General features: G+C 70.9%; 50 protein-coding genes (2 of these 50 only partly in view). 18 read left to right on the top strand and 32 right to left on the bottom strand.

The features are described 5' to 3' along the window. Nucleotides 1–221, top strand: the 3' portion of a protein-coding gene (locus ACH4RC_RS12005; protein WP_398198646.1) for a hypothetical protein. Its footprint begins 295 nt before the window's first position; only the last 221 of its 516 coding nucleotides appear in the window; its start codon lies beyond the left edge, outside the window; its stop codon occupies nt 219–221. A 56-nt stretch (nt 222–277) separates the two neighbouring features. Here ACH4RC_RS12005 and ACH4RC_RS12000 read toward each other — a convergent pair whose 3' ends face one another. Further along, the gene (locus tag ACH4RC_RS12000) at nt 278–1,039 is read right to left on the bottom strand and encodes a hypothetical protein (RefSeq protein ID WP_398198644.1); all 762 of its coding nucleotides are present in this window, start codon (nt 1,037–1,039) and stop codon (nt 278–280) included. Nucleotides 1,040–1,260: 221 nt separating this feature from the next. On the opposite strand from ACH4RC_RS12000, the gene ACH4RC_RS11995 reads away from it, so the two are divergent. From ACH4RC_RS11995 to ACH4RC_RS11985, 3 genes are read left to right on the top strand one after another with little or no spacing between them, the layout of a single operon-like run. After that, entirely contained in the window at nt 1,261–2,535 is a 1,275-nt protein-coding gene (locus ACH4RC_RS11995) for a magnesium transporter MgtE N-terminal domain-containing protein (protein WP_398198642.1), read from the top strand. Continuing rightward, nucleotides 2,525–3,076 (top strand): DUF1003 domain-containing protein, encoded by a 552-nt coding sequence (locus ACH4RC_RS11990; RefSeq protein ID WP_398198640.1) that lies wholly within the window; start codon nt 2,525–2,527, stop codon nt 3,074–3,076. Before ACH4RC_RS11995 ends, ACH4RC_RS11990 begins: the two co-directional genes overlap by 11 nt. Nucleotides 3,077–3,120: 44 nt before the next feature. Then, complete coding sequence (locus ACH4RC_RS11985) at nt 3,121–4,254, top strand: Mrp/NBP35 family ATP-binding protein (protein WP_398198637.1); 1,134 nt, start codon at nt 3,121–3,123, stop codon at nt 4,252–4,254. 65 nt (nt 4,255–4,319) lie between these two features. Here the strand turns inward: ACH4RC_RS11985 and ACH4RC_RS11980 are convergent, their stop codons facing one another. The 5 genes from ACH4RC_RS11980 to sigE all read right to left on the bottom strand — a co-directional run bounded on the left by ACH4RC_RS11980 (nt 4,320) and on the right by sigE (nt 9,785). Beyond that, a complete protein-coding gene (locus tag ACH4RC_RS11980; protein ID WP_398198634.1) occupies nt 4,320–4,976 on the bottom strand; it encodes a hypothetical protein in 657 nt (218 codons plus the stop codon). 135 nt (nt 4,977–5,111) lie between these two features. Further along, nucleotides 5,112–5,585, bottom strand: a complete 474-nt coding sequence (locus tag ACH4RC_RS11975) for a sec-independent translocase (RefSeq protein WP_398198631.1) — start codon at nt 5,583–5,585, stop codon at nt 5,112–5,114. Nucleotides 5,586–5,743: 158 nt separating this feature from the next. After that, entirely contained in the window at nt 5,744–7,963 is a 2,220-nt protein-coding gene (locus ACH4RC_RS11970) for a trypsin-like peptidase domain-containing protein (RefSeq protein WP_398198629.1), read from the bottom strand. A gap of 95 nt (nt 7,964–8,058) precedes the next feature. Next, the gene (locus tag ACH4RC_RS11965) at nt 8,059–9,012 is read right to left on the bottom strand and encodes an anti-sigma factor family protein (RefSeq protein WP_398198626.1); all 954 of its coding nucleotides are present in this window, start codon (nt 9,010–9,012) and stop codon (nt 8,059–8,061) included. Then, nucleotides 9,009–9,785: an RNA polymerase sigma factor SigE gene (sigE, locus tag ACH4RC_RS11960; RefSeq protein ID WP_398198624.1), complete on the bottom strand. Its 777-nt coding sequence runs from the start codon at nt 9,783–9,785 to the stop codon at nt 9,009–9,011. The genes ACH4RC_RS11965 and sigE overlap by 4 nt, the downstream gene beginning before the upstream one ends. A 195-nt stretch (nt 9,786–9,980) precedes the next feature. Here sigE and ACH4RC_RS11955 point away from each other — a divergent pair, with 195 nt between their 5' ends. After that, nucleotides 9,981–10,667: an O-methyltransferase gene (locus ACH4RC_RS11955; protein WP_398198621.1), complete on the top strand. Its 687-nt coding sequence runs from the start codon at nt 9,981–9,983 to the stop codon at nt 10,665–10,667. Between the two features lie 91 nt (nt 10,668–10,758). Here the strand turns inward: ACH4RC_RS11955 and ACH4RC_RS11950 are convergent, their stop codons facing one another. Then, the gene (locus ACH4RC_RS11950) at nt 10,759–10,926 is read right to left on the bottom strand and encodes a DUF3117 domain-containing protein (RefSeq protein ID WP_003966491.1); all 168 of its coding nucleotides are present in this window, start codon (nt 10,924–10,926) and stop codon (nt 10,759–10,761) included. Nucleotides 10,927–11,260: 334 nt separating this feature from the next. Here ACH4RC_RS11950 and ACH4RC_RS11945 point away from each other — a divergent pair, with 334 nt between their 5' ends. Continuing rightward, complete coding sequence (locus tag ACH4RC_RS11945; RefSeq protein WP_398198618.1) at nt 11,261–12,064, top strand: enoyl-CoA hydratase/isomerase family protein; 804 nt, start codon at nt 11,261–11,263, stop codon at nt 12,062–12,064. Nucleotides 12,065–12,083: 19 nt separating this feature from the next. Here the strand turns inward: ACH4RC_RS11945 and ACH4RC_RS11940 are convergent, their stop codons facing one another. Together ACH4RC_RS11940 and ACH4RC_RS11935 are read right to left on the bottom strand one after the other, a co-directional pair. Beyond that, nucleotides 12,084–12,677 (bottom strand): DNA-3-methyladenine glycosylase I, encoded by a 594-nt coding sequence (locus tag ACH4RC_RS11940; RefSeq protein ID WP_398198616.1) that lies wholly within the window; start codon nt 12,675–12,677, stop codon nt 12,084–12,086. Beyond that, nucleotides 12,674–13,075, bottom strand: a complete 402-nt coding sequence (locus ACH4RC_RS11935) for a DivIVA domain-containing protein (RefSeq protein WP_398198614.1) — start codon at nt 13,073–13,075, stop codon at nt 12,674–12,676. Before ACH4RC_RS11935 ends, ACH4RC_RS11940 begins: the two co-directional genes overlap by 4 nt. Nucleotides 13,076–13,212: 137 nt before the next feature. On the opposite strand from ACH4RC_RS11935, the gene folP reads away from it, so the two are divergent. Then, the gene (gene folP, locus ACH4RC_RS11930; RefSeq protein ID WP_398198611.1) at nt 13,213–14,073 is read left to right on the top strand and encodes a dihydropteroate synthase; all 861 of its coding nucleotides are present in this window, start codon (nt 13,213–13,215) and stop codon (nt 14,071–14,073) included. 26 nt (nt 14,074–14,099) lie between these two features. On the opposite strand, the gene ACH4RC_RS11925 is transcribed toward folP, so the two are convergent. Both ACH4RC_RS11925 and dapE read right to left on the bottom strand, forming a co-directional pair. Further along, nucleotides 14,100–14,849 (bottom strand): TIGR00730 family Rossman fold protein, encoded by a 750-nt coding sequence (locus ACH4RC_RS11925; protein WP_398198608.1) that lies wholly within the window; start codon nt 14,847–14,849, stop codon nt 14,100–14,102. 93 nt (nt 14,850–14,942) lie between these two features. Continuing rightward, entirely contained in the window at nt 14,943–16,022 is a 1,080-nt protein-coding gene (gene dapE, locus ACH4RC_RS11920) for a succinyl-diaminopimelate desuccinylase (protein WP_398198605.1), read from the bottom strand. A gap of 382 nt (nt 16,023–16,404) precedes the next feature. On the opposite strand from dapE, the gene ACH4RC_RS11915 reads away from it, so the two are divergent. Then, nucleotides 16,405–16,866, top strand: a complete 462-nt coding sequence (locus ACH4RC_RS11915; RefSeq protein ID WP_398198602.1) for an ATP-binding protein — start codon at nt 16,405–16,407, stop codon at nt 16,864–16,866. 258 nt (nt 16,867–17,124) lie between these two features. Here the strand turns inward: ACH4RC_RS11915 and ACH4RC_RS11910 are convergent, their stop codons facing one another. After that, nucleotides 17,125–18,228, bottom strand: a complete 1,104-nt coding sequence (locus tag ACH4RC_RS11910; RefSeq protein ID WP_398198599.1) for a bifunctional succinyldiaminopimelate transaminase/glutamate-prephenate aminotransferase — start codon at nt 18,226–18,228, stop codon at nt 17,125–17,127. A 137-nt stretch (nt 18,229–18,365) separates the two neighbouring features. Beyond that, nucleotides 18,366–18,686 (bottom strand): ferredoxin, encoded by a 321-nt coding sequence (gene fdxA / locus ACH4RC_RS11905; protein ID WP_111666449.1) that lies wholly within the window; start codon nt 18,684–18,686, stop codon nt 18,366–18,368. Nucleotides 18,687–18,826: 140 nt separating this feature from the next. On the opposite strand from fdxA, the gene ACH4RC_RS11900 reads away from it, so the two are divergent. Both ACH4RC_RS11900 and ACH4RC_RS11895 read left to right on the top strand, forming a co-directional pair. Next, nucleotides 18,827–19,831: a GNAT family N-acetyltransferase gene (locus ACH4RC_RS11900; protein ID WP_398198595.1), complete on the top strand. Its 1,005-nt coding sequence runs from the start codon at nt 18,827–18,829 to the stop codon at nt 19,829–19,831. 80 nt (nt 19,832–19,911) lie between these two features. Then, complete coding sequence (locus ACH4RC_RS11895; RefSeq protein ID WP_398198592.1) at nt 19,912–20,754, top strand: transglutaminase-like domain-containing protein; 843 nt, start codon at nt 19,912–19,914, stop codon at nt 20,752–20,754. 113 nt (nt 20,755–20,867) lie between these two features. On the opposite strand, the gene ACH4RC_RS11890 is transcribed toward ACH4RC_RS11895, so the two are convergent. The 4 genes from ACH4RC_RS11890 to ACH4RC_RS11875 form a co-directional block, all read right to left on the bottom strand. Then, entirely contained in the window at nt 20,868–23,453 is a 2,586-nt protein-coding gene (locus tag ACH4RC_RS11890) for a hypothetical protein (protein WP_398198589.1), read from the bottom strand. Between the two features lie 143 nt (nt 23,454–23,596). Continuing rightward, nucleotides 23,597–23,971: a DUF6113 family protein gene (locus tag ACH4RC_RS11885; RefSeq protein WP_398199181.1), complete on the bottom strand. Its 375-nt coding sequence runs from the start codon at nt 23,969–23,971 to the stop codon at nt 23,597–23,599. Nucleotides 23,972–24,048: 77 nt separating this feature from the next. Next, entirely contained in the window at nt 24,049–25,002 is a 954-nt protein-coding gene (gene mshB / locus ACH4RC_RS11880) for an N-acetyl-1-D-myo-inositol-2-amino-2-deoxy-alpha-D-glucopyranoside deacetylase (RefSeq protein WP_398198586.1), read from the bottom strand. A gap of 45 nt (nt 25,003–25,047) precedes the next feature. Continuing rightward, the gene (locus ACH4RC_RS11875; protein WP_398198583.1) at nt 25,048–25,242 is read right to left on the bottom strand and encodes a hypothetical protein; all 195 of its coding nucleotides are present in this window, start codon (nt 25,240–25,242) and stop codon (nt 25,048–25,050) included. A 179-nt stretch (nt 25,243–25,421) separates the two neighbouring features. Here ACH4RC_RS11875 and ACH4RC_RS11870 point away from each other — a divergent pair, with 179 nt between their 5' ends. Beyond that, complete coding sequence (locus ACH4RC_RS11870; RefSeq protein ID WP_398198580.1) at nt 25,422–27,587, top strand: alpha/beta fold hydrolase; 2,166 nt, start codon at nt 25,422–25,424, stop codon at nt 27,585–27,587. A gap of 3 nt (nt 27,588–27,590) precedes the next feature. Here the strand turns inward: ACH4RC_RS11870 and ACH4RC_RS11865 are convergent, their stop codons facing one another. The 5 genes from ACH4RC_RS11865 to ACH4RC_RS11845 are packed head-to-tail and all read right to left on the bottom strand — an operon-like array spanning nt 27,591 to nt 33,331. Next, entirely contained in the window at nt 27,591–28,751 is a 1,161-nt protein-coding gene (locus ACH4RC_RS11865; RefSeq protein ID WP_398198577.1) for an ABC transporter ATP-binding protein, read from the bottom strand. Beyond that, on the bottom strand, nt 28,738–29,721 hold the full coding sequence (locus ACH4RC_RS11860; protein ID WP_398198574.1) for an ABC transporter ATP-binding protein: 984 nt from the start codon (nt 29,719–29,721) through the stop codon (nt 28,738–28,740). The genes ACH4RC_RS11865 and ACH4RC_RS11860 overlap by 14 nt, the downstream gene beginning before the upstream one ends. Nucleotides 29,722–29,726: 5 nt before the next feature. Then, nucleotides 29,727–30,749 carry an ABC transporter permease gene (locus ACH4RC_RS11855; RefSeq protein WP_398198572.1) on the bottom strand — a complete coding sequence of 341 codons (1,023 nt, stop codon included), beginning with the start codon at nt 30,747–30,749 and terminating at the stop codon, nt 29,727–29,729. Further along, a complete protein-coding gene (locus ACH4RC_RS11850; protein WP_398198569.1) occupies nt 30,742–31,665 on the bottom strand; it encodes an ABC transporter permease in 924 nt (307 codons plus the stop codon). Before ACH4RC_RS11850 ends, ACH4RC_RS11855 begins: the two co-directional genes overlap by 8 nt. Before the next feature lie 31 nt (nt 31,666–31,696). Continuing rightward, the gene (locus ACH4RC_RS11845) at nt 31,697–33,331 is read right to left on the bottom strand and encodes an ABC transporter substrate-binding protein (RefSeq protein WP_398198566.1); all 1,635 of its coding nucleotides are present in this window, start codon (nt 33,329–33,331) and stop codon (nt 31,697–31,699) included. Nucleotides 33,332–33,477: 146 nt separating this feature from the next. Here ACH4RC_RS11845 and ACH4RC_RS11840 point away from each other — a divergent pair, with 146 nt between their 5' ends. Beyond that, nucleotides 33,478–34,410, top strand: coding sequence for a class I SAM-dependent methyltransferase (locus ACH4RC_RS11840; RefSeq protein ID WP_398198563.1), 933 nt, complete (start codon nt 33,478–33,480; stop codon nt 34,408–34,410). Between the two features lie 40 nt (nt 34,411–34,450). On the opposite strand, the gene ACH4RC_RS11835 is transcribed toward ACH4RC_RS11840, so the two are convergent. The 7 genes from ACH4RC_RS11835 to ACH4RC_RS11805 form a co-directional block, all read right to left on the bottom strand. Beyond that, nucleotides 34,451–35,569: an ABC transporter ATP-binding protein gene (locus ACH4RC_RS11835; RefSeq protein ID WP_398198560.1), complete on the bottom strand. Its 1,119-nt coding sequence runs from the start codon at nt 35,567–35,569 to the stop codon at nt 34,451–34,453. A gap of 27 nt (nt 35,570–35,596) precedes the next feature. Further along, nucleotides 35,597–36,658, bottom strand: a complete 1,062-nt coding sequence (locus ACH4RC_RS11830) for an ABC transporter ATP-binding protein (protein WP_398198558.1) — start codon at nt 36,656–36,658, stop codon at nt 35,597–35,599. A 10-nt stretch (nt 36,659–36,668) separates the two neighbouring features. After that, nucleotides 36,669–37,646: an ABC transporter permease gene (locus tag ACH4RC_RS11825; RefSeq protein ID WP_398198555.1), complete on the bottom strand. Its 978-nt coding sequence runs from the start codon at nt 37,644–37,646 to the stop codon at nt 36,669–36,671. A gap of 111 nt (nt 37,647–37,757) precedes the next feature. Further along, entirely contained in the window at nt 37,758–39,554 is a 1,797-nt protein-coding gene (locus ACH4RC_RS11820; protein WP_398198552.1) for an ABC transporter substrate-binding protein, read from the bottom strand. Nucleotides 39,555–39,661: 107 nt separating this feature from the next. Further along, complete coding sequence (locus tag ACH4RC_RS11815) at nt 39,662–40,693, bottom strand: ABC transporter permease (protein ID WP_398198549.1); 1,032 nt, start codon at nt 40,691–40,693, stop codon at nt 39,662–39,664. An 833-nt stretch (nt 40,694–41,526) separates the two neighbouring features. After that, complete coding sequence (gene typA, locus ACH4RC_RS11810) at nt 41,527–43,434, bottom strand: translational GTPase TypA (RefSeq protein WP_398198546.1); 1,908 nt, start codon at nt 43,432–43,434, stop codon at nt 41,527–41,529. A gap of 294 nt (nt 43,435–43,728) precedes the next feature. Next, the gene (locus ACH4RC_RS11805; protein WP_398198543.1) at nt 43,729–45,846 is read right to left on the bottom strand and encodes an ABC transporter family substrate-binding protein; all 2,118 of its coding nucleotides are present in this window, start codon (nt 45,844–45,846) and stop codon (nt 43,729–43,731) included. A 538-nt stretch (nt 45,847–46,384) separates the two neighbouring features. Here ACH4RC_RS11805 and ACH4RC_RS11800 point away from each other — a divergent pair. The 6 genes from ACH4RC_RS11800 to ACH4RC_RS11775 all read left to right on the top strand — a co-directional run bounded on the left by ACH4RC_RS11800 (nt 46,385) and on the right by ACH4RC_RS11775 (nt 53,327). Further along, complete coding sequence (locus tag ACH4RC_RS11800; protein ID WP_398198540.1) at nt 46,385–46,693, top strand: hypothetical protein; 309 nt, start codon at nt 46,385–46,387, stop codon at nt 46,691–46,693. 46 nt (nt 46,694–46,739) lie between these two features. After that, nucleotides 46,740–47,594 (top strand): hypothetical protein, encoded by an 855-nt coding sequence (locus ACH4RC_RS11795; RefSeq protein WP_398198537.1) that lies wholly within the window; start codon nt 46,740–46,742, stop codon nt 47,592–47,594. A 25-nt stretch (nt 47,595–47,619) separates the two neighbouring features. Then, nucleotides 47,620–49,557, top strand: a complete 1,938-nt coding sequence (locus ACH4RC_RS11790) for a fumarate reductase/succinate dehydrogenase flavoprotein subunit (protein ID WP_398198534.1) — start codon at nt 47,620–47,622, stop codon at nt 49,555–49,557. Next, entirely contained in the window at nt 49,554–50,321 is a 768-nt protein-coding gene (locus ACH4RC_RS11785) for a succinate dehydrogenase/fumarate reductase iron-sulfur subunit (RefSeq protein WP_398198531.1), read from the top strand. Before ACH4RC_RS11790 ends, ACH4RC_RS11785 begins: the two co-directional genes overlap by 4 nt. 211 nt (nt 50,322–50,532) lie before the next feature. Next, nucleotides 50,533–52,554, top strand: a complete 2,022-nt coding sequence (locus ACH4RC_RS11780; protein ID WP_398199178.1) for a TPM domain-containing protein — start codon at nt 50,533–50,535, stop codon at nt 52,552–52,554. A 59-nt stretch (nt 52,555–52,613) separates the two neighbouring features. After that, nucleotides 52,614–53,327, top strand: coding sequence for a PspA/IM30 family protein (locus ACH4RC_RS11775; protein ID WP_398198528.1), 714 nt, complete (start codon nt 52,614–52,616; stop codon nt 53,325–53,327). 7 nt (nt 53,328–53,334) lie between these two features. Here the strand turns inward: ACH4RC_RS11775 and ACH4RC_RS11770 are convergent, their stop codons facing one another. The 3 genes from ACH4RC_RS11770 to ACH4RC_RS11760 all read right to left on the bottom strand — a co-directional run. Then, a complete protein-coding gene (locus tag ACH4RC_RS11770) occupies nt 53,335–55,953 on the bottom strand; it encodes a SpoIIE family protein phosphatase (protein WP_398198525.1) in 2,619 nt (872 codons plus the stop codon). Between the two features lie 243 nt (nt 55,954–56,196). Next, a complete protein-coding gene (locus tag ACH4RC_RS11765) occupies nt 56,197–56,604 on the bottom strand; it encodes an ATP-binding protein (protein ID WP_398198523.1) in 408 nt (135 codons plus the stop codon). 173 nt (nt 56,605–56,777) lie between these two features. After that, on the bottom strand, nt 56,778–56,815 hold the 3' end of the coding sequence (locus tag ACH4RC_RS11760; protein ID WP_398198521.1) for a (deoxy)nucleoside triphosphate pyrophosphohydrolase. 373 nt of this gene lie beyond the right edge of the window; the window shows 38 of its 411 coding nt (coding positions 374–411); its start codon lies off the right edge, out of view — the gene reads right to left on this strand; its stop codon occupies nt 56,778–56,780.

Raw genomic sequence — 56,815 nt, 5'->3', positions numbered from 1 at the left:
AGCTGAAGGGTAAGCGGCTCAATGCTCCTGATGCGGAGACCATGACTCTGCGATGGGGGCGGGAGTGCCGGGTCGTGCGGCTCGAACCGGTTCAGGGGGCTGAGCTCGTGGCGGCCTCCGACGCTTCGTTGGCCGCTGCTCCTGTGCCGTCTTCCGCTGTCACCCGCAATGCGGTGCCTGCGGGGCTGCCTCGTCTTATCGGCCGGCGGCGTAAGCGTTGAGGTCGCGGGGCCCCTGCCCCGGGCCCCGGGCCCCGGTCCTCGGTCGCCGGACGGGCTCAGTTCGTCGGAAGGGCCTGGCCGTAGTCCACCGTTTCCGTCTCCTCCGGTTCCGTCAGGGCGAAGTCGCGGCCCCACTCCGTCAGTTGAAGCGTGCCCGCGTCTCCCGCCCGTTCCAGGCGGAGGGGGTACGCCGTGCCCTCCAGGGAGACGTCCAGGGTGCCGCCGGCGCCGTCGTCGCCGGTGAGCTGGATGGTGCGGGTGGAGCCGGAGGTGGAGCGGTCGCCCTTGTCGAGGGTGCCGTGGAGGGTGAGGAGGCCGTCGAGCAGGACGTCCTTGTCCGTGAAGGTGCTGAGCCGCTTGTACGCGGGGTCGCCCGTCGGCACCTTCACATACTTGCCGTCGAGCTTCTCCGCCGCCGCGGCGTCCCCGGACGAGCCCTGCGCGTCGTCCGCGCCGCTCGAATGTGTCCAGAACTCGGCGCCCGCCTTGAGGTAGAGGTGCTCGCCGACGCGGAGCAGCCGGAACGTGCTGCCGCCCGTCGTCACCGAGCCCGTGCCGCCGTCGTCCTTGAGCCGCATGTCGAGCTTGTAGGTGCGGCCGCCGCTGACCACCGTGCCCGCGAGATGGACCGTGGCCGCCGCCTGCGCCGCCTTCACCGTACGGTTCTGGATCTTGGCGGGGTCGAGTCTGCCGACCCCGTTGGTGCCCGCGTCGGGGTCGTCGCCGCCGCATCCCGCGAGTCCGGCCGCGAGCCCCGTGCACAGCGCGCCCGCCACGAGCGTCCTGCGGGTGCGGCGGTGCGGGGGACGTGCGGTCACGGGCGGGACCACCTCTCGTACGGCATCGGGCTCCACGGCAGTACGGCAGCGTACCTGTGTCATCTGCGGTTACTCGTACGGGACCGCACGGGATGGCGCGGGGCCGCACGGGACCAGGGAGCGGCGGACACAAAGGCGTTTTCGGCGGTCAGCGGATAGCCTGACCCCCGGATTGCGCGGATAGCAGGATGGATCAGCACGAAAGGGTGGTACGAGGAGACATGGCAGCAGTGGCTCCACGGATCTTTGTCTCCCATCTCTCCGGTATCGCCGTCTTCGATCCGAACGGGGACCAGGTCGGACGTGTGCGCGACCTCGTCGTGATACTGCGTCCCGACCGGCGGCCGCCACGGCTGCTCGGGCTCGTCGTCGAGCTGTCCACGCGCCGCCGCATCTTCCTGCCCATGACCCGGGTGACCGGCGTCGAGTCGGGCCAGGTCATCACGACCGGGGTGCTCAACGTCCGGCGCTTCGAGCAGCGCCCCACCGAGCGGCTGATCCTCGGCGAGATGCTCGACCGGCGCGTCCGGCTCGTGGAGAGCGGCGAGGACGTCACCGTGCGCGACATCTCCATCCAGCAGCTGCCCGCCCGCCGCGACTGGGAGATCGACAAGGTCTACGTGCGCAAGGGCAAGGGCGGCACGTTCCGGCGCAAGGGCGAGGCGCTGACCGTCGACTGGGCCGCCGTCGACGGCTTCGCGCGCGAGGAGGAGGGGCAGGGCGCGGAGAACCTGCTCGCCACCTTCGAACAGCTGCGCCCCGCCGACCTCGCCAACGTCCTGCACCACCTCTCCCCCAAGCGCCGCGCCGAGGTCGCCGCCGCCCTCACCAACGAGCGCCTCGCCGACGTCCTCGAAGAACTCCCCGAGGACGACCAGATCGAGATCCTCGGCAAGCTCCAGGAGGAGCGCGCCGCCGACGTCCTGGAGGAGATGGACCCGGACGACGCCGCCGACCTGCTCGGCGAGCTGCCCGAGGCCGACAAGGAGCGCCTGCTCGCCCTCATGCGGCCCGGCGACGCGGCCGACGTGCGGCGCCTCATGGCGTACGAGGACAAGACCGCCGGCGGTCTGATGACGACCGAGCCGATCGTGCTGCGCCCGGACGCGACCGTCGCCGACGCGCTCGCCCGCGTCCGCAACCCCGACCTGTCCCCCGCGCTCGCCGCGCAGGTCTACGTCTGCCGCCCGCCGGACGAGACGCCGACCGGCAAGTACCTCGGCACCATCCACTTCCAGCGGCTGCTGCGCGACCCCCCGTTCACCATGGTCGGCTCGATCCTCGACGAGGACTTGCAGGCCCTGTCACCGGGGGCCCAGCTGCCGGAGATCGCCGGGTTCTTCGCCACGTACGACATGGTGGCGGCGCCCGTCGTCGACGAGAGCGGGGCGCTGCTCGGCGCCGTGACCGTCGACGACGTACTGGACCACATGCTGCCCGACGACTGGCGCGAGCAGGAATTTCATCTCTCGGGGGACGTGAACCATGGGGACTGACGAGCGCGAGCGCGACACGCGGCCCCGCATCCGGCTCGACCAGCCGCGGCCGGCGCGCCGCAAGCTGCTGCCCGACTACGACCCCGAGGCCTTCGGACGGCTGTCCGAACGCATCGCGCGCTTCCTCGGCACGGGCCGGTTCATCGTCTGGATGACGGTGCTCATCATCGCGTGGGTCGCCTGGAACATCTTCGCGCCGTCCTCGCTGCGCTTCGACACCTACCCGTTCATCTTCCTGACACTGATGCTGTCCCTCCAGGCGTCGTACGCCGCTCCGCTCATCCTGCTCGCCCAGAACCGGCAGGACGACCGCGACCGCGTCAACCTCGAACAGGACCGCAAGCAGAACGAGCGATCGATCGCCGACACGGAGTACCTGAGCCGCGAGGTGGCGGCCCTGCGCATCGGTCTGGGCGAGGTCGCCACGCGCGACTGGATCCGCTCCGAACTGCAGGACCTGCTCAAAGAGCTGGAGGAGCAGCAGCGGACCGCCGTATTCCCGGCCGACAGCGAGCGCCGACGTGATGTAGACGACCGCTGACGGGCCTTTCCGTGCCCCGGTTACCGCGCCGTACTATCGGGAGCATGGCTACGGAAGACGCGGTGCGCGAGGCGCTCGCGACAGTGAACGACCCCGAGATCCAGCGACCCATCACCGAACTGGGGATGGTCAAATCGGTGGACATCGGTGCGGACGGAGCCGTCGCGGTCACCGTGTACCTGACCGTCTCCGGCTGCCCGATGCGCTCCACGATCGAGAACAACGTGAAGGAGGCCGTCGGCCGCGTCGACGGCGTCACGCGCGTGGACGTCACCCTCGACGTGATGAGTGACGAGCAGCGCAAGGAGCTGGCCGCGGCGCTGCGCGGCGGCACCGCCGAGCGCGAGGTCCCCTTCGCCAAGCCCGGCTCGCTGACCCGTGTCTACGCGGTCGCCTCCGGCAAGGGCGGCGTCGGCAAGTCCTCCGTGACCGTGAACCTGGCGGCGGCGCTCGCCGCCGACGGCCTGAAGGTCGGCGTCGTCGACGCGGACATCTACGGGCACAGCGTCCCGCGCATGCTCGGCGCCGACGGCAAGCCCACCCAGGTCGAGAACATGATCATGCCGCCGTCGGCGAACGGCGTGAAGGTCATCTCCATCGGCATGTTCACGCCTGGCAACGCGCCGGTGGTGTGGCGCGGCCCGATGCTCCACCGCGCCCTCCAGCAGTTCCTCGCGGACGTCTTCTGGGGCGACCTCGACGTGCTCCTGCTCGACCTGCCGCCGGGCACCGGCGACATCGCGATCTCGGTGGCCCAGCTGGTCCCGAACGCCGAGATCCTCGTCGTGACGACCCCGCAGCAGGCCGCAGCGGAGGTCGCCGAGCGGGCCGGTTCCATCGCCGTACAGACGCACCAGAAGATCGTCGGCGTCGTCGAGAACATGTCGGGCCTGCCCTGCCCGCACTGCGGCGAGATGGTCGACGTCTTCGGCACCGGCGGCGGCCAGATGGTCGCCGAGGGCCTGACGAAGACGACCGGGACGAACGTGCCGGTCCTCGGCGCCATCCCGATCGACGTCCGCCTGCGCGAGGGCGGCGACAACGGCAAGCCGGTGGTCCTCAGCGACCCCGACTCCCCGGCCGGTTCGGCGCTGCGCGCCATCGCGACCAAGCTCGGCGGCCGTGAGCGCGGCCTCGCGGGCATGTCCCTGGGGATCACGCCGCGCAACAAGTTCTGAGCGTACGAGGAAGGGCGGGCCGCACCTGAACCGGTACGGCCCGCCCTTTCCCGTATCCGCGCTCGTCAGGCGAGTGCGGCGACGTCCTTGATCACGGAGAAGGCGAGCCCGTACGCGCTCATGCCCCGGCCGTACGCGCCCAGGTGCTCCCCCGCCCGCGTGGAACCCGCGAGCACCCATCCGTACTCGGACTCGCGGTAGTGGAACGGCGTCGGCACGCCGTCCACCGGCAGCGACAGCGTCGCCCAGTCCTCGGAGTCCAGGTCGTCCGCGAGGACCCAGGCCGTCTCGGTCTGCTGCTCCAGCCAGTCGTCGCGCAGGGTGTGGTCCATCTGCGTCGGCCACGTGTACGAGAGCAGCCCGACCCCGGCGAGCCAGGCCGCGGACGAGACGGACGTGGCGTCCAGGGTGCCCGTGCCGTCGGCGCTGCGCCGCGTCGGATGCGCCGCGACGGTCACGACGACCGCGAACCGCTCGGTGTCCTCCGTGCTCTCGCTGCGGACCGAGGGCTCCTCACCGTGCCCGATCGAACCGTGCTCGACGGACCCGTCCGCCGTCGTGCCGACCTGCATCAGCCAGCGCGGTCCCGTGAAGGCCTCGTCCAGGCCGTACCAGGGAAAGGGCGCCAGCAGGTAGCCGTCGACCGTACGCCGGGCCGCGGGGGCGTCCTCGGCCCCCTCGGTGTCCGGCGCCTGCGCGCCCACCCGACTCGTCGTCTCCATGTACCCGGCCGCCTCCTCGCTCACGTACGGACCGGAGCGGACCGCCCCCCTCGGGCGTTCTCACGTCCAGCCCGCGCAACCAACAAGGCAGGATGCCACACCGGACCCAGGGGGCCCGGCTTCGACCGGTGTGGTTCAGGTCGCGTCGGCGTCGAACGGCGGATGATCGTCGGCGGCCGGCTTCGCGGGCCGCTTCTCCAGGTCGGGGCCCTTGCGCATGTCCACGCGGGACCCGTTCGACGCGGAGGTGGTGGTGGCGGAGGTGGTGGCGGAGTCGTCCAGCTCACCCACGGTGTGGACCGCGTCGGTGACCTCGGCCATCTCCTTCTTCAGGTCGAACCCGTTACGGATCTCCTTGAGACCCAGCTCGTCGCTGTCCAGCTGCTTGCGGATGAAGGTCTTCGGGTTCAGGTCCTCGAACTCGAAGTCCTTGAACTCCGGGCCCAGTTCACTGCGGATGTCTTCCTTCGCGCTGTCCGAGAACTCGCGGATCTTGCGTATGGTGCGCGAGACGTCCTGGATGAGCTTCGGGAGCTTGTCGGGGCCGAAGACGAGCACGGCCAGCACGACGAGCGTCACGACCTCCAGTGGGCCAATGTCGTTGAACACCTTGCACTCCTAGCGTGTCCTCGGCCCGCGGTCGGTCTTCAGCAGCAGGTCTTCGGCTGGTCCGGCATCGAACGGACCGGGTCCACGGTACCCGGCGATGCTGTCCGTCCGGTAGCCACAGGGCGACGTACGGGATCACGCGGGGCCCGTGGGGTCGGTCAGTCCCCGTCCGCCGAGCCGAGGACCAGGGTGACCTTCCGCTCCTTGCCGTCCCGTTCGACCGTCAGGTCCAGCTCGTCCTCGGGCCGGTGCGCCCGGATCTTGACGATCAGCTCCTCGCCGGTGTGCACCCGGACCCCGTCGACCTCGGTGATCACGTCGCCCGGCTCGATGCCCGCCTTGGCGCCGGGGCCGCCGGGGCTGACGGCGGAGCCGCCGTCGTTGCCCTTGGTGCCCACGCGGGCGCCGTCGCCGGAGTAGTCCATGTCGAGGGTGACGCCGATCACCGGGTGGGTGGCCTTGCCCGTGTTGATGAGTTCTTCGGCTACGCGCTTCGCCTGGTTGATCGGGATGGCGAAGCCGAGGCCGATGGAGCCGGACTGGCCGCCGTCGAGTTCGGAGCCGCTGTCGGCGGAGCGGATGGCGCTGTTGATGCCGATGACGCGGGCCTTGGAGTCGACGAGCGGGCCGCCGGAGTTGCCCGGGTTTATGGGCGCGTCCGTCTGCAGGGCATCGACGTAGCTCACATCGGTCCCGTCCCCCTTCTCACCGCCCGCCGTGATGGGGCGGTCCTTGGCGCTGATGATGCCCGAGGTGACCGTGTTGGCGAGGTCGAAGGGGGCGCCTATGGCCACGACGGGGTCGCCGACCTGCACGTTCTCCGAGTTGCCGAGGGACAGCGGCTTGAGGCCGCGGACGCCGGACACCTTGATGACGGCGAGGTCGTACCCGCTGTCGTGCCCGACGACGTCCGCGTCCGCGCTCTCGCCTCCGGCAAAAGTGACCGATATCCGACCGCTGGAGCCCGCCGGCTGGACGACGTGGTTGTTGGTCAGGATGTGGCCCCGCCCGTCCAGCACGAACCCGGTGCCGGTGCCCTCCTCCGACGAGCCCTTCGTGTGGATGGTGACGACGCCGGGCAGCGCGCTGGCGGCGATCCCGGCGACGCTGCCGGGGTCACGGTGCGCGGACTCGGCACCGGCCTGCGGCAGCTTCACATCGGCCCCGCCGTTGCGCTCCAGGTAGGACCCGAGCGCCCCTCCGACGACCCCGGACACGACGGCGATCAACACGGCCCCGATCACCACCGCCCGCCGAGGCCGCCGAGGCCGCTCCCCGACAAGCCCCCCACCCCCCGACAGCCCGACGGGCCCGGCCCAGGGGTCATACCTCTGCCACGGCCCTCCGGGGGCGGGGGCGGCATGGCTGTACGGGTCTTGGGGGCCGGGGTAGGGGTGGTCGGGCGCCGAGTGCGGGGGCGCTTCGCTCGCGTAGGGCTGCTCGGGCGCGGGTTGCGGAACCGAGTACGGGTACGACTGCTCGGGCGCGGGCTGCTGAGCACCGGTGGGGTACGACTGCTCGGGCGCGGGCTGCTGGCCACCGGTGGGGTACGACTGCTCGGGCATCGGCTGAGGGGCCGCCACGCTCGGGTACGGCGGCTCGGGCGCGGGCTGCGGGACCACGCTCGGGTACGGCTGCTCGGGCATCGGCTGAGGGGCCGCCACGCTCGGGTACGGCTGCTCGGGCGCGGGCTGCGGAGCACCGGTGGGGTACGGCTGCTCGGGCGCGGGCTCCAGGGTCTCGCCCGGGGTGACCGGGTAAGTCCCGTGCTGCGCGGCGAACGGTGAGGCCGTTCCATGCGGCGGGGTGGTCGCCGGGTGCTGCACGGGCGGCGCGGGCGCCCACGGCCCGGGCTCACCGTAGGGCGGCGTGCTGTAGGGATCCGGGTCGTGGAGCGGGCGGGGGGCGTCATGGACCGGGGCCGCCGGAGAGGTCGCCTCCTGCGGGGCCTCGGGGGCCATCGGGGCGACGGGGGTTGCCGGGGTCGTCCCGGACGCCGCGTCAGCCGCCCGAGCTGTCGGCTCGGTCCCGGATGCCGAGGCGGCCGGAGCCGCTCCGGGCGCCGGTTCGGTCGGGCTCGGCGGGGCCAATTCGTACGTGGCCGGTGTGGCGTCGGGCACGTCGGCACTCCGCGCCGGATCCTCGGGCACGCCGTCACCATGGCCGACCACCGTGTCCGGCGTCGCAGCGGGCGGCACCTCACGGTCCGGCCCCCCGGCGTCCGCCGCGTCCGCAGGCCGCACCCCACGCGCCCCGGGCTCCTCCACACCGGTCGGCTGCGGAGCAGGTAGGTGCCAGTCGCCGTCGTCCGTCGGGCCGCCCGAGTTCGGTCGGGGGCGGCTCCACCACTTGGCCTTCGTGGGCTTGCCCTCGTCCATGTCCCGCCGATCTTCCCAGCACCTGGCCCGTGGCACGACGCCACGGGCTCCTCACGTGGATTCAACCAGGTTCCGCGGCCCGGGCGCAGGGGGCGTCAGCGGACCGTGGACGAGCGGGAGGACAGGGTGGGCGAGGAGGCCGCGGCCGTGGCCGAGCCGGTCGGGACCGGGCGTGGCTCCAGGGCGACCGCCACCGGGGGCGACGGCGCGGGGGCGGCCGGGCGTATGAGGGGCGACATACGGGCCGCACCCGACAACAGCGGCGTCGCGAACGGGTAGCTCGCGCTGTTCACCCGGCCCCCGGGCAACAGCGGCGCACTGACCCGGGTCGGCGCGACCGGCGCCGGGAGCGCGCCCCCGCTCTGCCCGAGCAGCGGCGCCATCGACCTGCGGCGCTGCGCCTCGGACACGGACGAGGAACCGGACGCCTGGCTGCGCAGCGGCGTGACATTGCTGTTGGAGCCGCCTCCGCGGGTGTCGGAGCTGTCGAGCGGGGCGCCGGCGGTGACTCCCCCGAGCGCGATCGCGGCCAGCGACACCGCTCCGGCCGCCGCGAACGCGAAGCGGCGCCCGCGCGAGGCCCGCTCGCTGTCGTGCCGGTCCACGCGGCCCACTTCGTGGATGCGGAAGCCGCGCTGGGCGGACGAGGGGAGGACGGCGGCGTGTCCGGCGAACGACTCCGGGGCTACGGCGAAGACGCCGCCCCCGAGCCCGAGTCCGGGTCCACTGCCGAAGGCCCGCCCGGTGGCGAAGCCTCCTCCCCCGAACGGTGGTGCCCCACCGTCGCTGTCACCTCCGGCGGGAAGCCCCTGGAGGCGGGCGAGGAAACTCTCGGACGGCGGCGGCGGGGCCACCTCGGCGAAGACGCTCTTGAGGCGGCGCTGTGCGTCGGCCTCGGCCTTGCACCTGGGACAGGTCGCCAGGTGCGCGAGGACGCGCTCACGGGCGTCATGGTCCAGTTCACCGTCGACCAGCGCGGCAAGCCGGTCGCCCAGATGCTGGTCGGCCGCGGTCTGCCGCTCGGCAGGGTTGAGACGTGATCCACTCACGCGGTCGCGCCCCCTGTTCCTAGGACGGGGATCCCTCCCGTGGTCGCGAGCGTGCGGCGCTCGGCGCGAGCCTCGGGCGAACGGTGCTGCAGCGCCTTGCGCAGCTGCGAGCGGCCGCGGTGGATGCGGGAGCGGACCGTGCCCAGCTTCACACCCAGGGTCGCGGCGATCTCCTCGTAGGAAAGGCCCTCGATGTCACAGAGGACGACGGCGGCGCGGAACTCGGGCGCTAGCGTGTCCAGCGCCTGCTGGACGTCGGCGTCGAAGTGCGCGTCGTTGAAGACCTGCTGCGGCGACGGCTCACGGCTGGGCAGCCGCTCGGCGGCGTCGTCCCCGAGCGCGTCGAAGCGGATGCGCTGCTTGCGGCGGACCATGTCCAGGAACAGGTTGGTCGTGATGCGGTGCAGCCAGCCCTCGAACGTGCCCGGCGTGTACGTCGAGAGGGAGCGGAAGACGCGGACGAAGACCTCCTGCGTGAGGTCCTCGGCATCGTGCTGATTACCGGTCAGGCGGTACGCGAGGCGGTACACGCGGCCGCTGTGCGTGCTGACGATCTCCTCCCAGGTGGGCGGAGTCCACGCCTGCGATTCCGCGTCAGCGGCAAAGGTCGCGGTCTGCGCGGAGTCAGTGGTGCGGGATCGGTCAGCGGTGTCGGTCACGGATTTCGGCTCACCCGCCGACCTGAGAAAGCGCCGCAGCACTCCTCCCCGATCCACAGGCGCAGCCGCACCTCCCCTGTCAGCTCTGGTGGTGTCCAGTGGAGCCCCTACCATAGCCACCTCGCCCGTTAGCTCCGGATAAGCGTTTTTACTCAGATTTGCCGGTCGACTCTCGGCCGCCCGTTCCGTTCCCCACACCCGCGCCTGCCCCCCGCTTCACCCCGCTCTTTCCCCCTGCCCTTCCAAACGCCCGGTCCCATCTGCGAGTTCCCGGCGCCAACGGATAAAGTCACGCGCAGGCAAGCACGGGTGAGCACGGACAAGCACAGCCATGCAGGGGACAACGGGGACAGGGAGAGGGCCATTACCGGCAACCGGCAGACGGGCTGGGCGTTCGCCGACGCCTACGTCGCCGAGGACGACGCTCTGCGCTGGGCCCGGGACCGGGCCCACGAGGCAGGTCTTCGCTCGGTGTCCCCCGGCGCGGGTGCCGCGCTGCGGATGCTCGCCGCCACGGTGGAGGCGAAGGCCGTCGCCGAGATCGGGACGGGCATGGGGGTGTCCGGAATCCATCTGTTGCACGGGATGCGCCCCGACGGCGTCCTGACCACGGTCGATCCGGAGCCGGAGCAGCAGCAGTTCGCCCGGCAGGCGTTCCGTGCGGCAGGTTTCGCCGCCAACCGGGCCCGGTTCATCCCCGGGCGCGCCCTCGACGTCCTGCCGCGCCTCGCGGACAGCGGGTACGACCTGGTCTTCTGCGACGGCGACCGCATGGAGAGCCTGGACTATCTCGCTGAATCGTTGCGTCTGCTGCGCCCCGGCGGCCTGGTCTGTTTCGAGGGTGTCTTCGCGGACGGGCGGACCGTGGACTCGGGCCCGCAGCCGGTGGAAGTGGTGCGGCTGCGAGAGCTGCTTCGCGCGGTGCGCGAGAGCCCCGAGCTGATCTCGTCCCTGCTGCCGGTCGGGGACGGGCTGCTCTGCGCGGTCAAGCGCTGAAACCCGTACACACCGCCTGAGATCCGGGCATACGACTGCCCCGGCACCGAATGTGTGCCGGGGCAGCCGAAAAGGTATGGTCGCTTCCGCGTCAGCCGACGACCTTCTTCAGGGCGTCGCCGAGGGCATCGGCCTCGTCCGGCGTCAGCTCGACCACGAGCCGACCGCCGCCTTCGAGCGGAACGCGCATGACGATGCCCCGCCCCTCCTTTGTCACCTCGAGCGGGCCGTCACCCGTCCGCGGCTTCATGGCCGCCATGCTCGTTCCCCTTCCTGAAACCAGCTCATCGTCAGCCGACGGCCCTCTGGACGGGCACACGTCACCGGCATCGAACACATTGCTTCCTGTCATTATCCCGCATCGCGGAGCCCGATGACCAACATCAGTCGGCATCGCTTGCGCAACGCGCTTGAGCAAAACCACTCATTTCGGCGATGTGGCTGCGATACTGCGCCGCTTACGTGGTTCTGCTGTGAGGAATTTGTTTGACGCAGGTCACATACCGGGGCCGTTCCGCATGCCGAGATCTCCGTCATGCTGAGCACGGACACCTAAGCAACCGCATAGCGGACCGCACTGCAGGAGGAGCGTCATGGCCGACACCGTGCTCTACGAGGTGAGCGACGGGCTCGCGACGATCACGCTGAACCGCCCCGAGGCGATGAACGCGATGAACACCGAGGCCAAGGTCGCCCTCCGCGAGGCGGTTCAGGCGGCCGCCGCGGACGACGCCGTGCGGGCCGTGCTGCTCACGGCGGCCGGGGACCGCGCGTTCTGCGTCGGGCAGGACCTGAAGGAGCACGTGACCACCCTGGTCGAGGACCGCAAGGCCGGCTCGGGGCAGACCATGAGCACCGTGCGGGAGCACTACAACCCCATCGTGCGGGCGCTGACCGGCATGGCGAAGCCGGTGGTGGCCGCGGTGAACGGCGTGGCGGCCGGCGCGGGCTTCGGCTTCGCCCTCTGCGCGGACTACCGGATCGTGGCGGACACGGCGTCGTTCAACACCTCGTTCGCCGGTGTCGCCCTGACCGCGGACTCCGGCGTCTCCTGGACGTTGCCGCGGCTCGTCGGTCCCGGCCGCGCGATGGATCTGCTGCTGTTCCCGCGCACGATCTCCGCGCAGGAGGCCTTCGAGATCGGGGCCGTGCACAAGATCGTGCCCGCCGGCGAACTGGTGGAGACCGCGCGCAAGCTGGCCCTCATGCTCGCCGCCGGGCCGACCGTCGCGTACGCGGCGCTCAAGGAGTCGGTGGCCTTCGCCGCCGACCACTCCCTGGACGAGGCCCTGGAGAAGGAGGACGAGCTCCAGACGCGGGCCGGGGAGTCCGAGGACCACACCATCGCCGTCCAGGCGTTCATCGCCAAGGAGAAGCCGAACTACCTCGGGCGCTGAGGCTCCTCTCCGGAGGAACTCACGCGGGCGTGCGGGCGACGCAGTCCGCCAGGTGGTCGTCGACCAGGCCGCACGCCTGCATGAGCGCGTACGCCGTCGTCGGGCCGACGAAGCGCAGGCCGCGCTTCTTGAGCGCCTTGGACAGCGCAGTGGACTCGTCAGTGATCGCCGGTACGTCGGTCAGCGCCCGGGGCGCCGGGCGTGTGGCCGGGTCCGGGGCGTGGGACCAGATCAGCTCGTCCAGTTCGCCGGGCGCCCAGTCGGCGAGCACGCGCGCGTTGGCGAGCGTCGCGTCGACCTTGGCCCGGTTGCGGATGATGCCGGGGTCGGCGAGCAGGCGCTCGCGGTCGGCTTCGGTGAAGGCCGCCACCTCCGCGATCTTGAAGTGGGCGAAGGCGGCACGGAAGGTCTCGCGGCGGCGCAGGATCGTGATCCAGGACAGGCCCGACTGGAACGCCTCCAGGGACAGCCGCTCGAAGAGCGCGTCGTCGCCGTGGACCGGGCGGCCCCACTCCTCGTCGTGGTACGTGACGTAGTCCGGCGTCGACAGGCCCCAGGGGCAGCGCGGAGCGCCGTCGGGCCCGGGGACCGCGCCGCTCGTCGGCTCGCTCACTGCAGGCCCTCCCCGGCCCCGCCCTGGTGGCCCTGGTAGCCGCCGGGTGGCGCGAAGCCCGAGCCGGGGCCCCGGTCGACCGGCCGCCGCGCCTGCGCGTGGGCGGTGGCGAGGGCGGACTCCAGCTCGGAGATACGGGCGTCGCGCTCGGCCAGCTCCGCCCCGAGGCGGTTCAGCGCGTCGTCGACCTCCGCCATGCGGTAGCCGCGCACGGCCGTGGGCAGCCGCAGCTCCTCGACGTCCGCGCGGGCCAGCGGGCGGTCCTGGGGCAGCGGGTCCGCGTAGAACTGGGGCGGCTCCTCGGGCAGGGCGCCGCCGTCGCCCCCGCCGAGGACCGCGAGCGTCACCGCCGCGACCACCACGACGAGCGCGGCGACCAGAAACAAGAACATGACCATCGCTGCCGTCCCCTGGGCTCGACCGGGCCGGTGTGCGCACACGGCCCGGAACCAACAGGCTCCGATCGTGCCATGCCGCGCCGACGGTTAAGGTCGCAGGCGACCGTAGAAGCATGATCCAGAGGAGAGTCACAGGGATGCTCAGGCTTGGCGGGCGCGAGTTCGACGCGCACGAGCCGGTGATCATGGCGATCGTGAACCGTACCCCGGACTCCTTCTACGACCAGGGCGCCACGTTCCAGGACGAGCCCGCGCTGGCCCGCGTCGAGCAGGCGGTGGCCGAGGGCGCCGCGATCGTCGACATCGGCGGGGTGAAGGCGGGCCCCGGCGAGGAGGTCGACGCCGAGGAGGAGGCGCGGCGCACGGTCGGTTTCGTCGCCGAGGTGCGGCGCCGGTTCCCCTCGGTGATCATCAGCGTGGACACCTGGCGCCACGAGGTCGGCGAGGCCGTGTGCGAGGCGGGCGCGGACCTGCTCAACGACGCGTGGGGCGGGGTCGACCCGAAGCTCGCCGAGGTCGCGGCCCGCTACGAGGTGGGCATCGTCTGCACGCACGCGGGCGGCGCCGAGCCCCGTACGCGACCGCACCGTGCCACGTACGACGACGTGATGGCGGACATCCTGGACGTGACGGTCGGCTACGCCGAGCGGGCCGTCGCGCTCGGGGTCCCCCGCGAGTCCGTCCTGATCGACCCGGGGCACGACTTCGGCAAGAACACGCGGCACTCCCTGGAGGCGACGCGGCGGCTGCCGGAGATGGTGGAGACCGGGTGGCCGGTGCTCGTCTCGCTGTCCAACAAGGACTTCGTCGGCGAGACGCTCGACAAGCCCGTCAAGGAGCGCGTCATCGGGACGCTGGCGACGACGGCGGTGTCCGCGTGGCTCGGGGCCCAGGTCTACCGCGTGCACGAGGTGGCGGAGACCCGGCAGGTGCTCGACATGGTGGCGTCGATCGCGGGGCACAGGCCCCCGGCGGTGGCCCGCCGGGGGCTGGCGTGACAGGTACTGCCTGAGGGCTGCGGCCCCTAGTTGCCGGTCTCCTTGGTGACCAGGGTGATCGCTTCCTGCACGTCGTCCGTGACGTGGAAGAGAAGCAGGTCCGCCTCGCTCGCCTTGCCCTGGGCGATCACCGTGTTCTTCAGCCACTCGACGAGGCCGCTCCAGTACTGCGTACCGAAGAGGACGATCGGGAAGCGCGTCACCTTCGTCGTCTGGACGAGGGTGAGCGCTTCGAACAGCTCGTCCAGGGTGCCGAGTCCGCCCGGCAGCACGACGAACCCTTGCGCGTACTTCACGAACATCGTCTTCCGCACGAAGAAGTAGCGGAAGTTCAGGCCCAGGTCGACGTACGGGTTGAGGCCCTGTTCGAAGGGCAGCTCGATGCCGAGCCCGACCGAGGTGCCGTTGGCCTCCACGGCGCCCTGGTTCGCGGCCTGCATGGCGCCCGGCCCGCCGCCCGTGATGACCGCGAAACCGGCCTCCACCAGCGCCTTGCCGATCGCGACGCCCGCCGCGTACTCCGGTGAGTCCACCGGGGTGCGCGCCGAGCCGAAGACACTGATCGCGGGCGGCAGTTCGGCCAGGGTGCCGAAGCCCTCGATGAACTCCGACTGGATGCGCAGGACCCTCCAGGGGTCCGTGTGCACCCAGCCCGAGGGTCCTTCCGAATCGAGCAGACGCTGGTCACTCGTCCCGGGCTGCACCTGGTCGCGCCGGCGGACCACCGGTCCTGTCCGCTGCTCCGTGGGATGCCGCTTGCCCTCCGGGTTGCTCATGTCCGCTCCCTCCATGCGCAGGTATCACGCGCTCACGTAGAGCAAGGGTAGGTCTACGCGGGTTACATACGAGGGACCTCGGAGTGTCAGGCGTCAGTCGGTGAGCCAGGCGGCCAGGCGCCTCTCCGCCTCCAGGACGAGCGCCGTGTCGACGTGCTCGTCGATCTTGTGCGCGTACATCGGGTCCCCGGGGCCGTAGTTGACGGCGGGGACGCCGAGCGCGCTGAAGCGGGAGACGTCCGTCCAGCCGAACTTGGGGCGCGGCTCGCCGCCCACGGCGGCCAGGAAGGCGGCGGCAGCGGGGTGGGTGAGGCCGGGCCGGGCGCCGCCGGTGTGGTCGTCGACGACGAACTCCTCGATCGGGCAGCCGTCGAAGAAGTCGCGGACGAACTGTTCGGCCTCGGCCATCGTCCGGTCGGGCGCGTAGCGGAAGTTGACCGTGACGGCGCAGGCGTCCGGGATGACGTTCGTGGCGACGAAGCCCTCGATCCGTACGGCGTTGAGGCCCTCGTGGAACCGCAGGCCGTCGACGACCGGCCTGCGCGGCTCGTAGGCGGCGAGGCGCTCCAGGATCGGGGCGGCCGCGTGGATGGCGTTGTGGCCCATCCACGCGCGCGCGGAGTGGGCCCGTTCGCCCTTGACCTTGAGGATGACGCGCAGGGTGCCCTGGCAGCCGCCCTCGACCAGGCCCTCGGTGGGCTCCAGGAGGATCGCGAAGTCGCCCTCCAGCCAGTCGGGGTGGGCGTCGGCGACGTGCCCGAGCCCGTTGAGGTGGGCGGCGACCTCCTCGTTGTCGTAGAAGACGAACGTGAGGTCGCGGTTGGGCTCGACGACCGTCTGAGCGATACGGAGCTGGACCGCGACGCCCGCCTTCATGTCGCTCGTGCCGCAGCCCCAGAGGATGCCGTCCGCGTCGAGGCGCGAGGGCACGTTGCCGGCGATCGGGACCGTGTCGATGTGGCCCGCGAGGACGACCCGCTCGGCGCGGCCGAGATTCGTGCGCGCCACCACGTTGTTGCCGTACCGGTCGACCGTGAGGTGCGGCAGGGGGCGCAGGGCCGCCTCGACGGCGTCGGCGAGCTCCTTCTCGCTGCCGCTGGGCGAGGGGAGGTCGACCAGCTGGGCGGTGAGGAGGGCGGCGTCCTGCGTGAGGTCGAGTGAGGTGCGGTCCATGGAGTTGACCTTATCGCCCGGCCATGCGGCGTACGGAGCGACTTCAGGTGTCCGAATCATCCCTGGTCATCTGTGCGAGCGGCCACTCGGCCGAGTTACACCCGGCATGCTCCGCGCCCGTGCGGCGAAACGCTCGGGGCGCGGCGCGGGCCGTCTCGCGATTTCCGTGCGTGTACAGGGGCGTAAGGGTTCTGCAGCGCTTCGGGCACGCTGTGGGACACACGACTTTTGCCCGTTTTTATCCGCAGCCGATTATGCGACGCATTACCAACCCTTTGCGTTGCCGACCCGCAACCTTCCGGGGCCCTGGGGCTGTTGTCACGGCGTCCGACCGCCGCATGGCAGCCGGTCACACCATCTTCTCTCCCGTCTAAGGAGCACCATGTCCCTCCCCCTGACCCGCCGCATCGCCCGCGTCGCGCTGCTCGTAGCGGCCGGAGCGGCGCCCGTGGTCGGTGCGGCCGGCTCCGCAAGCGCTGCCGAACTCCCGGCCACGCCCGACCTCGGCGGTGTGACCGCGCTGGACGGCGCCAACCTGGGCAACACCGTCGACGGCGCGAGCCGGCAAGTCAGCGGTCTCGCGGGCCACGCGGGCGGCGAGGCCGTGCAGACGGCCGTGCCCGCCGCGGGCAAGTCGGTCGGCAAGGCCGCCAAGACCACCACGCCGGTCGCGCAGAAGGCCGCGGGCGACCTGGCCGGCAGCGCCGGTGACACGGTCGGCAAGACGGCCGGTTCGGTGACGGACGGCGGGCTGCCCACCGACTCGGTCACCAAGGGCGGCCTCCCGCTCTCCGGCGGGCTGCCCACCGACCAGCTGCCGGTCGGCCAGCTGCCGCTGGGCTGATCACCGCGAGTCGTCGGTGACGACGGGGGTGGGGGGGGGGGGGCGGGGGGGCCCCCCCCCCCGGCCGGGGAGCCCCGCCCGCCCCGGGGGGGGGCGGGGGAGCCGCCCCGGCCGGCCCCCCCCCCACCCGCGCCGGGGCGCCCGGGGCCGGGGGGGCGCAACCCCGCTTGCGGGCGGTCCCGCGGGGGGGGCGCGGCGCGCACCGCCCCCCCCACCCCCGTTCTCGTTCTCCCGGCAGAAGGCCGGGTAAGGGCCGGATCAGCCGAGGCGCGCGACCGCCGCCCGGATCCGCTCGTCCGACGCGGTCAGGGCGACGCGCACGAACTGCTCGCCGGCCTCGCCGTAGAAGTCGCCGGGGGCGACCAGGATGCCGAGGTCCGCGAGGTGCGCGACGGTGTCCCAGCAGGACTCGTCGCGGGTCGCCCACAGGTACAGGCTCGCCTCGCTGTGCTCGATGCGGAAGCCGTGCGCGAGGAGCGCCTCGCGCAGCAGTTCGCGGCGGGCGGCGTACCGGGCGCGCTGCTCGTGGACGTGGGCCTCGTCACCGAGCGCGGCGACGACCGCCGCCTGGGTCGGCGCCGAGGTCATCATGCCGCCGTGCTTGCGGATCTGGAGCAGGTCGCCCAGGACGGCTGCGTCACCGGCGAGGAACGCGGCCCGGTATCCGGCCAGGTTCGAGCGCTTGGAGAGCGAGTGGACCGTGACCAGGCCGTCGAGCGAGCCGCCGTTGACCTCCGGGTCCAGGATCGAGACCGGGTCGGCCTCCCAGCCCAGCTCGATGTAGCACTCGTCCGAGAAGACGAGGATCGAGTGCTCGCGGGCCCAGGCCACGATGCGGGTCAGCTCGTCCTTGGAGAGGACCCGGCCCGTCGGGTTCGACGGGGAGTTGAGCCAGAGCAGCTGGAGGCCCGTGGGGTCCAGCTCGGTCGGGTCGTCGTAGGCGACGTGGCCGGCGCGGGCCAGCCGGGCGCCCACCTCGTACGTGGGGTAGGCGAGGCGCGGGTAGGCGACCTTGTCGCCCGGACCGATCCCCAGCTGCGTCGGCAGCCAGGCCACCAGCTCCTTGGAGCCGACGACCGGCAGCACGTTCGTGTGGCCGAGACCGCGGGCGCCCAGGCGCCGTTCGCACCAGGAGACGAGCGCGTCGCGCAGCTCCGGGGTGCCCCACACCGTCGGATAGCCCGGCGAGTCGGCCGCGTCGGTCAGCGCCTTCTGGATCAGCTCGGGCACCGGGTCGACGGGCGTGCCGACCGAGAGGTCCACCAGGCCGTCCGGGTGCGCCGCGGCCGTCTTCTTGTACGGCTCCAGCTTGTCCCAGGGGAAGGTGGGGAGGCGGTCGACAGGGGCGGGGACTGCGGACACCTGGTCAGCTCACTTCTCTCGCGTAGGGCGGCCCTGGGCGGGCGGGTCGGCCACATGCCTCGGTCCCGTACGGCAGTCGAGCCGTACGGGACCTGGGCAGCGCCTGTGTGTACCGCTGGACGCGGGTACTGGTTCTGCTACTGGTTCTGCGGCGGCAGAGCGGCGATGAACGGGTGGTCCTTCTCGATGAGACCCATCTTCGAGGCACCACCGGGCGAACCGAGCTCGTCGAAGAACTCGACGTTCGCCTTGTAGTAGTCCTTCCACTCCTCCGGAGTGTCGTCCTCGTAGAAGATCGCCTCGACCGGGCAGACCGGCTCACAGGCACCACAGTCGACGCATTCGTCCGGGTGGATGTACAAGGACCGGGAGCCCTCGTAGATGCAGTCGACCGGGCACTCCTCGATGCACGCCTTGTCCTTGACGTCGACACAAGGCTGCGCGATGACGTAGGTCACGCTGTCGTTCCTCCTCGATAGGGCGCTGGCGGGCCTCCACAGGCTCCGCCGCCTGGCGCGCGGGAGCGCGGCGTCGTCGATGCCCGCCCCTAGTATCTCCGTTCCCGGCCATGATCCGAACAGGAGGGGTGGACCGAGCTGTGGAATTCACTGCGAGCGGACGGCTTACCGTCCGCCTGACCCGCGCTGACGTGGGAAAACGCGTTTCGGTGCGACGGGTGAGCGACGAGGGGCCCGCGGGTCGCAAGTTCACCGACACGGTTGGCGTTCTCACATCGTGGGATGACGATGTGCTGCTCATCACACGGCGCTCCGGCGAACAGGTGGCCGTGGACGCGGCCACCCTCGTCGCGGGCAAGGTCGTGCCCGCCGAACCGGCCAGACGCCGGGGGCCCGCGGCCACATACCCGGAGCTGGCGCACGTCGCCTCGCGCGCGTGGCGGCCGATCGAGAGCGAGCGGCTCGGCGAATGGGAGCTGAGGGCCGCTCAGGGCTTCACCCGGCGCGCCAACTCGGTGCTGCCGGTGGGCGATCCGGGCGTCCCGCTCGACGACGCCCTCGACCGCGTACGGGACTGGTACGCGGCCCGTGACCTGCCCGCCTACGCGCAGACCGCCACCGGGGCCGCCGGGGCGCAGGAGATGCTCTGCGCCGAGTTGGAGAGGCGCGGCTGGGTGCGGGAGGTCAGCGCCGAGATGCGGATCGCGTCGCTCGCCCCCATCGGGGACGGGCGCGAGGGGCCGCCCGTCGTGCTGAGCCGGGAGCCGGACGAGGCGTGGCTCGGGCGCTACCAGCGCAAGGGCGCGACCGAGGTCGCGTTCCGGGTGCTGTGCGCCGGGCCGTCCGTGTGGTTCGCCACCGTGCCCGGCGACGGTGAGGTGCCCGCGGCGATCGGGCGGTGCGTGGTCGACGGGCGGTGGGCCGGGTTCGCCGCCGTCGAGGTCGACCCCGCGCGGCGGCGCCAGGGCCTGGGCTCAGCCGTCATGACGGCGCTCGCGCGCCGCGCGCTCGACGAGGGCGCGTCGGCCGCCTGGCTCCAGGTCGAGGCCGACAACGAGGGGGCGCGCGCGCTCTACGACCGCCTGGGTTTCGCCACGCACCACGCCTATCACCACTACCGTGCTCCGGAACGCGGTGCCCGGTGAGTGCGTACCGGCCGTCACCCGTCGTCCTTTCATGGCCGGCGCCGCGCTAATCGATCGGTCTGAGAGGGCACGAGGCTCGTATGTCCCCCCACTTGTCCCCCCGCTCCGCCGAGCTACGGCGCCGGTTCGCCGAGGAGGCCAGAGCCGAGCGGCCCGACCTCGCGCAACTGTGCCTGCTGCTCGCCGCGGAGGGGGACGGCGCGCTCGACGAGGCCGGTATGGACGCCGTCCAGATCGAACTCGACGAGCTCGCCGGACAGCTGCCGTTCCGGCCGGGCGGTCCGCGCTCCTGGGCCATCGCCCTCGCCGAACTGCTCGGCGCGCGGCTCGGCTTCCACGGCTCCGCCGCCGACTACCAGCGCCTGGAGTCGTCGCTGCTGCACGAGGTCGTACGGCGTCGGCGCGGGCTGCCGATCCTGCTGTCGGTGGTCTGGCTGGAGGTCGCGCGGCGGGCCGGGGCACCGGTCTACGGGGTGGCGCTGCCGGGCCACTTCGTCGTCGGGTTCGGCGATCCGGAGGAACGGATCCTCGCCGATCCGTTCGGCGCGGGCAGGGTGTTGACCGGGCCGGACGCGGAGCTGCTCGTCGCCGGGGCGACGGGGGCGCCGCTGGACCCGTCGATGCTGCGGCCCGTCGCCCCGCTGGAGGTCGTGCTGCGGATCCTCAACAACATCCGGGCGTGGGCTGCGACGCGGCCCGAGCGGTCCGATGTCGCGCTGTGGGCGCTCGAACTGTCGCTGCTGCTGCCGTCGCATCCGGCGCGGTTGCGGTACGAGCGGGCGCAGTTGCTTGTGCAGCGGGGGGATTTCGTGGCCGGGGCCGTGGAGCTGGAGGCGTACGCGGACGTGGTGGGGGCGGTGGACACGGGGGCCGCGGAGCGGGTGCGGGGGCAGGCCCGGGCGGCTCGGGCGATGCTGAATTAGGGGGTACGGGGATGGGTGCGGGTGGGCTGTGGTTGCTCGCGCCGTTCCCCGCGCCCCCTGGGGGCGCTACTGGGCCCCGCACGAATTCCTCGTGCGGGGCCTCTGTTGTGGCGTCAGCTCGGGTTCGTCTCGATCGTCGCCGTGCGCTCCGCCGGGGTCTTGCCCAGGAGGGCCTTGCCCATGGCGGAGGCCACGTCGGTCGGCTGGACCGGGGTCTTCTTGCCGGTGCCGCGCGTGATGAGGACGCCGTCGAAGACGTTGCCGTAGAGGCTCTTGAGCGCCTCCTGGTCGTACGTCTCCACGAGCCTGCCGTTGACCGCCTTCATCCCGAGGATCTTCGGCAGCGACTTGTCCGGGCCGAACTGGATCGTGGCGGGGCCCGCCTTGACAGTGATCAGGCCGGACATCGCGGGCTCCGCGAACTCCTTCATCTTGCGGTCGACCTCGGCGTTCGCGATCGTCGGCTGCCGGGTCGTCGTGACGACCCGGACGGGCGTGGACGCGCCCGTCTCGACCTGGCGCTGGTACGCCTGCTCGACGGCGTTCGTCGACCTGGCGACGTCGATGCCCTTGCCGGCCTTGCCGTACACGGCGACGGCCTTGCCCGGTTCGAACTTGATCGTTCCGTCGCCGGAGCCCGCGGCCCCGCCCGCCGCCTGCTCCAGCGCGGCGTGCAGCTTCTCCTCGTCGACGGGCATGACCGGGTCGACGACCCGCTGGTTGCCGAAGAGCGAGCCGATCACGGAGACCGGGTTGTAGTCACTGCCCGCGGCGGCCGAGACGGTGGCGGCGCTGTCCAGGGACAGGCCCGCCTGGTCCGGCTTCAGCTCCACGGTCCCGCCGTCGACCTGGAGCTTCAGCGCCTGCTGGGTGCGCTTGCCGAGCGCGTCGTCCAGCTTGGCGGCGGCCTGGTCGCGGGTGCCGCCGCCGATGTCGACGCCGAGGACCGTGGTGCCCTTGGGCACGTCGGAGTGGTTCATCAGCAGGCCCGCGCCGTACGCGAAGCCGGCCACGACGACGATGCCCGCGCCGAGCAGGACCAGCTTGTTGCGGCCCTTCTTCTTTTTCGCGGGGGCCGGGGTGCTCGGCACCGGGTCGGGCAGCTTCGGCGGGGTGTGCGCCGACGGGGTGCGGCCGGGGCCCCCGGCACCGTCGGCCGACGGGACGACCGGCATCCCGCTGGTGAGGGTGTCACCGGAGACATGTCCGCCGGCCGGCGGCTCGGGCGCGGGCTTCTGCGGGGTGAGGATCGCGGTGTCGTCGCTCATCCGCGGCGGGTTCTGGGCGCCGCCGCTGCCCCCCGGGCGGACCTGGGGGTTGGGCGCGGGCGTCGGGATTATCGGCCCGTCCCCGGTGGCGGGCCCGGACGTGGGCCCGACGGGGCCGCTGCGCGGCGCACCGGGAGCGTTGTTGCGCCGGGCGCCTCCGTTGGGACCGGGAGTGCCAGGACCGCCGGGAGTGCCAGGACCGCCGGGAGCGCCGGGACCGCCGGGACCGCTGAGGTTGCCGAAGCCACCGGTACCAGGGCCGCCGCCGAGGCCGTTCGAAGCACCCGCGCCGCCGGGGACACCCATGCCGCCCGAGATGCCCGCGTCACCGCGGCCGTCGGAGGTACCCGGGCCACCCGAACCACCCCGGCCGCCGCTCTTGCCACGGCCACCGGTGACACCCAGGCCGGCGGCGTTGCCCATGCCACCGGACGCGCCGGGGCCACCGGCCGCACCGGATCCCGCGGCGTCGCCGAGGCCGTCGAAGGCGCCCCGGCCGCCGGACGTGTCCACACCACCGGAGTTGCGGGTCCCGCCGAACGCGTCCGAACCACTGGACACACCAGCACCGCCGAACGCGTCCGAACCACCGGACACACCGGCCCCGCCGAACGCATCCGAACCACCGGACACACCGGCCCCGCCGAACGCATCCGAACCACCGGAGGCACCGGCCCCGCCGAACGCATCGGCGCCACTGCCCATCCCGAGGCCGCCGGACGTACTCTGGCCGCCCTCGTCACCGAAGCCACCCGAGCCTCCGAGCCCACCCGAGCCGTTAGGGCCACCCGCGCCCCCGGTGCCCGCCGGGCTGTCCGCGCCGCTCCCGGAGAAGTAGGGCAGATCGCCCCTCTCCCCCCGGTCGCCGGGCGCCGCGCCGTTGCCCAGCGGGCCCGCGGCCAACGCGCCCTGCACGTCGAAGCCGCCGGACGTGCCGGACCCGTCCGGCGGGGTTCCGCCGCGAGCCGCGGGGCTCTTGCGCGGCGCGAACCAGTCGCTGGCCTTTTCCTCGCGGGGGGCCTTCGGCTCGGGGGCCTCACCCGTGGCGGGCCCGGCACCGTCGGCCGCGCCGCTGGTGCCGTCCGCGTACCCGGTGAGCGCGGACGGGTGGCCCGCGCCGGGCTCCGGCTCCGCGGACTGCGCCTCGGCGCCGTCCTGCGGCCCGGCGTCGACATCGCTCATCGGCGTACGCATCACGACCGGCGGGATGGGACGCGAGCCGGGGATGTTGATCCGGATCCGCGTCGTCAGCGTGGTCTCCGTCTTGGGGCTGTCCGGGGCGGTCCGATCACCCGCGGGGCCCTGGTCCGGGTCGGCGTCGCCGGACGCCGCGCCTTGCGCGGACGTGCCGTACGGAGGCGTCCCCGACGGGTACGCGGCAGCGCCGCGCCCCTGGGGCCCGGAGGACGAACTGTCAGTTTCACGACTCAAAGCAGGTTCTCCCGGTTGGCTCCGCCGCCCGTCTCGACCTCACGCGGGCTGCTCGGCGGCGCGCACCACCATACTGGCCGCGGCCGGACGCCACGGAGTGGCGGACGGTGAATCCTGTATCGGGCACGGGCCGAAGTGGTACGTCACTTCCCAAGTCGGGCGGCGGAGGCGGCTGGTTGCCGGGAAAGCCCGAGCGTGGCGCACATCACAGCCACGACCATTCCCCCGAGGAGGAAGAGGTAGGAGCCGATTCCCGCGCCGAAGAGGAAGTCGCCCTCGGGGCGGCTCGCGGTGAGCAGGAGCACCGCGAGGACCCAGCCCCCGGCGGGGGCGAGGGCGCCGGACCTGCCGCCGGTGAGCCGCGCCCCGCCGTGGAACAGTCCGGCCGCGCCGAGCAGCGCGAGCAGCAACCCGGCCGGGAACCAGCCCCCTTGGAGCAGCGCGCCCGCGGCGCCGACGAGGACGCCGAGCACGAACAGGACGAACAGGACGACGGCCCGTCCCGGCGTGAGCGACATGCTGAAGGGGAGATCGACCTGCGCGGCCGAACTCCCGGGCCGGGTTCCGTTCGCGCCGCTCTTCTTGCCGCTGCTCGTCACGCGCGCTCTCCTTCGATGCCCTCAGTACCGTCGACGCCCTGAGTACCGCCGACACCCTCGATACCGTCGACGCCCTCGAACAGGTCCTTCTCGTACGCCGATCCGGCCTCGCCGCGTACCAACTCGTAGTACTCGACCGGAAACACGGGCTGTGCGAGCCCGTTCGAGAGCGCGAACACGTTGAGCTCTTCCGGGATGTCGATCTGGGTGGCGTGCGCGCGCATCGCGGCTTCCTTGCGCAGCCAGTGGGGGCGGCCGTCGATCTCGGCGGTCACGCGCTCGTCGTCGACGACGCCCGGCACGTCGGCCACGGTGGCGACGGCATCGAAGGGTGTCTCTCCGAGTGCGGCCTCGAGGAGGCGGAACTTCTCCTCGACGACCGTGCGGGGCACCCGGTTCCAGTAGATCTTGGAGATCGTGTGCGGATCGCCGAGGTCGCGGCGGACGGCCGGTTCGGCGGCGAGGTCGGCGGCGCGCATGGCCACGCGGTGGGCCTGGATGTGGTCGGGGTGGCCGTAGCCGCCGTTCGGGTCGTACGTGATCAGGACCTGCGGGCGGATCTCGCGGATGACGGCGACGAGGTCCGCCGCGGCCTCGTCGAGGTCGGCGGACCAGAAGGCGCCCGCGCGCTCGTTCTGCTCGACGCCCATCATCCCGGAGTCGTGGTAGCGGCCGGGGCCGCCGAGGAAGCGGTGGTCGGTGACGCCCAGCTCCTTCATCGCGGCGGCGAGTTCGCCGATGCGGTGGGGGCCGAGGCGGTTCTCCCGGTCCGGGGCGAGATGGGCCAGTTCGTCCGGGATGACCTCGCCCTCTTCGCCGAGGGTGCAGGTCACGAGTGTGACGTGGGCGCCGTCGGCGGCGTACTTGGCCATCGTGGCGCCGTTGTTGATCGACTCGTCGTCGGGGTGCGCGTGCACGAGGAGCAGACGCCGACCGGGCAGTTCCGTCATGCCCCCACCCTAGAACGCGGCGCCCCCGCGCCCCGGACCCCCGGGCTAGAACTTGATGCCGCCGATCATCCCCGCCACGTTCGTCGTCAGCTCCTGGATCGTGGGGGCGATGGAGGAGCTCGCCAGATAGAAGCCGAGCAGCATGCAGACGACGGCGTGCCCCGCCTTCAGCCCTGACTTCTTGATCAGGATGAAGACGATGATCGCGAACAGCACCACGGCCGAGATCGAGAGTGCCACAGCGGTCCCTCCTCCAAAGTGATCCGGTAACCGGCGGACGTCCCCCTTCCGGGATGCCCACACAGCGCTACCGATCATAACTATCCGCTGTCGCGCATGAGTCACAGCGAGGGAGCACCGGGGGCGGGCGGGAGCGCGCGGGGGGCGCGTCGCCCCTGCTTACGTCCTAGGCTTCGGGGATGACCACCGAGAACGCCACGGGCAGCGGGCTGCCCGACACGCCGCAGGGCAGCGGGAGCGAGACGTACTCCTTTCCTCGTCAGCACGCGCGGACCCAGCGCTTCACCTCGGGTGCGCCCCGTGCCTTCACGGTGGCGCCGGACGGGGAGCGGGTCGTGTTCCTCCGCTCCTCCGGGGGCGCCGACCGGGCGAACGCGCTGTGGGTGCTCGATGTGCCGAGCGGCCGGGAGCGGGTCGCCGCCGACCCGGTGACCCTGCTCGGCGGCTCCGTGGAGCGGCTCTCGGCGGAGGAGCGGGCGCGGCGCGAGCGCAGCCGGGAGGGCGGCGCGGGCATCGTGGGTTACGCGACGGACGCCTCCGCGGAGCTGGCCGCGTTCACCTTGTCGGGCCGTCTCTTCGCCGCCGAATTGCGCGCCGGTACCGCCCGTGAACTGCGCGTCTCCGGTTCGGTGTTGGACCCGCGCCCCTCCCCCGACGGGCGGCACATCGCGTACGTGGCACGGGGCGCGCTGCGCGTCGTCGACGCGGAGGGCGCGAACGACCGGGCCCTGGCCACCCCCGAGTCGGACACGGTGACGTACGGGCTCGCGGAGTTCATCGCGGCCGAGGAGATGAGCCGGTACCGCGGCTACTGGTGGTCGCCGGAGTCGGACCGGCTGCTCGTGGCCCGCGCCGACGACGCGGACGTGCGGCGCTGGTGGATCGCCGATCCGGCGCACCCGGACCGTGAACCGGCGCGGAACGCCTATCCGGCGGCGGGCACGCCCAACGCCGAGGTGCGGCTGTTCGCGTACGGCCTCGACGGCTCCCGTACGGAGATCAACTGGAACCGGTCGGCCTACCCGTACCTGGCCCGCGTGCACTGGTCGGCGGACGGCGCCCCGCTGATCCTCGTACAGGCGCGTGACCAGCTCAGCGCCTTGTACCTGGCGGTGAACCCGGACGACGGTTCGACGCGCATGGTGCACGCCGACGAGGACGCGCAGTGGCTCGAGCTGCTCCCGGGCGTGCCGTGCTGGTCGCCGAGCGGGCAGCTGGTGCGGATCGCCGACGAGGGCGGGGCCCGGGTCCTCGCGGTCGGCGAACGCCTCCTCACGGGCGCGCAATTGCATGTGCGGGCCGTGCTCGACGTCGGCGACAGCGACGTGCTCGTCTCGGCCTCCGCCGGCGCCCGCGCCGAGTCGCCGGAGACCGGCGAGGTGCACGTCTACCGGGTCAACGAGCTGGGCGTGCAGCGCGTCTCCGAGGGGCCCGGCGTGCACACGGCGGTCCGCTCGGGCGGCGTCACCGTGCTCGTCTCGTCGACGCTCGACACCCCGGGCGCGCGGGTGCGCGTGGAGCGCGACGGCAAGCACGTCGCCGACATCGCCTCGCACGCCGAACGCCCGCTGCTCACCCCGCGCGTCACGCTGACGGAGGCGGAGTCCATCCCGTGCGCCGTCCTGCTGCCCTCCTCGTACGCGGAGGGGGACGGGCCGCTTCCGGTCCTCCTCGACCCGTACGGCGGCCCGCACGGGCAGCGCGTGTACGCGGCGCACAATCCGTACCTGACCTCGCAGTGGTTCGCCGACCAGGGCTTCGCGGTGATCGTCGCGGACGGCCGTGGCACGCCCGGCACCTCGCCGGGCCGGGAGAAGTCGATCCGCGGCGACTTCACGCTGACCCTCGACGACCAGGTCACCGCCCTGCACGCGCTGGCGGAGCGGTTCCCGCTCGACCTGTCGAAGGTCGCGATGCGCGGCTGGAGCTACGGCGGCTACCTCTCCGCCCTCGCCGTGCTGCGGCGGCCCGACGTGTTCCACGCGGGTGTCGCGGGCGCGCCGGTCACGGACTGGCGGCTGTACGACACGCACTACACGGAGCGGTACCTGGGCGACCCGGCCGCCTCCCCCGAGACGTACGCCGCGAACTCGCTCGTCACCGACGACGGGCTGTCCGACGCAGCGCCGCAGCACCGGCCGCTGCTCATCGTGCACGGGCTCGCCGACGACAACGTGGTGGTGGCGCACGCCCTGCGGCTCAGCTCGGCCCTGCTCGCGGACGGGCGGCCGCACGAGGTGCTGCCGCTGTCGGGCGTGACGCACATGACGCCGCAGGAACAGGTCGCGGAGAACCTGCTGCTGCTCCAGGTCGACTTCCTGAAGCGGTCGCTCGGCTTGAAGTGATTTCTACTGCTCCGGCGGCACGACCTGCTTCTCCTCGGCGAAATGGCACGCCGAGGGGTGCTGGGCCGGGCCCGGGTCGCCGAGGCGGAAGACGGCCGGGACCGCGAGGAGCGGCACCTCGTCCGCGCACCGCTGCCGGGCCTTCCAGCAGCGGGTGCGGAAGCGGCAGCCGGAGGGCGGGTTGGCGGGCGAGGGCACGTCGCCGCTGAGGATGATGCGTTCGCGGTGCTCGCGCGCCTCCGGGTCCGGGACGGGCACCGCCGACAGGAGCGCCTGTGTGTAGGGGTGCGTCGGATGGTCGTAGATCTCCGCGTCGGAGCCGATCTCGACGATGCGGCCGAGGTACATCACGCCGACCCGGTCGGAGATGTGGCGCACGATCGAGAGGTCGTGGGCGATGAAGACGTAGGACAGGTCGAATTCGTTCTGGAGGCGGTCCAGCAGGTTGATGACCTGGGCCTGCACCGACACGTCGAGCGCGGAGACCGGCTCGTCGGCGACGATGATCTCGGGGCGCAGCGCCAGGCCGCGGGCGATGCCGATGCGCTGGCGCTGGCCGCCCGAGAACTGGTGCGGGTAGCGGTTGATGTACTCCGGGTTCAGCCCGACCACGTCGAGCAGCTCCTGCACCCGCTTCCTGCGGTCGCCCTTCGGCGCGACCTCGGGGTGGATCTCGTACGGCTCCCCGATGATGTCGCCGACCGTCATACGGGGGTTCAGGGAGGTGTACGGGTCCTGGAACACCATCTGGATGTTGCGGCGCACGGCCTTCAGGGCGCGGCCCGAGAGGCGGGTGATGTCCTCGCCCTTGTACTTGATGACGCCGGCCGTCGGGCGTTCCAGGTTCACCAGCATCTTGGCGACGGTGGACTTGCCGCAGCCGGATTCGCCGACGATGCCGAGGGTCTCGCCCTGGCCGAGGTCGAAGTCGACGCCGTCGACGGCTTTGACCGCGCCGACCTGCTTCTTGAAGAGGATGCCCTGGGTGAGGGGGTAGTGCTTGACCAGCCCTCGTACCTCCAGGAGGGGTTCGTGGCCGGACGCCGAGCCGCTCTTCGCGTACTCCGACTCGGCCTGCGCCTTGTGCAGGAGGTGTTCGGCGATCCTGCCCTCGCGCCGGAGATCGCCCTTGCTGACGTGCGAGCCGCCTTCAGCGTGAGGCATCGATCGTCTCCTTCCAGAAGTGGCAGGCGCTGCGACGGTCATCGGAGACGCGGTAGAGCGGCGGGACGTCCGTGGTGCACACGTCCTGGGCCATCGGGCAGCGCGGGTGGAAGGCGCAGCCGGGCGGGATGTTCATGAGGTTCGGCGGCAGGCCCTTGATGGCGAAGAGCTCCTGGCCCTTCTGGTCGAGGCGCGGGATCGATTCCAGGAGGCCCTTGGTGTACGGGTGGGCCGGGGCCTTGTAGATCTCGTGGACGGGGGCGTGCTCGACGATGCGGCCCGCGTACATGACGGCGATCTTGTCGGCGACGTCGGCGACGACGCCGAGGTCGTGGGTGATGAGGATGAGCCCCATGTTGAGCTCGCGCTGCAACTCGGCGAGCAGGTCCATGACCTGCGCCTGCACGGTCACGTCGAGGGCGGTGGTGGGCTCGTCCGCGATGATCAGGTCCGGTTCGAGGGCGAGCGCCATCGCGATCATGATGCGCTGGCGCATGCCGCCGGAGAACTGGTGCGGGTACTGCCCGACCCGTTCCTTCGCCGCCGGGATGCGCACCCGGTCCATCAGCTCGACGGCCCTGGCCTTGGAGTCCTTCCTGGACAGGCCCCGGTGGACGGAGAACAGTTCGCCGATCTGGTCGCCGACGGAGAGCACCGGGTTGAGGGAGCTGAGCGCGTCCTGGAAGATCATCGCCATCTCGGCGCCCCGGACCTTCCTGCGCTCCTCCTCCTTGAGCTTGAGCAGGTCCCGGTCCTTGAAGAGGACTTCGCCGCCGGTGATCTTCCCGGGCGGCACGTCGAGGATGCCCATGATCGCCTGCGCGGTGACGGACTTGCCGGAGCCCGACTCGCCGAGCACGGCGAGGGTCTCGCCCGCGTCGACCGTGTAGTTGACGCCGTTGACGGCCTTGGCTACGCCGTCCCGGGTGCGGAACTCGACGTGCAGTTCGCGTACTTCGAGCAACGGCATGGGCGCTACCTCAGCTTCGGGTCGAGGGCGTCGCGCACCGCGTCGCCGAGCATGATGAACGCCAGGACCGTGATCGCGAGCGCGCCGGCGGGCCAGAGGAGCATGTGCGGGGCGTTGCGGATGTACCCGGAGGCCGCCGAGATGTCGATGCCCCAGCTCACGGCCGGTGGCTTCAGACCGACACCGAGATACGAGAGGGTCGCCTCGAGGGCGATGTACGTACCGAGGGCGATGGTCGCCACGACGATGACGGGCGCGACGGCGTTCGGCGCGATGTGGCGGAGCAGCATCCGGTTGTTGGAGGCGCCGAGCGCGCGGGCCGCCTGCACGTAGTCGTTCTGCTTGGCGGTGATGACCGAGCCGCGGGCGATGCGGGAGATCTGCGGCCAGCCGAGCAGCACCATGAAGCCGATGACGGGCCAGACGGTGTTGCTGGTGACGACCGACAGGAGGACCAGGCCGCCGAGGATGACCGGGATCGCGAAGAAGATGTCGGTGATGCGGGAGAGGATCGCGTCCCAGAACCCGCCGAAGAACCCCGCGAGGCCGCCGAGGACCGAGCCGAGGAGGGAGACGCCGACCGTGGCGCAGACGCCGACGGTGATCGAGTTGCGGGCGCCGTGCACGGTGCGGGTGTAGACGTCACAGCCCTGGCCGTCGAAGCCGAAGGGGTGGCCCGACTCGGAGCCCTGCTGGCGTTTGGACAGGTCGCAGGAGAGCGGGTTGCCGGAGGCGATCAGCTGCGGCCAGATCGCGATGACGATCAGGAAGAGGATGACCAGGGCCGAGATGATGAAGACGGGGTTGCGCCGCAGGTCCCGCCAGGCGTCGGACCACAGGCTGCGCGGTTTCCCGGCCGGGCCGCCGGGGCCGACGGCCGGGCCCTCGATGAGCGCGCCCTCGCTGGTGGCGAGGTCCATGGCGCCGCCCATGCCGGTCGCGGCGATGGCACCGTCCTCGGGCGCGCGTCCGCCGCCGGTCGCTCCGGGCCGTCCGGAGGGGGGCTCTGGCGCTTGCGGTTCAGGCATAGCGGATCCTCGGGTCGAGTACGGCGTACAGGAGGTCGACGATCAGGTTCACCGCGAGGAAGACCAGCACGAGGATCGTCACGAAGCCGACCACGGTCTGGGTGTTCTGGCGCAGGATGCCCTGGTAGAGCTGGAAGCCGACGCCGTGGATGTTGAAGATGCGCTCGGTGACGATGGCGCCGCCCATCAGGGAGCCGACGTCGGCGCCGATGAAGGTGACGACGGGGATGAGCGAGTTGCGCAGCAGGTGCCGGGTGATGACGCGCCGCCGGGGCAGCCCTTTGGCGATGGCCGTACGGACGTAGTCGGCTCTCCTGTTCTCGGCGATCGAGGTCCTGGTCAGCCGGGTCACGTAGGCGAGGGAGACGGAGGCGAGCACGAGGCCCGGCACGATCAGCTCGCCGAACGACGCCTCCGTGGAGACCGCCGGGTTGATCCATCCCCACTTCACACCGAGCAGCAGTTGCAGCAGCAGACCGGTGACGAACGTCGGCACAGAGATGACGACGAGGGTCAGGAGCAGCACGGTGGTGTCGATGGGGCGGCCGCGGCGCAGGCCGGTGAGGACGCCGAGCGTGATGCCGACGACGATCTCGAAGAGGATCGCCACGATCGTCAGCCGGATGGTGACCGGGAACGCGGTCGACATCAGCTCGGTGACCTTCTGGCCGTTGAACGCCGTACCGAAGTCGCCGGTGAAGACGTTCCCCATGTAGGTCAGGTATTGCTGCCACACCGGCTTGTCGAGGCCGAACTCCTTGGAGAGCTGGGCCTTGGTGGCGGGGTCACAGGCCTTGTCTCCGCAGAGCCCCGCGATGGGGTCGCCCATCACGTTGACCATGAGGAAGATCAGCAGCGTCGCCCCGATGAAGACCGGGATCATCTGGAGCAGCCGCCGGATCACATACCGTCCCATCGAGGGCTCCGTCCCTGGCGTCCGGTGTCGGTCAGCTGACCTTGATCTCGTTGTAGACGGGGACGCTGAACGGGTTCAGCGCGACGTCGGAGACCTTGTCGGAGTAGCCCGCGCTGCCGTTCTGGTACCAGAGCGGGATGGCCGCCATGTTGTCCCGGACGACCTCCTGGGCCTGCTGGAACGTCTTGACCGCCGTCGCCTGGTCGGACTCGCCGTTCGCCTTGTCGACGAGGGAGTCGAACTCCTTGTTCGACCAGTGGCCGTCGTTGGACGAGGCGTTGGTGTAGTACAGCGGCTGGAGGAAGTTCTGGATGAGCGGGTAGTCCATCTGCCAGCCGGCGCGGAAGGGGCCCGTCATCTTCTTGTCGGTGATCTTGTTGCGGAAGTCGGCGAAGGTGCCGGTGGGGCTGCCGACGCAGGCCTTGTCGTTGCCGAGGGCGTTGTTGATGGAGTTGCAGACGGCGTCGACCCACTCCTTGTGGCTGCCGGTGTCGGCGTTGTAGCCGATCTTCACCTGCCCGCCGGGGATACCGCCGCCCTCCTTGACCAGCTTCTTCGCCTCGTCGGGGTTGTAGTCGCAGAACTCGCCGCAGAGCCCCTTCTTGTAGCCGCCGTCCTCGCCGAGCACCGGGGAGGTCCAGTCGGTGGCCGGGGTGCGGGTCTTCTGGAAGATCGACTCGGTGATCTGCTTGCGGTTGATCGCCATGGACAGGCCCTTGCGGACCTTGTCGCTGTCCGACTTGTTCCAGTCGGAGTCGTAGAACGGGAAGGCGAGCGTCTGGATGATGCCGGCCGGGGTGTTGATGTAGCGCCCGCTCAGGTCGCTGTCCGCGTTGCTGAGCTGGGAGGCGGGCACGTCGTCGACGAGGTCGAGGTTGCCCGCGGTCAGGTCGGTGTAGGCGGTGTTGTTGTCGGTGTAGACCTTGAGGTCGACGCCGCCGTTCTGCGCCTTGTCGTCACCGGGGTACTTGTCCCACTTGCGAAGGGACATCTGGGACCCCTTCTGGTACGAGTCCACGGTGTAAGGCCCATTACCGACGGGCTTGCCGACGTACGAGTCGTGGTCGTCGAAGAACACCTTCGGCAGCGGGGCGAAGGCGGCGTAGCCGAGCGTGTCGGGCCAGGTCGAGAACTTCTGGGTCAGCTTGACGGTGAAGGTGCGGTCGCCGGTGACCTTGAGCCCGGAGAGGGTGTCGGCGGACTGGCTGCCCGAGTCCGGGTGGACCTTGTCGTAGCCCTCGATCTGGCCGAAGAAGTACGCGTTCTTCTGGTTGTTCTTGAGGCTCGCGCCGTAGTTCCAGGCGTCGACGAAGGACTTCGCGGTGACCTTCTCGCCGTTGGAGAACGTCCAGCCGTCCTTGACGGTGATCTTGAAGTTCGTCTGGTCGTCCGTCTCGATCTTCTCCGCCAGCATGTCCTTGGCGGCGCCCGTCTTCGGGTCGTACCGCTTCAGGCCGCGGAAGATCATGTCGAGGACCTTGCCGCCCTGCACCTCGTTGGTGTTGGCGGGCTCCAGCGGGTTCTGCGGGTCACCCCAGGAGGACCGGACGACCCCGGAGCCGTCACCACCGCCGCCGCCGCTGTCGCCGCCCCCGCCGCAGGCCGTCGCCGCCATCGCTACGACCACCGCGCCTGCCGCCCACTTGGCGTGCGTGGCTCCTCGCATGGAGTGCCTCCCTCATACCGGTCACAAGTCACGTACGCCTAAATATCGGCGCGAGCCAGACATAACGCACGTCGGAGACGGCCTTACGGGGAAGGGTGCGGGGCCGGGGGTGGTGGTGCGGGTGCGTCCGGGGCGATGATCGGCCGATGCCGGACCGCGCCTTCACCGACACCCGCCTCGCCGCGCTCTACGACGCGCTGAACCCCTGGGGACCGGGTGACGACTTCTACCTGGACCTGATGCGGGGCGCTCGCGCTGTGCTCGATGTGGGGTGCGGTACGGGGGCGTTGCTGATCCGTGCCCGGGAGGAGGGGCATGCGGGGCGGTTGTGCGGGCTCGATCCGGCGGCGGGGATGCTGAGCGTTGCGCGGGAGCGGGCGGATGCCGGCGTGGAGTGGGTGCGGGGCACCCTGGACTCGGCGGTGCGGCCCGCCGGGGCGTTCGACCTGGTGCTGATGAACGGGCACGCGTTCCAGGTCCTTGTGGACGACGCGGAGATCCGTACGTTCCTCGCGGCGGTGCGGGGGGTGCTCGCGCCCGGGGGGCGGTTCGCGTTCGAGACGCGGAATCCCGCGGTGCGGGCGTGGGAGGGGTGGACTCAGTCGGCGGCTGTCGTGGTGGACGGGGTCCGGGTGGCGCACGAGGTCGTACGGGGCTTCGACGGGCGGACCGTCACCTTCGACACGACGTTCCTCGCGGAGGGCTGGAGCGGGCCCGAGGTCAGCCGCAGCACCCTCCGGTTCGTTGCGGAGGATGAGCTGGACGGGTTCCTGCGTGCGGCCGGGCTCGTGGCCGAGGCCCGGTACGGGGCCTTCGACCGCTCCCCCCTGACGGCCCACAGCCCGGAGATCATCACCGTCTGCCGGGTGGCTGACCAGCTCACCGCTGCGGGCGCGCCGTGGCTGGTCGCGCCCCTGGAGCATGCGGCTGCGCCGCAGCCCCATGGCGCTGAGATGGCGCACGAAGTGCGCATCTCAGGGGCGCGGGGAACTGCGCATCTCAGGGGCGCGGGGAACGGCGCGACCGGCCACGACGTGACCCGCACGGAACCACACGCACAAAAAGGCCCGGCCCGGTGAAGTCACCGGGCCGGGCCGAGGTTCCGCTCAACCGACGGAGTCAGTCGTTGTTCTCCAGCGCCGCCAGCGCCGGGTCGAGAACGATGTCCTCGGCCCGCGCCTCGATGCTCGGCTCCTCCGGGAAGTGGCACGCCGTCAGATGCCCGGCCTTGCTGCCGGAGATCTGGACGAGCGGCGGCTCCTCCGAGGCGCACTTGTCCTGCGCCTTCCAGCACCGCGTACGGAACCGGCAGCCGGACGGCGGCGCGATCGGCGACGGCACATCGCCCTCGAGGCGGATGCGCTCCTTCTTCTCCGCGTCGATGTCCGCGTCCGGCACGGCCGACATCAGCGCGTGCGTGTACGGGTGCCGGGGCCGGTTGTACAGCGAGTCGCGGTCGGCGATCTCGACGATCTTGCCGAGGTACATCACCGCGACACGCTGCGAGAAGTGCCGCACGATCGCGAGGTCGTGCGCGATGAAGACGAACGCGATGCCCATCTCCCGCTGCACTTCCTGCAGAAGGTTGACGACCTGCGCCTGGATGGAGACGTCGAGCGCCGAGACGGGCTCGTCGGCGACGATCAGCTTCGGCTCCAGGGCCACCGCGCGGGCGACACCGATGCGCTGGCGCTGACCGCCGGAGAACTCGTGCGGGAAGCGGTTGTAGTGCTCCGGGTTGAGACCGACGATCTCGAGGAGTTCACGGACCCGGTTCTCGCGGCCGCCGGGCGGGTTGATCCCGTTGATCTCCATCGGGCCGGAGATGATCGAGCCGACCGTCTGGCGCGGGTTCAGCGACGCGTACGGGTCCTGGAAGATCATCTGGATCTCGGACCTGATGGGCGCGAGCTCCTTGCGCTTCGCGTGGCTGATGTCCTGGCCCTTGTACGTCACGGTGCCCGCGGTGGGCTCGTACAGGCGGGTCAGCATCCGGCCCGTCGTCGACTTGCCGCAGCCGGACTCACCGACGAGGCCGAGCGACTCGCCCGCGTGGACCTCGAAGTCGACGCCGTCGACGGCCTTGACCGCGCCGACGGTGCGCCGGATCGGGAAGCCGCCCTTGATCGGGAAGTGCTTCTGCAGCCCTTCGACCTTCAGCAGCGGCTCGGCGCCGCTCTCCCGCTGTCCGGGGATCGCGTCGGCGACCGCCGTGTTGCTGTTCTTGTTCTCGCTCATGGTTCTGCCCCAGTCGCCGGTCTCTGCTCAGCCCAGCCGGGGCTGAATCGTCTCGATGAACACCTGCTGCTTCTGCTCCACCGTGAGGTGGCAGGCGGAGCCCCGTCCGACCGGGAGCACCGGACGCTCGCCCGAGCAGCGGTTCCCCGACACCTGGTCGGTGAAGGCGCAGCGCGGGTGGAACGGGCAGCCCGTGGGCGGGTTGAGCAGCGATGGCGGCGAGCCGGGGATCGGCAGCAGCGGCTCGTCGACATCGGACGACAGGCGCGGCATCGAGCTCAGCAGGCCCCAGGTGTAGGGGTGCTCGGGCGACTTCAGCACCTGGCGGGTGGTGCCCCGCTCGACGGCCCGGCCCGCGTACATCACGAGGATGTCGTCGGCCATGTTCGCGACCACACCCAGGTCGTGGGTGATCATGATGATCGCGGAGCCGAACTCCTGCTGGAGGTCCTTGAGCAGGTCGAGGATCTGCGCCTGCACGGTCACGTCGAGCGCGGTGGTCGGCTCGTCCGCGATGAGCAGCTCGGGGTTGCAGGCGAGCGACATGGCGATCATGGCGCGCTGGCGCATACCGCCGGAGAACTGGTGCGGGTAGTCGTCGACGCGCTGCTTGGGGTGCGGGATGCCGACCTTGCCGAGCATCTCGATGGCCCGGTCCCGCGCTTCCTTCTTGGAGGCGCCGGTGTGCTTGCGGAACGGCTCGGCGATCTGCCGGCCCACCGAGTAGTACGGCGAGAGCGCGGTCAGCGAGTCCTGGAAGATCATCGCCATCTTGTTGCCGCGGAGCTTCTCCAGCTCGGGCTCGCTGGCGGTGAGCAGCTCCTGGCCGTCGAGGACGATCTCGCCGTCGATGGTGGTGGTCACCGGGTTGTGCAGGCCGAGCACGGTCAGGTTGGTGACCGACTTGCCGGAGCCCGACTCGCCGACGATGCCGAGCGTCTTGCCGCGCTCGAGGTCGAAGGAGAGGCCGTCCACCGCCTTGACGGCACCGTCCTCGGTGGAGAACTGCACCCGCAGGTCGCGTACCGAGAGGAACGCCTCGGAACCGGTCGGGGCCGGGGCGTCCTCGGTCTTGGTGAGTGTGGTCACGGGGGTTCTCCTAGGACAGGCGCACGCGCGGGTCGATCACGGCGTACAGCGCGTCCACGACGATGTTGCAGATGATGATGAAGGCGGCACTGAGGATCATGACGCCCATGAGGACCGGCAGGTCCTTGTTGACCACCGAGTCACGGGCGAGCCGGCCGAACCCGGCCAGGCCGAAGGTGAGTTCGGTGACCATGCCGCCGCTGAGCAGACCGCCGATGTCCATGCCCAGGATGGTGACGATGGGGATGACCGAACCGCGCCACGCGTACCGGTAGAAGACGTACCGGCTGCTCATGCCCTTGGCCTTGGCCGCTCTGACGTGCTCCTCCTGGAGCTGCTCGATCATCGACGAGCGCGACATACGGGTGTAGTTGGCCGTGAAGATCGTCGCCATGACGCACCAGGGGATCAGCAGACCCATGAACCAGGCGGCCGGGTCCTCGGTGAGCGGCACGTACTTCGGCTTGTCCAGTATGCCGGTGCTGTAGACGAAGATGCCGAGCACGATCGGGCCGAGGAAGTAGATCTGGAACGAGCTGAGCACCAGCGAGCCACCGCTGAAGATCTTGTCCAGCCAGGTACCGCGGAAGCGGGCGGCCATCATGCCGGCGCCGAGGCCGACGATGAGGAAGACGATGAGGCTGCCGAAGGTCAGCGAGAGGGTGGTGGGGAGCCGGTCCATCATGGTGTCCCACACCATCTGGTTGTTGCGGAACGAGACGCCGAAGCACGGCGCCGCGCAGTGTCCCACGCCGAAGTCCCGCCCGGCGAAGATGCCCACGAGGAAGTTCCAGTACTGCACCGGAACCGGGGAATCCAGGCCGAGGTTCTTGTGGATGATGTCGAGTGCGGCCGGAGTGCAGTTCTTGCCGCACGCGAGCAACGCCGGGTCCTGTGGGATGGCGAAGTACATGAAGAACGTGAAGGCGCTGATCAGCAGGAGGATGAGTGCTGCGCCAGACGTCCGGCGTATGAGGAATCGAAGCATCGCTAAAAGCTGCTCTCAGGACGGCGGCGGTGGGAGGCCAGGAGGGGGGTCCGGCGGCCCGGGGGTGAGGGCTCCGCCGCGCCCTCACCCCCGGTGACTGCCTTGTACTGCTTACTTCTTGAGGTAGATCGTGGTCGGGTCGGTGTAGCTGACCACCTGGCCGTAGCGCAGGCCACCCACGTTGGAACCGGCGATCTGGAACACCTTGGTGTAGTAGATCGGAGCGGCCGGGTTGATCTTCTCGGAGATGTACTTCGAGAGCTTCGCGTACTCCGAGGCGCGCTGGTCCGCGTCCGCGATCTTCTGGATGCGGGCGAGCTCGGAGTTCACGTGCTTGTCGTTGGTGTGCGAGTAGTTCGACGCACCGTCCTGGATCTGCGCACCGTCGAAGGAGGGCGGGAAGACGGTGTTGCCGTCGGCCCAGTCCTGACCCCAACCGGTCATGTACAGGTCCATGCCGTTCTTGACCTTGCCCATCTGCTCATACCAGGTGGCCTGGTCGACTTCCTTCTTCTGGATGTCGAGCCCGATCTTGTCCAGCTGGTTGATGATCAGGTTGGCCTGCGTGGTGCGGACCGGGGTGTTGGCGTAGGCGTAGACGAGCTTCTTGCCCTCGGCGCCCGCCTCCTTGATGAGCTTCTTCGCCGCCTCGATGTCACCGTTCGGCTTCTTGACCCGGTTGAACGGGTCGTACGTCTTGTCGTAGCCCGGCGTGGTGGGCGACATCAGCGAGGTGGCGGCGTCACCGCCGTAGGCGCCACCGTCGGAGCGGGCGGCCGAGGTGGCCGGGATCGCCAGGGCGATGGCGTCACGGATCCGCTTGTCCTTGACGCGGTCCAGGTTGAAGTTCAGCTGCCACACGTACGGGGCGTAGCCCTGGATCGTGCGCTTCATCACGGCCTTGTCGCGCGTGATCTTCTGCAGCTGGGTGGCGTCGACCTGACCCGTGAACATGATGGCGTTCTGGGCGTCACCACGGTCGGCCAGGATCGTCTTCGTCTGGTCGGCCTTGTCGTGGTTGAACTCGATGTTCCAGCCGTCGACGTAGGCGTGGCGCAGCGGGTCGGTCTTCTCGTCCCAGTTGTTGTTGCGCGTCAGGGTGAGGGACTTGCCCGACTTGTACGAGGCGACCTTGTACGGGCCGGTGGCGACCGGCGCCTGGTCGTACTTCTGCTTCGTGTCCGTCTTCTCGGGCACGACGGAGTAGGCGGCCATGGCGAGCGCCTGCGGCACGTCGGTGTGCGCCTCGAGGAAGTGGAACGTGATGGTCTTGTCGTCCGGGGTCTCCAGGACCGAGTCGGGCAGGTGCTTGCCCTTGTACGGACCCTGGTAGGCGTCGCGGTACTTGGTGCCGGCGCCGGAGAGCCACTGCTGGATGTACGTCGGGCCGTCCGTGAGGAACGGGTCGTACATGCGCTCGATGGAGTGGCGGATGTCGGCCGACGTGATGACGTGGCCGTTCTGGTCCTTGACGCCGTCCTTCAGCGTGAAGGTCCAGGTCTTGCCGCCCTCGGAGGACTTGCCCGGGTCGGTGGCGAGGTCACCGACGACCGTCTGGTTGCCCTTGTCGTCCTCGGTGTACGTGGTCAGACCACGGTAGAGGAGCTTGGCGAGCATGCCGGCGTCCGAGACGTAGATCTGTCCCGGGTCCAGGTGCGAGAAGTCCGCCTCCTGGTAGACCTGGACCGTGCCGCCCTTCTTGGCACCGGCGACCGGCTTGGCCGGACCGACGGAGTCCTGGGCCGTGCCCATGGTGACCGGCTTGGCCTGGGACTTGGCGTCGTCCTGGGACTTGCCGACGGGCTTGTCGCTGCTCTTGCTGCCGCTGCTGCAGCCGGTCAGCGCGAGGGCGCCGACAGCCGCCGCGGCGACCGTTGCCTGCGCCGTGCGCGATCGAAGGATGCTCATGGAGTTGAGTCCACCTGCCTGTGAGTAGTGATCCTGCGGTGCTGCCTGGCGCATCCGGTCTTGGTCGTCCGGCGCCCGGGTGGCAGCTGCCCCCTGGGTGGTGCTGGCTAGCGTCCGGTCTTGGGATCGAAGGCGTCCCGTACCGAGTCGCCCAGGAGGTTGAACGCCACGACGAAGACGACCATGGCGATACCCGGGAAGAACATGTAGGTCGGGTCCTGCTCGTAGATGTTCGCGGCCGTGGCGAACATCAGGCCCCAGTCGGGGGTGGGGTCTTGGTAACCCACACCGACGAAGGAGAGGAAGGCGACCGAGAGGATGGTGCTCGGGAGCATGTACGTGCCCTGCACGATGATCGGCGTCACCAGGTTGGGCAGCAGCTCCTTGCGGATGATGCGCCAGGGCGAGGCGCCCGCGACCTTCGCCGCCTCGACGAACTCCCGCTCGCGCAGGGAGAGGGTGGCGGCACGGATCAGACGCGCCAGGCTCATCCAGGTCAGCAGCCACATCACGCCGGTGATGGCGAGGAAGCGGACGTAGGTCGGCGTCTCCTCGTCGGGCGCGACGAAGACCGTGACGACGACGGGCATGACCGCGACCATGAACAGCTGGCTCGGCAGCGCGAGCATGAAGTCGATGAGCCGGCCGAGCCAGTAGTCGATCTTGCCGCCGAAGTAGCCCGCGGTCAGACCGATGACGATGCCGATGAGCACCATGCCGATCGTGGCGAGCAGGGCGGTGAACAGCGAGGTCCGGATGCCGTACAGCAGGTACGCGAGCACGTCGCGGCCGTAGTTCGGGTCGATACCGAACCAGTGCTCCGGCGACATGCCGCCGTTGGGCCCGGCCGGCAGGTTGAACTCGTTGAGGAGCGTGGGGTCGTCCTGGCCGTAGAAGGTGTACGGGTCCTTGCCGTACAGCTTCGTGATGACCGGGGCGAGGGCGGCTATCAGGAAGAAGAAGATGACAATGCAGGCCGAAGTGATGCCCGTCTTGTCCCGCTTGAAGCGGCGCCACATCATCTGGCCGGGGCTGCGCCCCTCCAGCTTCTTGGGCTCCTTCGCGTCACCCTGCGGCACGCTCTCTTCGTCCAAGGCGGAAGAGGTCTCGGCGCCCTCAATCTCGATTGGACTCGTCATGATTCGTCCATTTCACAGGTGTTGGAGGTCGTCGGCCGGGTAACCGGTGATCCGACGGCCGTCGCACGGCGTACGTCATTCGAAGCGCGCGATGGGAACAACGACTGGGGTGCACACACCCCTTGGGGAACCCTGGTCCGCGGCCGGCCTCGGCCTGCCGTCAGGACCGAGTCGTCAAGAGCGCTCGCGACGCTGGATCGTTACCTCGTCCACCACGGGGACGGGGCGAGACGTGCCCGCCGGACCAACACCTGCCATCGGGGACGACGCGACCCATATGGCGCTTGTGGCACCTCGCATGGGTTCCTCCTCATGAGTCCACTTTGTTCACTACAAGTGGGGGCACAGGTAACCCGGCCGACACCCCTGACGGCGAGGGTTGAGTGCCCCAGTGTGCTCGCGAGTCGGCGCTCCCCACAGCGCGTGACCCATTGACCCGAGCTCTACGCCGTCAACTATTAGCCACGCGGCCTTCGTCGACCACACCCTTTTGGTCTCGGTTCGATCACACCTGATGCGTACATTGCCCAAAATCCGGACAAACTGATCCGAGATAGAGGGCCACGAAACGGACGTGTTACATATCTATCGACCATTGGTGCCCGAATACCGGACACCAGGGTGGACTTAATCACTTGCGTCCGGGCAGCTTTTGACCCTTTGTTGGGCGAGACCTGACCTCACCCGAGTCAATCCGCGTAGACACGGGCAGATTAGCGCCAACGCGAAGGGCCCGGCACCCCTCTCGGGGGTGCCGGGCCCTTCCGCGTCGGTCAGGCGCCGGTCAGCGTCGCTCAACGCCGCCGGCGCCGTCAGCGCCGTTCAGGAGCGCGTCAGCCGTGCTTGGCGCGCGAGGCGGAGCGGCCGCGCTCCTTCTGGTCCAGGACGACCTTGCGGATGCGCACGGACTCCGGGGTTACCTCGACGCACTCGTCGTCGCGGCAGAACTCCAGGGACTGCTCCAGGGAGAGCTTCCGCGGCGGGACGATCGCCTCGAAGGAGTCGGCGGAGGAGGAGCGCATGTTGGTGAGCTTCTTCTCCTTGGTGATGTTGACGTCCATGTCGTCGGCGCGCGAGTTCTCGCCGACGATCATGCCCTCGTACACCTCGGTGCCGGGCTCGACGAAGAGGACGCCGCGCTCCTGGAGGTTGGTCATCGCGAAGCCCGTGACGGCGCCCGCGCGGTCCGCGACCAGCGAGCCGTTGTTACGGGTCGTGAGCGTGCCGAACCAGGGCTCGTGGCCCTCGTGGATGGAGTGGGCGATGCCCGTGCCGCGCGTGCTCGTCAGGAACTCCGTACGGAAGCCGATCAGGCCACGGGACGGGACGACGAACTCCATACGGACCCAGCCGGAGCCGTGGTTCGACATGTTGTCCATGCGGCCCTTGCGGACGCCCATGAGCTGCGTGACGGCGCCCATGTGCTCCTCGGGGACGTCGACCGTCAGGCGCTCGACGGGCTCGTGCGTCTTGCCGTCGACCTCCTTGGTGACGACCTGCGGCTTGCCGACGGTCAGCTCGTAACCCTCACGGCGCATCTGCTCGACGAGGATGGCCAGCGCCAGCTCACCGCGGCCCTGCACCTCCCAGGCGTCGGGGCGCTCGGTGTCCAGGACACGCAGCGAGACGTTACCGATCAGCTCGCGGTCCAGGCGGTCCTTGACCTGGCGGGCGGTGACCTTGCGGTCCTTGACGGCCGACTTGGCCGCCGCGCCCTTGCCCGTGCCACCGCGGCCGACGAGCGGCGAGGTGTTGGTGCCGATGGTCATGGAGATCGCCGGCTGGTCGACCGTGATCAGCGGCAGCGCGACCGGGTTCTCCGGGTCGGCGAGCGTCTCACCGATCATGATGTCGGGGATACCGGCCACGGCGCAGATGTCACCGGGGCCCGCCATCTCGGCGGGCTTGCGGGTGAGCGCCTCGGTCATCATCAGCTCGGTGATGCGCACGTTCTGGATCGTGCCGTCGCGCTTGATCCAGGCCACGGTCTGGCCCTTGCGCAGCTCGCCCTGCTCGACGCGCAGGAGCGCGATACGGCCGAGGAAGTTGTCGGCGTCCAGGTTGGTGACGTGCGCCTGGAGGGGGGCCTCCTCGTCGAACGTCGGGGCCGGGACGTGCTCCAGGATCGTGGAGAAGAACGGCTCCAGGCTGGTGGAGTCGGCCGGGACCGTGCCGTCCTCCGGCTTGGTCAGCGACGCGATGCCGTCACGGCCGCACGCGTAGACGATCGGGAACTCGATCTGGTCCTCGTCGGCGTCCAGGTCGAGGAAGAGGTCGTACGTCTCGTTGACGACCTCGTCGATGCGCGAGTCGGGCCGGTCCGTCTTGTTGATGCACAGGATGACGGGGAGGCGCTGCTGGAGCGCCTTGCGCAGCACGAAGCGGGTCTGCGGGAGCGGCCCCTCGGAGGCGTCCACGAGCAGAACCACGGCATCGACCATCGACAGACCGCGCTCGACCTCGCCACCGAAGTCGGCGTGGCCCGGGGTGTCGATGATGTTGATCGTGATGACGTCGCCGCCATCCTTCGGGTGGTACTTCACCGCCGTGTTCTTGGCGAGGATCGTGATGCCCTTCTCACGCTCCAGGTCATTCGAGTCCATCATGCGATCGTCGAGGGACTCGGCAGCGTGCGCGGCGAAGGAGCCGGCCTGCTTGAGCATGGCGTCGACGATGGTCGTCTTGCCGTGGTCGACGTGGGCGACGATAGCGACGTTTCGGATGTCGTGGCGCGTGGCCATATTGCGGCGTACTCCCGGAATAGGTGACGGCTGCGCGTACATCAGTGATACGCGCGCCCTGCCGGGCTGGACACGCCACGGCCTCACCCCATGGTACGTGGCTTGACGAGTGGGGGCGCTTCCGGCCCTGTAGGGGAGGCCGGGATCATGGCAGGCTCGGTCGGTCGCTGGGGAAAAACTGCAGGTCAATGGGTACAACGAACCATGCCCGCAGGGTCGACCCGCGGGCAAGGGAGTTGAGCTCGATCTGAGGTTGAGATTCTTGTACGCCCGCTGTCCGGCCCGCGTTCGCGCCTACTTCTTCGCGGAGGCGGACGCGGGTGCGGACGGTCCCGAAGCGCCCCGCGCACCCTTCTTCAGATAGCCGATGTCCTCGTAGTGCGGGTCCTGGAAGCCGAAGGCACCGGCGTTGGCGAGGTCCGAGCGGGCGGCGACCAGCTGGGGCCGCTGATAGAGGGGAATCGATCCTGCGGCGGCCCAGATCCTTGCGTCGGCCTTCCTGACCAGGGCGTTCTCCTCGTCGGCGTCGAGCTCGCCGATGGCCTGGTCGAAGAGCTGGTCGATGTGGTCGGTGCCGACCCGGGTGTAGTTCTGCTCGACGGTGAGCGAACCGTCGGCGGCCGGGACCGGCTTGGCGTAGATGGGGCGGGCGTCGGTGGCCGGATAGGCGGAGGCGGGCCACGAGTACAGCGCCAGGTCGTACTCGCCGGACGCGATGTGGTCCTTGAAGTAGCTCTCGTCGTCGACCTTCATGACGTCCGTACGCACGCCGATCCCGCTCAGCATCTGCGTGATCCGGTCCGCGACGGCGCGCAGCTGCTCGGATCCCGCGCCCGAGGGGAGCACGAAGCGCAGGGTGAGCGGCTTGCCGTCCTTGGCGAGCGCCCCGGCGGCGGCGCCCGCGGGCGCGGCGGTGCCCTTGGGGGCGTAGGCGCCGGACGCGGCGTGGTCGCCCTGGCCGGCGGAGTGCGCGGAGTGCGCGGAGTGTTTGGTGTCCTCGGACCGCTTCGAGTCCTCGGTGTCGCCCTCGCCGCCCGCCGTCTTCGGCTTGTCCTTCTTCTCCTTGACCGGCCCGCCCGGCACCCAGCCCGCCTCGGCGAGCAGGGCCTGCGCCTCCGCCATGTCCTGGTCGCCGAGCGCGCTGCTGTTGTCGGCGTACGCGGCCTGTCCGGCCAGGGCGAGATGGTTGTCGACCGTGTTCACCGGCAGGCCGAGCGGTCTGAGGGCCACCGCGGCGAGCTGGTTGCGGTCGAGGGCTCGGGCCACGGCGCGGCGCACGCGCTCGTCGGCGAGCGGGCCCTGCGAGCCGTTCAGGGCGAGCTGCGTGTAGGCGGGCGCGAAGGACTTGCGGACCTTGTACCCGTGCAGGTTCCCCTGCTCCTTGGCGTACTTCCGGACGGCCTTACGGGTCTTCGCGCGGGCGGCCATCTCGTCGTAGGCCGCCTCCTCGTCGTCTCCGTGCGCGATCGCCCAGGAGCGCAGCGCCTCGGCGGGGGTGAGAGCGGCGCCGGGGCCGTGGCCGAGCGGGCCCGAGGAGCCGTGGTCGCGGGCGGCGTGGGCGATGCGTTCGGCGCCGCCCGCGTCGACGTCCGCCAGGTCGAGCCTGCCCGCGGCGAGGGCCGTGGCCCGCTTGGCGCGCGGCACCGTCGTGAGGACGAGCTTGTCGAGCTTGGGGCGCTCGCCCCACCAGCGCGGGCTGCGCTCGAGGGTGACCTTCTTGGCGTCCCGGTCCACGGAGTCGACGGTGAAGGGGCCCGCGGTCACCTTGAGCTTGCGGCGCGCCCCGTCGTTGAAGCTGTCCGGGGTGCCCATGACGTCCTTGGGGTACAGCGGCGAGAAGAGAGCGCGCCAGTCCGCGTACGGCTTCGCGAACGTGACCCGGACCTCCAGGTCGTTCTTGCCGCGCTCGATCTTCTCGATGCGGTCGTACCCCGCGTTGTGCGCGGTCCAGTAGGAGCTGTCCTTGCCGGACAGGGCGCGCCACTGGGCGGCGAAGTCGGGGGCACCGATCTCGCGGCCCGTGCTCCAGACTGCCTTCTGGTTCAGCTTGTACAGGACGACCTGCTTCGGCTCCTCCTCGATGACCTCCGCCTTCTCCAGGTAGTCGGCGTCGCTCTGCGGGCGGCCCTGCGCGTCGAGGCGGAACATCGACGGCAGGACGGCGCCGGTGATCCGGCTGGTCACCGGGTCGGCGTCGGCCTGGAAGGAGTTGAGGGTCTTCGGCATGGCGTCGACCGCCCAGCGGACACTGCCGCCGTCCTTGATCCGGTCCCGGGCGGCCGGCGCGATGTCCGGGCCCGCGGTCGGGATCCACGGGTCGTCGTCGGAGCCGCACCCCGCGAGGGTGGTCACGGCGAGCGCGCCGCACACGAGGAACGCGGCTGCGCGGGGGCGCCTCTTGTTGTCCTGCATCTCGACGGGTACCTCCGGTGCGGGCCGGTTCTGTCTCGTTCGGCGGTATATGTCGCTGATCACATCTATTGGCCCACTGAAGTGGATCGGGGGGCGGTGGCTCGGCGACACGGCGCCGGGGCGCGGGAACGTCACCCGGGCGGGCTAGTTCTGGGGCCCAGGGGGATGCGGGTCACTGTGGGGCGGGCGGCCGCGGGTCTCGTCGTGGCTGGTCGCGCAGTTCCCCGCGCCCCTGAGATGCGCACTTCGTGCGCCATCTCAGGCTGGAGATGGCGCACGAAGTGCGCATCTCCTGATGAAGGCGCGGCGAAGCCGCATGCCTTCGGGGGCGCGGGGAACTGCGCGACCAGCCACGAACCACCCGCGGCCGCCGGCGAAAGCGCACACCCCCGCCCGGACGGCGAACCGCACCCCCGGGGCGCACGCCCCGCCCCGCGCCCCCGGCAATACGCGACGCGGCCTTCACAAACCGTGATGTGACGCGCGACACTCGCAGGCGCATGAACATCTCCGCCGCACCGCGGAAGCGAGGCAAGTCATGTCCGTGGCAGATGAACTGACGATGGTTCAGCAGTGTGTCGACGAGCTGACCCGAGCCGTGAACCGGTTACAGCCCGCACTCGCGGGACCGGACCTGCGCCGCGTCCGCGCCGACACCGACCACCTGCGCGAAAGCGTGGCCCTGCTGCGCGCATCGGCGGTGGCGGCGACGGCGACGGCGCGGGACGAGCAGCCCCCGCTCCCCCGGCAGGGCCTCGTGCCGATCCCCGACACCCCGTACGACACGTCCCTGTGGACCGACTCGGACGACGAAGGGCTCGGCGCCCACCACAGGCACGCCCCCTGACGGACCGGTCCGTCACACCACCCCGTCCCTTCGAGCGGAGGCTTCCTTGGCCACCGGCACGGAACCCACCAGCACCGACGAACCCCATACCGAGAGCGGCAGCGGCAAGGGCACCGGAGTACGGAGCCGGACGCGTGCCGCGATCGCCGCACCGCATCTGCGCACGGACCGCTGGTGGCTGGCCCCGGCCACGACCGCCGCGGGCCTGTTCGCCTTCGTCGTCTACTCGACGTGGCGGGCGTTCGCCAACGCCGACTACTATGCGGCCCCGTACGTCTCACCGTTCTACTCGCCGTGCGTCGCGGAGAACTGCGAGCCGATGCGCCACGGCCCCAACTGGGAGATCTTCGGCGGCTGGTGGGGCCTGTCCCCCGCGCTGCTCATCCTGATCTTCCCGCTCGGCTTCCGGCTGACCTGCTACTACTACCGCAAGGCCTACTACCGCGGCTTCTGGGCGTCGCCCCCGGCCTGTGCGGTGGCCGAGCCGCACAAGAAGTACAGCGGTGAGACGCGGTTCCCGCTGATCCTGCAGAACATCCACCGGTACTTCTTCTACGCGGCCGTGCTCGTCGCCTGCATCCTCACCTACGACACCGTGCTCGCCTTCCGCGACGAGACCTACGCGTGGGGCCACATGGGCCTCGGCACCCTGGTCTTCCTGATCAACATCGCGCTGATCTGGGCGTACACGATCTCCTGCCACTCCTGCCGGCACATCGTCGGAGGCCGCCTCAAACACTTCTCGAAGCACCCGGTGCGCTACCGCCTCTGGGGCTGGGTCGGCAAGCTGAACGCCCGTCACATGCTGCTCGCGTGGGCGTCCCTCGTGAGCGTGGCGCTCGCCGACTTCTACGTGTACCTGGTCGCGTCCGGCGTCTTCGACGATCCGCGGTTCTTCTGATGCCTTCGACGGTGGGAGCTCGACGATGAGTGTGGTGGAGCGACAGCATTGGGATGTTGTCGTGGTGGGCGCGGGGGGCGCGGGGCTCCGGGCCGCGATCGAGGCCCGCGAGCGAGGCGCCCGTACGGCGGTGATCTGCAAGTCCCTGTTCGGCAAGGCCCATACGGTGATGGCGGAGGGCGGCATCGCCGCCGCCATGGGCAATGTGAACTCCGGCGACAACTGGCAGGTGCACTTCCGCGACACGATGCGCGGCGGCAAGTTCCTCAACCAGTGGCGGATGGCCGAGCTGCACGCCCAGGAGGCGCCCGACCGCGTCTGGGAGCTGGAGACATGGGGCGCCCTGTTCGACCGGACCGGCGACGGCCGCATCTCGCAGCGCAACTTCGGCGGCCACGAGTACCCGCGCCTCGCCCACGTCGGCGACCGTACGGGCCTGGAGCTGATCCGCACCCTCCAGCAGAAGATCGTCCAGCTCCAGCAGCAGGACAAGGCGGAGTTCGGCGACTACGAGGCGCGGCTCAAGGTCTTCCAGGAGTGCACGGTCACGCGCGTGCTGAAGGACGAGGACGGCGGCCGCGTCTCCGGCGCCTTCTGCTACGAGCGCGAGAGCGGGCGCTTCTTCGTCCTCGAAGCGCCGAGCGTGGTCCTGGCGACGGGCGGCATCGGCAAGTCGTTCAAGGTGACGTCGAACTCGTGGGAGTACACGGGCGACGGCCACGCCCTCGCGCTGCTCGCGGGCGCGCCCCTGCTGAACATGGAGTTCGTGCAGTTCCACCCGACCGGCATGGTCTGGCCGCCGTCGGTGAAGGGCATCCTCGTCACCGAGTCGGTCCGCGGCGACGGCGGGGTGCTCAGGAACTCCGAGGGCGAGCGGTTCATGTTCGGCTACATCCCGGACGTCTTCAAGGAGAAGTACGCCGAGTCCGAGGCCGAGGGCGACCGCTGGTACGAGGACCCCGACCGCAACCGGCGTCCACCCGAACTCCTGCCCCGTGACGAGGTGGCCCGCGCCATCAACGCCGAGGTGAAGGCGGGCCGCGGCTCCCCGCACGGCGGCGTCTTCCTCGACGTGTCGACGCGGATGCCGGCCGAGGTCATCCGGCGCCGGCTGCCGTCCATGTACCACCAGTTCAAGGAGCTGGCGGACGTCGACATCACGGCGGAGGCGATGGAGGTCGGGCCGACCTGCCACTACGTGATGGGCGGCATCGCCGTCGACTCTGACACGGCGGCGGCGCGCGGCGTGCCGGGGCTCTTCGCGGCCGGTGAGGTCGCCGGCGGCATGCACGGCTCGAACCGGCTCGGCGGCAACTCCCTCTCCGACCTGCTGGTCTTCGGCCGCCGCGCCGGGCTGCACGCGGCGCAGTACGCCCAGGGCCTCGCCGAGGACCGTCCGACCGTGCCCGAACTGCAGCTCGACACCGCGGCGGCGGAGGCGCTGCGCCCGTTCTCGGCGGAGGGCCAGGAGGACGGCACCGTCCCCGAGAACCCGTACACCCTGCACCAGGAGCTCCAGCAGACGATGAACGACCTCGTCGGCATCATCCGCCGGGAGGGCGAGATGGAGGAGGCGCTGCGCAGGCTGGCCGCGCTGCGGGTGCGGGCGCGCCGGGCCGGGGTCGAGGGGCACCGCCAGTTCAACCCGGGCTGGCACCTCGCCCTCGACCTGCGCAACATGCTCCTGGTCAGCGAATGCGTGGCGCGCGCCGCGCTCGAACGCCAGGAGTCGCGCGGCGGCCACACCCGTGAGGACCACCCGGCCATGGACCGCGAGTGGCGCCGCGCCAACCTGCTCTGCGGTCTCCGCGACCCGAGCGGGGGCCTGGCGGCCACGGACCCGGTGCGCGGCCAGATCGACCTCGTACGCGAGAGCACCGAACCGATCCGCCCCGACCTGCTGGCCCTCTTCGAGAAAGAGGAGCTGGTCAAGTACCTGACCGAAGAGGAGCTGTACGAGTGAGCGCGTATGAGGCCCGCTTCAAGGTGTGGCGCGGGGACACGGCGGGCGGCGGCCTGGAGGACTTCGACGTCGAGGTCAACGAGGGCGAGGTGGTCCTGGACATCATCCACCGCCTGCAGGCGACCCAAGCCCCTGACCTGGCGGTCCGCTGGAACTGCAAGGCGGGCAAGTGCGGCTCGTGCTCGGCGGAGATCAACGGCCGCCCGCGCCTGCTGTGCATGACGCGCATGTCGGTCTTCGACCGGGACGACGTGATCACGGTGACCCCGCTCCGGGCGTTCCCGGTCGTCCGCGACCTGGTGACGGACGTCAGCTTCAACTACGCGAAGGCGCGCGAGGTCCCCGCGTTCGTGGCGCCGAGCGGGCTCGGCCCCGGCGAGTACCGGATGATGCAGGAGGACGTGGACCGGCCGCAGGAGTTCCGCAAGTGCATCGAGTGCTTCCTGTGCCAGGACACCTGCCATGTGGTGCGCGACCACGAGGAGAACAAACCGGCGTTCGCGGGCCCGCGCTTCCTGATGCGCATCGCCGAACTCGACATGCACCCCCTGGACGAGGCTGCCGGGACCGGCCTCGACCGCAAGGCGACCGCCCAGGACGAACACGGCCTCGGCTACTGCAACATCACCAAGTGCTGCACGGAGGTCTGCCCCGAACACATCAAGATCACGGACAACGCCCTGATCCCCCTGAAGGAACGCGCGGCCGACCGTAAGTACGACCCGGTGGTCTGGCTGGGCAACAAGATCCGCCGCAGGTCGTGACCGCCCCGTACCGGGACCGGAGCCCCGGCGCACCGGGGTCGTAGCCGGGCGCACCGGGGCGCAGCGGTCGCGGAGGGGTGGATCCAGACATACGCTCCGAAATGTGCCCCCGCCCGAGAGCCGCCCCCGCCCGGTGCCGATAGCCGCGCGGGCGCGCCGCCGCCCGGTCGTGATCGCCGTACGGGCCGCCGTCGCCGCGCTGTGCGCCTTGATGTGGCTCCTCGCACCCGTCGGCTCCGTCCGCGCGGACGATCCGGTCACCCTCTCCCGTACCGGCCAGATCACCGACAAGGTGGGCGCGCTCGGGGACCGGAAGGGCGCCGTCGCCACCGCGCTCGCCGGCCTCGACGACCAGCACGGCGTTCAGCTGTTCGTCGCCTACGTACGGGACTTCTCCGGGCGTTCCGCGCAGAGCTGGGCCGATGCCACCGCCGACCGGAACGGGCTCGGTCTCGACGACGTCCTGCTGGCCGTTGCCACGCACGACCGGCAGTACGCGCTCTCGGTCGACCAGGACTCCCCGGTCACCGACGCGCGGATCCAGGAGATCACGCGGGCCGGCATCGAGCCCGCCCTGCGCCGGAACGACTGGCCCGGCGCCGCGATCGGTGCCGCGAACGGGATCGGGGCCGTGACCGCGGGCCGCCCCGTGCCCACGCCGACGATCACGCCGGGCGCCGACGACCCGGGCTCGAGCGGTAACGACGGCGGCCTCAGCGGCAGCGGCGACCTCGTACTGCCGATCATCGCGGTCGGCGCGGCCGGCGCCCTGGCCGCGTACAGCTACACCCGCCGCAAGCGGCGCATGAGTGAGCGGACCACGCCGCGGACCTGGGGAAAGCAGGACGTCACCCCGTTGCCCGAGCTGGACAGGCAGGCCGGGCACCTGCTCGTGGAGACCGACGACGCGGTGCGCACCAGCACGGAGGAGCTGGGCTTCGCGACGGCCCAGTTCGGCGAGGACGCGGTCAGACAGTTCAGCGAGGCGCTCGCGTACGCGCAGTCGGAGCTGACGACGGCGTTCAGGCTGCGCCAGCAGCTCGACGACGCGTTCCCCGAGGACGATTCGACGAAGCGGCACATGCTGGACGAGATCATCAGCCGCTGCACGGAGGCGGGCCGCCGCCTGGACCAGGAGTCCGGCGACTTCGACCGGCTGCGCTCGCTCGAACAGGCGGCGCCGGACGCGCTGGCCCACGCCGAGCGGGCGTACCGCGGCCTGACGGCCCGGACGAGCCACGCGCGGGAGACGCTGGTCGCGCTCGGCACGCGCTACGCACCGTCCGCGCTCACCTCGGTCGCGGGCCATGTCGAACAGGCCGAGGACCGGCTCGCGTTCGCCTCGACCCACCTCGACGAGGCCCGCCGCTTCGTGGACGCGGGCGACAACGGCAAGGCCGCCGTCTCCCTGCGGGCCGCCGAGGGCGCCGTCGACCAGGCCGGCACGTTCGTCACCGCGGTCGAACGCCTGGCCGGTGAACTCGCCGAGGCGACGGAGCGGCTGCCCACCGCGCTGACCGGGTCCGAGGCCGACCTCGCGGACGCGCGCGGCCTCCTCGAAGGCACCGCCCAGGGCGTCTCCACCGCCGACCTGCGCGGCCGCGTCGCCCGCGCCGAGTCCGTCATCGGTGACGTACGCGCGGAGACGGCCGCGGGCCCGTACGACCCGATCGACGCGCTGCGCCGCGTGGAGGAGGCGGACGCGGCGCTCGACGAGGCGCTCGCGGCGGCCCGGCAGCGGGAGGCCGGAACCACGCGCGCCCGCTCGCTCCTCGGCCAGGCGCTGCTCGCGGCGCGCAGCGGCACCGGCGCCGCCGCCGACTTCATCACGACGCACCGCGGCGCGGTCGGCAGCGAGGCCCGCACCCGGCTCGCGGAGGCCCAGCGCCACCTGGTGAACGCGCAGGACGCCGAGGGGGCCGACCCGGCGGGCGCGCTCGCCGAGGCTCAGCAGGCCGACGCGCTGGCCCGGCAGGCCCGGTCGCTCGCCGAACAGGACGTGCGCGCGTACGGCGGTCCGTACGGGGGCGCCGGGCGCGGCGGCGGCTCCGGCGGCGCGATGCTCGGCGGCATCCTCCTCGGCCAGCTCCTCGGCGGCGCCGGTCGCGGCAGGGGCGGCATGGGCGGCGGCCGTCGCGGCGGGTTCGGTGGCGGGGGCGTCCGGAGCCCCGGTCCCGGCAGCTTCGGCGGCGGAGGCACCCGCGGCCGCAGAGGCGGCGGAGGCCGTTTCTGACCACCTCATGCCCCCGCGACACCGGCGAGGGCCCGACTCTCCCGACGGAGGACCTGCCCATGACGAAGCAGACCATTTTCAGCCGGGTCGCCACCCTCGCGAAGGCGAACATCAACGCTCTGCTCGACAGCGCCGAGGACCCCCAGAAGATGCTCGACCAGCTCATTCGCGACTACACGAACAACATCCGGGAGGCCGAGGACGCCGTGGCGGCGACCATCGGCAATCTGCGGATGCTGGAGCAGGACCACAAGGAGGACGTGGACGCGGCCGCCGAGTGGGGCACGAAGGCGCTCGCCGCCAGCAAGAAGGCGGACGAGCTGCGGTCCGCCGGTACGACGGCGGAGGCGGACAAGTTCGACAACCTCGCCAAGGTCGCGCTCGGCCGTCAGCTCCGGGCGGAGAAGGAGGCGAAGGAGGCCGGGCCGACGATCGCCGCGCAGACCGAGGTCGTCGACAAGCTGAAGTCCGGCCTCACCCAGATGCAGGAAAAGCTGAAGGAGCTGCGGGCGAAGCGCGATCAGCTGGTGGCCCGCGCGAAGACGGCACAGGCGCAGAACCAGATGCTGGACGCGGCCAAGAACATCGACGTCCTGGACCCGACGAGCGAGCTGCACCGTTTCGAGGAGAAGGTGCGCCGCGAGGAGGCCAGGGCGCTCGGCAAGCAGGAGCTGGCCGAGTCCTCGCTCGACGCGCAGTTCGAACAGCTGGACTCGCTCGGCGACGACGCGGAGATCGAGGCACGCCTGGCCGCACTGAAGAACGCCGCGTGAAGGCTGCCTAGAACAGGCTGAGCAGCGCCTCCGTCGGATCCACGAGCCCGGTCCCGCCGTCCGGCAGCGCCATCTCGAACCAGACCGTCTTGCCGCGCGGCGTACGACGCGACCCCCACGCCGCGCTGAGCAGCCCGACGAGCTGGAGCCCGCGCCCGCCCTCGTCGGTGTCGCGGGCGCGGCGGCGGCGCGGCTGCACGAGCCCCGCGTCCCACACCTCGCACACCAGGGTGCGGTCGAGCAGCAGCCGGAGTCTGATGTCGCCCTCGCCGTACCGCAGGGCGTTGGTGACCAGCTCGCTGACGAGCAACTCGGTGGTGTCGACCAGGGGTTCGAGCTCCCAGGTGGTCAGCTGCTCCCGCGCGAGCTCGCGCGCGAGGCCCACCGACTTGGGTTCGCGCGGCAGCGTCCAGTCACCCACGTTCTCGCTGGGCAGCCCCTCGATCCGGGCCATGAGCAGGGCGATGTCGTCCTCGCCGTGGTGCGTGTCGAGGGTGGTGAGGACGTGGTCGCAGACGTCCTCCAGGGCGGGCGCGGGATCGTCCAGGACCGCTCGGAAAGCCGAGAGCCCCTCGTCGAGCGGGTGATCGCGGGACTCGACCAGCCCGTCGGTGTAGAGGGCGAGCAGTGACCCCTCGGGCAGTTCGACCTCCACCTCCTCGAACGGTTCACCGCCCACGCCGAGCGGCATCCCGGGCGGCACATCGAGCATGAGGGCGCCGTCGCCGGGCGCGACGAGGACGGGCGGCAGGTGCCCGGCGTTGGCGAAGGTGCAGCGCCGGGTGACGGCGTCGTAGACCGCGTAGACGCAGGTGGCGAGGTAGACCTCGGACAGGTCGGCGTCGGACGGCTTGCTGCGGGCGGCGCGGGTGGCCTGCTGGACGCCGCCGGGCGTGCCGAGCCCGCGCGCGATCTCGTCGAGCGCGGAGAGCACTTCAGCCGGCTCCAGATCGAGCAGCGCCAAGGTCCGCACCGCGGTCCGCAGCTCCCCCATGGCGACGGCGGCGCGCAGCCCGCGCCCCATGACGTCACCGATGACGAGCGCGGTGCGATGCCCGGGAAGCTCGATCACGTCGAACCAGTCGCCGCCGACCTCGGTCGCCGCGTTGCCGGGCAGGTAGCGGCAGGCGATGTCGAGCCCCGACGCCTCGGGGTTGTCCGGCGGCAGGAGCGAGCGCTGGAGGATCAGGGCTCGCTCGTGCTCGCGGCGGTACAGGCGCGCGTTGTCGATGCAGACCGCGGCGCGCGCGGCCAGCTCGACGGCGAGGGCCCGGTCCCGCTCGTTGAACGGCTCACTGCCCTTCGTACGGGAGAACTGCACGAGCCCCACGACGGTGTCGTGCGCGACCATCGGCACCGCGAGCGTGGACTGCACCAGATCGCCCGGCTTGGCGGGCAGCAACTGGGGCCGCGCGGTGCGCAGCGCGTCGGCACACGGGGAGTTGAACGGAAAACGGTGCACGGCGCCCACACCGACCGGCGCCTGCCCGCCCAGGTCCAGGAAGGGCACATCGGCGACGGCGCTGGCGGCGGCGACCCGGCGCAGCTCGGCGCTCCCGTCGGCGAGGCTGTGACTGCCGAGAGCCGCCTCGTCCCCCATCAGCAGCCCTTGGTACAGGTCGACGGAGGCCAGATCACAGAACCCGGGCACGACGACGTCGAGAAGCTCGCGCGCGGTGGTCTCGAGATCGAGCGAGTTGCCGATACGGGCGCCGGCCTCGTTGAGGAGCGCCAGATTCCGGCGGGCGTGCGCGGCCTCACGGGCGGCGGCGTGGCGCCGGGTGACGTCGGTGGAGAGCCCGGCGATCCCGATGGGCCGCCCGGAACCGCTGTGCACGCGGTAGAGGTTGATGGACCAGTGCCGCCGCTCCGAGGAGCCGGGCACGGTCCCGACGAGCTGCATGTCGGTGACGGCGTCCCCGGTCTCCAGGACGCGGCGCAGCGCGCCCTGCACCCGGTCGGCCTCGTGGCGCGGCAGATAGTCGTGGACGGTACGTCCCCGGTGGTCGTCGGCCTTGCCGCCGAAGACCGAGGTGAAGGTGCGATTGGTCCGCCGCACCTTGAGGTCGGTGTCGAACAGCAGAAAGCCGAACGGGGATTGTCCGAAAATGGCCTGCGAAGCGGCGAGATCCGTCTCGATGCGCCGCAGGGTCCGTACGTCGACGACGATGCAGACGGCGGCCCGTTCGCCGGACTCGGTGGTCGTCGGCATCACATAGACCTCGGCGCGCGCGGTGGGCCGGTCGGCGCCCGGCTCGGCGCCCTCCCGCGGCGGCGTCCGGAACGGCACGCTGCCCGTCCACTCGCGCCCGTCCAGGATCTCGGCCATCTTGCGGTGCCCGCGCTCCCGGAGGTCGGCGGGGACGAACGCCTCGATCGGGTCCTTGCCCACGGCGTCCTCGGCCGCGACCCCGAAGAGGTGCGCGGCGCGCAGGCTCCACTGGTCGATCAGCCCGTCGGGCCCGATGGAGAAGGAGGCGACCTTTATGTAGTCGTAGATCGATCCGGGCGGGTTCGACTGCCAGGTGTCGGACGCGCCCGCCTGGGCGCCCCGGTCCGCATCCCGCGCAGACTCCGTGCCCGAGCGGTCCTCGGACATCCCGGCCTTCGCTGGTATCTCGCTCACGCGAACCGTCCCCTCCAGCTCACCACGCCCGGCACCGGTCACCGGGGCGGCTGCCCGCAGTATCCAGCACTACGGGGCCGCGCAACACGGTGTTCACGATCACACCACGCTCCCGACGCTTTTTGGCCCGTCGGGGCCGATTGTTTCCGTACCCACGGTGGAGGTGCGCCCACACCCGACGCCCCGCACCCGCTGCCGAACACTTTGTCGACCCGTCCTGCCGATCCGTTTCTGCTCCCTCGTCTAACCAGGCAGCGCCAGCTCGAACCACACGGTTTTGCCACCCGTGCGCGGGTCCCCCGGTCTGGTGCCCCAGCGCCGGGAGGCCCCGGCGACCAGTTGCAGCCCCCGCCCGCCCTCGTCGTCATGGGCGGCGGTACGGGCACGAGGCGGATCGGGCATCGGATCGGAGACCTCCACGAGCAGCCCGCCGTACGGTTCCCGCTGCCGGCACAGACGCACCCCGATCGGCCCGGAGGCGTGCCGCATGGAGTTGGTGACCAACTCGCTGACCAGCAGGGCGGTCACATCACCGAGCTCACCGAGCCCCCAGTCGGCGAGCTGGGTCCGCACCGCCGCACGGGCTCTGCGGACCGCCGTGGGGTCGGCGGGGAAGGCCCACTCGGCGCAGTCGCCTTCGGTGTGGAACACGCCGATCACTTCCCTGGAACGCGATGAGCCCTGTCCGGTTTCAGAGGGTTAATCGCCATATACCCGGGTCGAACGTGGTGCTACCGCGTCGGGGGGTGCGTGGTGGTACGGACGGCGTACGCGGTGGCGCCGCAGGCGCGCGGGTGTCGCACCGGCCGGCGGAAGCCCCGGGCTCACCCCAGTGCGACCGTCTGCTTGACGGCGGGCACGT

This window comes from Streptomyces sp. NPDC016845, assembly GCF_044332585.1.
GTDB lineage: Bacteria > Actinomycetota > Actinomycetes > Streptomycetales > Streptomycetaceae > Streptomyces.
The sequence above is the reverse complement of the archived record's forward strand: the minus strand, read 5'-3'. Positions and strand labels throughout refer to the sequence as shown.

Excerpts from the sequence above, each read along its gene's own strand:
- ACH4RC_RS11840 (WP_398198563.1), top strand. The coding sequence starts at position 33,478 with ATGCCGGACCGCGCCTTCACCGACACCCGCCTCGCCGCGCTCTACGAC.
- ACH4RC_RS11870 (WP_398198580.1), top strand. The coding sequence starts at position 25,422 with ATGACCACCGAGAACGCCACGGGCAGCGGGCTGCCCGACACGCCGCAG.
- ACH4RC_RS11950 (WP_003966491.1), bottom strand. The coding sequence starts at position 10,926 with ATGGCGGCCATGAAGCCGCGGACGGGTGACGGCCCGCTCGAGGTGACA.
- ACH4RC_RS11990 (WP_398198640.1), top strand. The coding sequence starts at position 2,525 with ATGGGGACTGACGAGCGCGAGCGCGACACGCGGCCCCGCATCCGGCTC.
- folP (WP_398198611.1), top strand. The coding sequence starts at position 13,213 with ATGCTCAGGCTTGGCGGGCGCGAGTTCGACGCGCACGAGCCGGTGATC.
- ACH4RC_RS11925 (WP_398198608.1), bottom strand. The coding sequence starts at position 14,849 with ATGAGCAACCCGGAGGGCAAGCGGCATCCCACGGAGCAGCGGACAGGA.
- ACH4RC_RS11985 (WP_398198637.1), top strand. The coding sequence starts at position 3,121 with ATGGCTACGGAAGACGCGGTGCGCGAGGCGCTCGCGACAGTGAACGAC.
- ACH4RC_RS11945 (WP_398198618.1), top strand. The coding sequence starts at position 11,261 with ATGGCCGACACCGTGCTCTACGAGGTGAGCGACGGGCTCGCGACGATC.
- ACH4RC_RS11825 (WP_398198555.1), bottom strand. The coding sequence starts at position 37,646 with ATGCTTCGATTCCTCATACGCCGGACGTCTGGCGCAGCACTCATCCTC.
- ACH4RC_RS11915 (WP_398198602.1), top strand. The coding sequence starts at position 16,405 with ATGTCCCTCCCCCTGACCCGCCGCATCGCCCGCGTCGCGCTGCTCGTA.
- ACH4RC_RS11845 (WP_398198566.1), bottom strand. The coding sequence starts at position 33,331 with ATGCGAGGAGCCACGCACGCCAAGTGGGCGGCAGGCGCGGTGGTCGTA.
- ACH4RC_RS11995 (WP_398198642.1), top strand. The coding sequence starts at position 1,261 with ATGGCAGCAGTGGCTCCACGGATCTTTGTCTCCCATCTCTCCGGTATC.
- ACH4RC_RS11835 (WP_398198560.1), bottom strand. The coding sequence starts at position 35,569 with ATGAGCGAGAACAAGAACAGCAACACGGCGGTCGCCGACGCGATCCCC.
- mshB (WP_398198586.1), bottom strand. The coding sequence starts at position 25,002 with ATGACGGAACTGCCCGGTCGGCGTCTGCTCCTCGTGCACGCGCACCCC.
- ACH4RC_RS11800 (WP_398198540.1), top strand. The coding sequence starts at position 46,385 with ATGTCCGTGGCAGATGAACTGACGATGGTTCAGCAGTGTGTCGACGAG.
- ACH4RC_RS11970 (WP_398198629.1), bottom strand. The coding sequence starts at position 7,963 with ATGGACGAGGGCAAGCCCACGAAGGCCAAGTGGTGGAGCCGCCCCCGA.
- ACH4RC_RS11780 (WP_398199178.1), top strand. The coding sequence starts at position 50,533 with ATGTGGCTCCTCGCACCCGTCGGCTCCGTCCGCGCGGACGATCCGGTC.
- ACH4RC_RS11855 (WP_398198572.1), bottom strand. The coding sequence starts at position 30,749 with ATGCCTGAACCGCAAGCGCCAGAGCCCCCCTCCGGACGGCCCGGAGCG.
- ACH4RC_RS11865 (WP_398198577.1), bottom strand. The coding sequence starts at position 28,751 with ATGCCTCACGCTGAAGGCGGCTCGCACGTCAGCAAGGGCGATCTCCGG.
- typA (WP_398198546.1), bottom strand. The coding sequence starts at position 43,434 with ATGGCCACGCGCCACGACATCCGAAACGTCGCTATCGTCGCCCACGTC.
- ACH4RC_RS11895 (WP_398198592.1), top strand. The coding sequence starts at position 19,912 with ATGTCCCCCCACTTGTCCCCCCGCTCCGCCGAGCTACGGCGCCGGTTC.
- ACH4RC_RS11775 (WP_398198528.1), top strand. The coding sequence starts at position 52,614 with ATGACGAAGCAGACCATTTTCAGCCGGGTCGCCACCCTCGCGAAGGCG.
- ACH4RC_RS11935 (WP_398198614.1), bottom strand. The coding sequence starts at position 13,075 with ATGGTCATGTTCTTGTTTCTGGTCGCCGCGCTCGTCGTGGTGGTCGCG.
- ACH4RC_RS11850 (WP_398198569.1), bottom strand. The coding sequence starts at position 31,665 with ATGGGACGGTATGTGATCCGGCGGCTGCTCCAGATGATCCCGGTCTTC.
- ACH4RC_RS11790 (WP_398198534.1), top strand. The coding sequence starts at position 47,620 with ATGAGTGTGGTGGAGCGACAGCATTGGGATGTTGTCGTGGTGGGCGCG.
- dapE (WP_398198605.1), bottom strand. The coding sequence starts at position 16,022 with ATGGACCGCACCTCACTCGACCTCACGCAGGACGCCGCCCTCCTCACC.
- ACH4RC_RS11805 (WP_398198543.1), bottom strand. The coding sequence starts at position 45,846 with ATGCAGGACAACAAGAGGCGCCCCCGCGCAGCCGCGTTCCTCGTGTGC.
- ACH4RC_RS11860 (WP_398198574.1), bottom strand. The coding sequence starts at position 29,721 with ATGCCGTTGCTCGAAGTACGCGAACTGCACGTCGAGTTCCGCACCCGG.
- ACH4RC_RS11820 (WP_398198552.1), bottom strand. The coding sequence starts at position 39,554 with ATGAGCATCCTTCGATCGCGCACGGCGCAGGCAACGGTCGCCGCGGCG.
- ACH4RC_RS11815 (WP_398198549.1), bottom strand. The coding sequence starts at position 40,693 with ATGACGAGTCCAATCGAGATTGAGGGCGCCGAGACCTCTTCCGCCTTG.
- ACH4RC_RS11980 (WP_398198634.1), bottom strand. The coding sequence starts at position 4,976 with ATGGAGACGACGAGTCGGGTGGGCGCGCAGGCGCCGGACACCGAGGGG.
- sigE (WP_398198624.1), bottom strand. The coding sequence starts at position 9,785 with ATGGTAGGGGCTCCACTGGACACCACCAGAGCTGACAGGGGAGGTGCG.
- ACH4RC_RS11885 (WP_398199181.1), bottom strand. The coding sequence starts at position 23,971 with ATGTCGCTCACGCCGGGACGGGCCGTCGTCCTGTTCGTCCTGTTCGTG.